A 44,551-nucleotide genomic window follows, 5' to 3' on the forward strand; every position below is an offset into this window, starting at 1 on the left:
TAAACAGCAGCTTGAATTCCTTCAGGCAGATACGTCTGGTAATTTGACTGTGTTGGAGCGGTCGCTGGTGGCGCAGTTGTTGGCAGCTATGCACGTACAAGTAAAACAAGGCTCCGCCCCGGATTGGATACTGACCCACAGCGGGAAACGTTTTTCGTTCCAAGATATCAACCCTGATGCGATTAATATTGAGGATATCGCGACGGCTCTGTCCAATATCTGTCGTTTTACCGGTCACCTGGATCAGCATTACAGCGTGGCTCAGCATTGCGTGCTGGTCAGCCATTTGGTTGAACCGCATCTTGCGTTCGAAGCCTTGATGCATGATGCCAGTGAAGCATACTGCGGTGATGTGAGCAGCCCTCTTAAAGCGCGCTTGCCGGACTACCGTGAAATCGAAGGTCGTGTCGATCGCGCTATTCGAGCAAAGTATGGTTTGCCGCTGGTGGAGTCGCCGGAGGTGAAAGTGGCTGATTTGCGTATGCTCGCAACTGAAATGAGTATGTTCGGCCGACATGGTGCCCAGGCGTTTCCGGATCCCGCTAAATATCCACCAGCGGATTTGATGGGGTTACGACTTCTCCCGGCGGAGGAAGCCCGCGTTGCTTTCCTTCAACGTTTCGAGTTGCTTTACCCTGGCGGATAACCCAAAAAAACAGAACCGAGGTATATCAGAAATGATATGCTTCGGCAGATTATAATCCCAACAGGTTAATATCCAATGAAAAGATTGCTTATTTTATTGTCGCTGACCCTTGCGTTACCTACATTGGCTCAAGCTACTACGGCTGAGGGTGAGTTGCCAAAACTGCATCTGAACGAAGAGAACGAGCACATCGCTCGCAAGGTTGCATTTGATTATTTAGCAAATGCAAAGATTTTCATTTCCCAGGGTACGGTTTCTAAAGACACGTTAACCTATGAAGCCATCATTGCAGACCAGAGATGTACCATTGAAATGGAGTTAGAGACCCTCCCGGTTCAGCGCTGGCTCGTCAAAAAGCTCGACTGCAAAAACTGAGATCTGCTGCGCCATTCATATCGGCAGACCTAAGCATGATGTGGTTTGCCAATCTCTTTGCAATTAATCCCCGTTTTAACACCTTCCAAATTTGTCGTCCTTTTAACTTCGTCAGCGGTAAAGGTCATGGTTAACTATTAACACAAAAATAATTAACACATGGAGTTACAATGTTAAATCTGATTGCTCACCTGGCAGAAAGTGGTCATCAAGTTTGGTTCGGTGAAAACGATACTGTGACGGTGACACAGGTTCGTGGTGATTCGCGAGTGGTTCTTGAAAGCATCCTCGCTAAGGAACCAGCGGCCATCCTGAATCTGTTATCCCGTTATGGGGCTAGCGTTAAGGCTGTAGATGATAAACTGCTTATCTGGCGTGACGTAGATGGTGATGACTGGGCCTGCGATCGTGGTCACCTCTATCGTGGCATCAGAGGTGAATATGGTGTTCGCTGGGAAGTGAAGCTGATACATGGCATCAATATCCACTCCCCATTCGATGCCGTGTTCTGGTTTGCTATACCTTGGGCGTCCCGCGTTGATGTGAACGTCCATTTCTCTATCGGTAATTCGCTCCTGGTTGCCGCTCCGGCTTACATCACCCTGAGCGGCCAGTTGGACAAAGAACAAGTTATGGCCTGGGTGAAACTTTCCGGAATGCAAAATGCCACCAGCATTACCGAACGGTAATACGCCATCTAAACTATGGGGGGATCTCCCCCATTCTGTTTTGCCCTCCCCTCTCAAAAAAATATCTTTTTTTCCTTCGATTTGCTTCGTCAGCGGTTACCCGTGGGTGATACTGTTTTTAGAGGCAGTAAACAAAACGAATAACAGTTATCGAGGTCATTACTATGAACGCTATCAACCAAAAACCAAAACGCCCGAGCCAGACTCCGGCTCAGTTCATGCGCATAGCAAACGAGTCCGACCTGTTCAAGAAAGGTCGCACGTTGTGGTACCACTACAGCAGCAGCTTTGGTTATGAGCGTGAGCTGGTTCGTTCTAACACTCAGCGCCTGGCGCATGGCAGTGGTCTGCCGGTCTCGTTCGTTGAGCGTGCCATCAACCATTATCTGACCCACTGATCCACCAGCGTAAGGACAAAAGCGATGAGCGCAATCAACGGTACATACTGGGTCAAGAACGGCCACACATTTGGTTATACCTTTCCTGAGCAACCGAACATCTTAGGCGTTCTGGCAAGCAAGCCGCAGTTAGGTGCGTGCCTGTCTATGGAGCCGCAGCTGATCACCCCATCGGATGACATGCGTAAGGCCACCGTGCAGGACTTCGATTTTTTCCGCGTTGTCGTCCCTTCGGACTTCAAGCCTGAATAAAACCCTCGGTGCTCTTCGGGGCACCCTGCATTGAGAGTTACCTCCATGATTGACGAACTGAAGGGCCTGATCGTAATGCTCCTGGAAGATGCAACGCGTATTCAGCAGTTGGAACCAAACGCCGGAACATCGGCACGCATTCAAGCCGCTAAAAAAGCCTTGGCCTCTGGAGTATTCGACACACTGTTAATGCTGGTGGCTTCCAATTATCGCTTAGCAATTGCAGAAGCTGGGTATGAGTATGTCATTGGCGCTGATGGTTCGCTGATTGTCAGGGATCCTGTCCAATGCAGTAACGGTGCTTTCAAGTGGGTGGAGCACAAAGACGTTGTTCTGCGTAGCAACGATGATGCTATGCAATTCCTCATTGAGCGAAGTTAGGGGGTAGGTATGTTTCCTCAGGGTATAGAGGTGCGCGCACACCGTTACACTCAGGCGGGTGGCAAGCGCATGGTGCAATACAGCACCCCAGGCACCAATGGTTGGCTGATCACTAACGGCAGCGTAAGTGACTTGGCAGATGTACAGTCACGGCACAATGCTTTGCTAATACATGCCCGCGATAACGGCCTATTGGTGAAATCCCTACACTGATTAGCCATTTCAAAACTCGATACCCTGCCCGAACGCGCGTCGAGCGGGGTATGTCTGCTTGCCAATTTTGCGGCCAAGAGTTTGGCTCTGGTTTTCCTGGGGAATGGGATGAAAGGGCGCGTATTTTTTATCGTGATTCACTTCGTCAGCAGTTCGGGTCGTGTGAGAATTTAATGAGTAAACAAAACAAATAACACGAGGAAAACCGATGCATACTTTAGCTGAGTTGTTACGTTACGCAGGTATCACTTCCCATAAACGTACCCTGCTATCCATCCGTCAGCACACGACCAATTGGGGTCGCTCCGGTCGCGGTGTGCGTCAGAAGCCTCGTTACACGGTCTGGTACGACACCGAAGACAATAACGACCGTATTGTCTTTACCTTCGATGCTGTGCTTAACCTCAAACGTACCGCGCCGGAAAAGCTGGCGGATATCGATATTCAAATCAGTCATTACAGTGGCTGGGATCCCGTGAAGCGCAGATTGACCGTCACCCACCCAGAACGCTACCTGAAGGTCGATGGCATGGTTGAAGGTGGCGGTGAGAAGACCAAAGCCCTCTGGCAAGAAATCATCGCGCTGACTGAAGGCATGGAACGTGACGATAAACTGAGTTCGTATGAGATCACGTTCCTCGCAGCTTAATTGACTGACGACTGACCGCTCCGGCGGTCACTCCCCCTTCCCTATACCAATAACGAGGCAATAATGGGATATGAGATAATCATCACCTCTGACGAGGTACAAGCTGTTTTCGATTCACTCTTGGCAAGCGCGCTTACGGGTGTGGCATCTACCCTTTGGGACAATAACCGTCCATCGGGGCCGAGGGATAGCGAAGCGGCTAACGTGGCATTCAATCTTGCTGAAGAAGCCTTTAAACTCAGACAGGCATATTGCCGTCGAGCGTAATTGTATCGCCTCCGGTTACGGGGGCTAATTTCCCAATCTGAGGAATTTGTATGAATTTCGGCACTCGTGAGTACCTGATCAATTATCTGATGAGCAATTTCAAAGAAGGCCAGATGATTGCCATCGATACACTGACGCTCGAAAACGTCGCGGATGTTGCTTCTGACCTTTCCCTGGAACGCGCCCTTACTCCAGCCGAACAGGTACAGGTGCTGAATGCGGTAGTCAGTGATTATGATGTGAATACTGGGGCTGGCTTTGACCATATTCGCAAAGAGATCGCAGCTCTGGGTATTGCCCAACAGGACGGTGACAAATGAAAAAGGGGCTGCGCAAATTTTACTGCACACTGCCAAATGGCAAAGTGCAAGAAGCGGAACTGACGTGGAAAGCTACCCATGCTGTTGCCTGCCGAACTGGAGAGCGTGACTGGTATGCGCACTCGTGGTGCTCTGCAAAATCTGCGGCGTTGCGCTGTGTCGAGTTAACGCAAAAGGAACAGGGCGCTGAAGTTGAGATCTTGGTCGTTAAAGAAGTTCCACCCGCTGCGTAGCGAGTGAATCAAGTCGCGTGAGGTAGAACAATGCTGATACTTACAACCGATCTCATTCCTGATATTTATGCCATACAAAAAATTCATGGGATGGTTCAAGTCATCGCTAATTTTGAAGCCAATAGGCGGGGAGTGATACCGTCAAGGCAAGCTCGCGTCGCATTGGAGGAATTAAGTGCGGCTGCATCCGAGGCGTCAAATGGCGAGGCGAATGCCGTGTACGGTGTTAAAGCAACACCACTCCTGAACGGCGGCATGCTGTATATCGGAACTGCGGTAACCCTCAAGTGATGCAGCGGTAATAAATATGTTTTTTTCATCCTTTTGCCTTCGTCACCGGTTGGTGCTGGTGGATACTGGAAGTCCAACAACTGATAACACAAACGAGGATACACCATGTCTCTGAACCCAACTCTGGTCGCGATGTTCATCTTCAGCAGCTTCAACGAAACCCGCGTCCCACTCATCGTGAATGATGACACCGCGCAGGAACGTATCGACTTCAACGTTGCTGGTGGTGGTGAAATCGAATGTGCCGATTGGATCCGTGAACTGGCTATCGACATCGTTGAAGAGTGCGATGAGACCTTCACCGGGAAAGAAGGGCCGGGCATCTGGTATTACGAAGTGGCTGAAGTTATCGGCGCTAAGATCGCGAACGATGCTAACGAGGGGCACGTTTACCAATGTGACATCGTTAAGTTCGCGCTGGAGCAAACCACCAGCTGGGTTAACTCCTAACGTCCATCCACCAGCCGCCTGCGGGCGGCTTCATTTTATCTGCCGGGAACTCTGCTATGGTCATTAGCAAACTGAAGGTGGGCGATACCGTATGGTCTATCACTCGCCACAAACTGGGGAGCACGAATATTCCCACCGTGTCTGTACACCCTGTCCTGATCGTCGAGGTCAATGAGACCAGTGTTATCGCAAGCTGGAATCACAACAAGCCGAAGCCGTTTGGCTTGAACTCCATCAAGGGATGGAAAAAAGAGAAACCTGTTCTGATCAAGGGGTTGTTTGGTAGTCAGCGCCTTGCCACAAGAGCGGAAGTCGCTGCGTTACAGACTCAATAATTCGTCAAACGTACATTCCCTCTCAAACACAGTAATGCCAGTGCATTGGAGGGGGTGACCTATCTTTTAAATGTGAAAACAACCCCCTTGTTCGCCAACCCCCACCCTGACATTCACGATGCGAATATTTAATAATTATGCATTACAATGCACTTTTACCTTGTCTTGCGCTCAATTTGCATTAATAATAATGAAAAACAATTAGAGGGCTATTTATGTCAATTCTTGATCAAATCCTGGTCATCGGCCAGCGAATGAAAGCCGAGCAAATTTCTCTGAAAGAATCCATCACCGAAGCCAATACCATCAAGGTCACTGATGAGCAGGTAGATGGCTTAGATAGACTCATTTATAACCATTGCCTGAACAAAACGATGCTCGCTGATTTCTTCGGCAAGTCACGTAATACGTTCACTAAAATTCTGACCGAGTTACAAGATCAGAAAATTATTGGTGAGCCTATCTTCCAAAACAAAAACCACCTTTACACACGATTTGACGTGCAGGCCATCATGAATGAGTTGGGCGCGCCCCGTTACTCCGACATGTATGAGTCTCGGGTTATCGTCGTTGAAAACCACAAAGGTGGTACAGGCAAAAGTACCACGACCGCGACGATCGCCTTGGCGTCAGCTTTGGATTTAAATCTGAACGCGCGTTGCTGCATCATTGACCTTGACCCCCAAGGGTCTATCGGTAACAACCTGATCCGCTCCACCAGCGAAGATGATATCTATCTGACTATCACTGATGTGCTGTTAGCCGAATACGAGCCTGAGGGTGATTTCTCACAGTACATCAACGCCGGTTACTCAGAAGCGGACATCATTGCCAACATTCCGTTTAGCACTCACCTGCCAAATATGGACGTCATCACGGCCTTCCCTACTGATGACCGTTTTACTGATACCTATTGGCGGTTGAACAAGGAAGAGCGCAATACGCTTTTAACGCGCTTTAGAGATGTTGTTATCCCTGTGCTGAAACAGCATTACGACCTAATCTTCATCGACACCCCACCGCAGGACTCACCAATTATCTGGTCTACGAACGAAGCCGCCGACGCCCTTCTCGTTCCTATCACTCCGCGTGAATATGACTTTGCATCCACGACGAACTACATGTTGACGATCGGCGCTCGTCTGCAACAACTTCCATCCAGGGGTGAAAACATCAAATGGATGAAGGTGCTGGCTGTTAATGTCGATGATAAAAGCCAGCACGAAGTTCGCACTCTGAATAAGCTGGTGCGAACTGTGCAGGACAAGTTTATGACTACGAACATCAAACACTCTGAAGCGTTTGTTGCTGCGGCCGAACGAGGCCGCACCGTCTTGGATATCAAGAAGTCAGAAGACCTGTGCCCTGCAAAACAATTTGACATGGCAGAAATGTCAGTCACTTCTGTGTATCAGCAATTTATTAATGAAATCAAAAGTTTTTCGGCGAAAAGTGAGAAATAAAAATGACCGACGTAGAAAGAGGCACAAGCAAGGATATGTATCTGGGTGCAGGCAAGCGAACCGGCTTTGAGCAAAAAAGCGGATTACCACCACTGCGGGGTGCAGGCGCACCTAAGAGAACATTCACCTTAAAAGATGGCCGTAAAGTCGATGCCGAGCATGTTGTCGTTCCTGGCAGTAAAGTATCTGAGCAAACAGTGGTTCACGCCCTCAACCCACGCAACCAGGAAGCGCTCGACGAGAACTCCATGCGTGACATCCTTGAGCAGATCAGGGAAAGAGGGGTGGATACCGAAGGTATCGCTGTCCGCGTAGATGGAATCTATCAACTCATTGAAGGTAGCCGACGCCGCTACTGCTGTGAAAAGCTATCAGCTGATTTACCGCTGTGGGTATTACCAAACGATATCTCAAACGAAGATATCTTCTCTATCATCAGCGCCGCACAAAGCTCTCGCAAATTCTCGTATCGCGAAGTTGGTATGCAGTATTTGAAACTGATGGAAGAGAATGGTTTCACGACCAATGAGGAACTTGCGCAGCATATCGGCATTAGTACCGAGTCTGTCCGTAAGCGGATTCAAGCTGCCCAAATCGACCCTCGCCTGATCGCTCTGTTCCCAGATTGCGAAGGTATCCCGAATACTTTCTATAGCCGTTTAGCGAAGGTGCAGGGTTCGGCGAAGAAGGAAATGATCGACATTGGTGAGCTGTGCCAGGAAGTCCAAGACAACCGTAAGGACAAGCCTGTTGAGAATATTCAGGAGACGCAGAAAGATATCCTGGAAGAAGTAGCCACTATGTTGGAAATCATGGCTGATAAAGCGAAGCCCGCCGCTGCATGGAAAACATCTGATATTGTCGCATTCGAGAACAAGGATCAGTATGCACGAATCAGTTACAGTGGTAACGGCCGGAAAGTCCGCTTTGAGTTTAACAGGCTCAATCAAAAAGTCGTCGAAGACATAGAGCGTCTGATACGTCTGAAGCTAACAAAAAGTCTTCAGGAAGACAGTGAGTAAGTTCTTTTCTAAGCCACCTACCCCGGTGGCTTTTTCTTTACAGCCCTCCCCTCCCCTCATTTCCTGTAGCAAAAACCATTTTTTTCGCCAAAAAAACCAAAGTTTAAAATCGCTTAATAAACAGCGTGTTACGATAGAATATCAACTAAAGCAGAAGAAAAACCAATAAAAACCACCCCCTTGTTCGCCAAAACAAAAAACACCTCCATCCCCCTTCGTCAACTGTAGAACTGCTGGATAATAGAACTCAATACCGCCCTTACTCGTGGATTAAAAATGCAGATCTCAAAGACAACCCATAGCTTTGCCGAGCGTCGCGGTTTGGAACTGACGACCGAAAACAACGACGGTACCGAGTTGCTGTGTATTTGGGAAACCAATAACGATTGGGAGTGGATTTGCAGCTTCCAACCAACTCAAGATCAGCTGGTATTCTTCGGTAATATCTACCTGCCCCAGGAATGCCTGAACGCCATCCCGGCTATCATCGCCGATGAAACTCAGCTGCGTGCGGTGCTCACCAAAATTGCCGAATCACTGAAAACCAAATCCTGACGCTGGAAAGGAAAATCATGAAGACGTGGACGCCGAACGAGAACATCACACAGGTCATTCTGGCATTTGGGCCTCCGGACATTGAAAAGTTTCTGCCAAAATGGGATCTCATCCCTGACGAATTCAAACAGGGAAAGAACCCCTGGATTGCATTCATTGAGCGTTGGTTTTACCACGGGCTTGAATGCCCACCAGCAGCCAAGGAAGGTGTCGAACTGAAATGGGCGCTGGCGCATATCGTGGTTATCCTGAAAAGCTTCGACCCGAAGCACGAACAAAAGATTGCCGGGTGCGCCTATCTTGCCTCGCTCTGGTTTGTGGAGTAAGTGAACTAAACCGCCTTTGTGGCGGTTTAATTTTGGATGTCACTTTGTCAGCGCTGGTGGTGCGATAAAATTAAATCAGTAAATAATAAATCTATGGGATAGAACGATGAGCAGCAAAACCAAATTGACCGCCGAAGAACAAACGGCAAAAGCATACAGCAACTTCCTGGAATCCAAGGGACTGAAGCCGCGTGCTGGTCAACAAGACATGATCCGCTTTTGCTCATCCATCATTACCAACATTCCCGAAGATAACGACAAGCCTATTGTCGGTGTAGTTGAAGCCGGTACCGGCACCGGTAAAACGCTGGGGTACTGCCTGCCGCTGATCCCGTTGGCGATGGAAAAGGGAAAGACTCTCGTTCTGTCTACAGCAACCGTGGCGCTTCAGGAGCAAGTTGTCGTTAAAGACCTGCCGGAAATCCAAAGCCAGGGCGGTCTTAAATTTTCATACGCTATGGCGAAAGGTCGTGGCCGTTACTTCTGCCGACTGCGCTACGATGCGCACGTCGATGCCGAGCATAATGCGTATGGTTACGTTCGCGACGACATGACGAGTCTGGGTAACGAATTCGCAAGTGGTGACTGGAATGGTGAGCGTGATACATATCCGCTGGAGCTTGCCGACAAATCCTGGAACAAAGTTAATGCGGTCGCCAGCCAGTGCCCTAAGATTAAATGCCCGCATTACAAAAACTGCCCCTTCTTTGCCGCGCGTAGCCGACTGGAAGAAGTCGATGTGGTGATAGCTAACCACGATATCGTTTTGAGCGATCTGTCTTTGGGTGGTGGTGTCATCCTGCCACCGCCGAAAGAAACCATCTACGTTTTCGACGAAGGCCATCACCTTACAAGTAAGGCCATTGAGCACTTTGCCGCAAATGCCTCGTTGGATAACACGGCGCGCTGGTTGGGTGACGTCAGTGACATGGTGATGGACATGCAGACCCCTTACGGTGAGAAGATGAATGACCACGTTTACAAGCTGGTGGCGCTGGCATCGGACACGGCTGCCGAGATGATGACAGTTCGCGGAACTCTTTTATCTTCACTCAACTTCCGGAACGACCACGGTAACATTGACGTCTATCGGTTCCCTGAAGGTGACGTACCCAATGATGTGCGCGCACTGTTTAAAAACGGGCTGTACCTGGCAAACCAAATGCAGAGTTTGGTTGAGAAAATGATAATCATCATTGATGAGGCAGGCGATAAAATTGTCGCTGAGGATAATGCCCGCCACAAAATGGCTATCGGTGATTTAAAGAACCGTGTAGAAAACTTGCTTGAAGCGATGAGTCGTTTTGCTGCCCCGGCGAAGAAAGGTGAGTTTGCAGTACCGGTAGCGCGCTGGGTAAACATCAAGCGTGACAATAAATCCGAGGTCATTATTCATAGCAGCCCAGTGCATGCTGGTGAGCAATTGGATAGAGAGCTGTGGAACGAAGCCTATGGGGTGATCATTACTTCAGCGACTTTGCGGACAATGGGCAACTTCAATGCCTACCTGAATGAAGCGGGTTTGAAAATGGACACGCCAACGTTGCTGGCGAGAAGCCCGTTCGACTACGAGAACAACGGTGTTCTGTTCGTACCCAGGATGCGCAGTACCCCAAAGAATGCCGAGGCGCATACCGATGAGCTGATCGAGTTGATGCCTAAGCTGATGTTACGGCGTAAAGGATGTCTGGTGCTGTTTTCATCCCGCAAGCAAATGACAGAGGTGTGTGAGGGTATGCCGGAGGACATCAAAGAGCACATCCTCATGCAGACCACGATGCCGAAAACGGAAATCGTTTCCCGTCATAAGCTGCGTATTGATCGTGGCGAGCCAAGCATTATCTTCGGCATGGCCTCTTTCAGTGAAGGCGTGGACCTGCCTGGGGATTACTGCGATAACGTGATTATTGCCAAGCTGCCATTTAGCGTACCGAGCGATCCGGTTAGTCAGACGATGACTGAGTGGATGGAGAAGGCGGGGCGTAACACCTTTGAAGAAATAACCGTTCCTCAGGCGTGTATCAAACTTATCCAGGCTGTGGGGCGACTCATCCGAACCGAGACCGATACAGGTGCAGTGACGATACTGGACTCTCGCATCAAGAACACACGGTACGGCCAGAACATTCTCGACTCGCTTCCGCCGTTTCGCCGTGTGATCAGATAGTGGTATCATTCGGTAAACAAAACGAATGAATAGGTGTGTAATGGAAAAGTATGAAAGTGTCATCACTGTGGTATTTCAGTTTGTAGGCAAAGTGCCCGCACCTTTTTCCACAAGCAGCCTGTTTGCCGAAAACCTACTGAAGGGCGAGAAACTGTGGAATGACCCTGGGACAGCAGGCAACCTGATGCTGCAAAAAATTCTGGCAGAGCAGGGCGCAGCCGATCACGACGATGGTAAAATTCATACTCGCACTACGGAGCTGAAAACACACGATGAACGTATGGCTTTCCAAAAGCTGGTGGGTTTACCGCCTTACAGCGATTTGACCAATGCCGTAGGTATCCTGATCGGTGGACTGGAGAAAGCAGGGCGGTTGATTAGTGTGAAAACCACTTCAGCCACCCCGCTACCAAACGGGGAAACTATTATCTCTACCCGTGATGCACAACGTCGTTTGTTCTTCATGAACCAGCACGGGATATGCTTTACGGTAGATAGCCAGTTACTGATCGCTGTCGATAAACTGGAAGGAGCAAAGTTCTTCGCCACAGAAGAAGAGCTGGACGCTGCTGGTGTTAAGCTTTGGGGTGAGAATGGTACAGGTCGCTGGCGCGTGCTGGTGGCTCCGATCGGGGAAGAGATTTGCGGCCTCTTTGAATTCGGCGAGATGACGACCTTGGGTAAACGGCCGGAGGGCAGGATTAACGAACTGTCGTTGTAAGGCAAATCCCACTATGCATAGAAAGCACCTTTTTTGGTGCTTTTTTTGTTTTAGCTATTCGTCAGCGGGTGGAGTGGGATGATACTGATTGCAGGTAAACAAAACAAACAACATAAGGGAATCATCATGAAAACTCTTCTTGCTGCTCTGCGTGTTACTGATCAGGTTCAGCCTGATATTGCTATCCCGGCTTCAGGTAAAACTACTGGCTTTACCTACGACGCTGCCAAGATCGGTTCGTTCAAAGGTGAAACCATTGCTATTTATCCGGCCTGGTCAAAACCTAACTCACACGGCGCGGCCGGTAACCCAACTGAATTCTACGGTGGCTTGCCGCTGTATTCGACCAAGCTACTTGCCTATCAGGCACTGCGTAACGAAATCGAAAAGCGTTTCGCTGCACAGCTTCAGGCGATTGATAAACAGATCCTGGCACTGGAAGACCGTCCATAACCAATAGGGCAGGGGGGTTCCCCCTGTTTATGACAACCACCAGCTGAGGAACGAAAAATGAAAGAACAAGAACTGGTCACCAAAGCGGAACAGCTTATTCAGCGCAATGATGGTTCGCAGGCAAAAATTGTTGCTACGGCAATGTTTGGCGCTGGCCTGCACATGTCGGTCGATGTCTTCGTGCTTCGCCGCGATAGCGCTGACCAGAATTGGCAGCTTTGTAACGACAGGCCACATCCGGATTACAAAACCATGTCCCGTGAGGATTACGTTAAGTTCGGGCGCTCCGAAATGCTGCGCACAGTCACCGCTGGAGAACTGTTGAAGGTCACTGGGATGATCGGTCAACCACTTTCCAATTATCAGTAAAAGCACGGTTGCAGCGCCCCCCATTTTTCCACCAAACATCATGCGGGCCTGGCGTTTTAAAATACCAAAATAAAAGCATCTTTCGAGGTGCTTTTTTTATGTCAAATGCTTCGTCAGCCGTTGGGGGGAGGGGATACTGGTTGCAGGTAAACAAACTAACCGATAACAGGGGTCACCATGAAAGTCATTATCTTCAGCCTCCCAAATTGCCAGCCTTGCCGTATGACCAAAGAGCGCCTGGCCGCAAACGGTGTTGAGTTCGTAGAAGGCAGCATCGAAATTCATCGCGAGCTGTTCCGCAATATGGGCTTCAAGTCTGCGCCGGTTGTGCTGGTGGAGCCTGATGCAGGCGAAGCGGTGTCCTGGTCGGGTTATCGCCCCGATTGTATCAAGGCGCTGATTGACGGAAAGCCAGAAGGCGATGCTATCTCTGGTTATACCCGGATGTGTGTCATGATCGAGATGCGCGAGCCTGAACTGTTTTCGGCTCCTGGCGAAGCCAAGTAAGAAGGTGAATGCCGTGAGCTATCAAACCGTCGCAATCCCTCCAGCCTTAGGGCTTCAACCACCAAGCGGGGCTGACGTTGTCTTGCTCGCCGAGCTGACACAAGCGCTGGTGGATGCAAAAGTCGAAATGAAAGTGATGCTGGAGCCTATCAACTGGACGCCGCCTTCCGGCCGTCCGGTGATGTACCGACAGGACGCTATCGACGTACTGTTTAAAGCCGGGGTTCCTGTTGATCCGGGCGAAGTAGTGTCGGCCACCAGCAATGCCGTGCAGCCGATCGACGATGCCGAGCTGGAAGCGCTGCTGGATATGCGTGACGAAATGGCTGGCACAGATTCGTTTTACAAAGCGCTGGATGGCGCGCTGGATGGCATTCTGGCTCGCCTGTATGCCGCTGAACGTCAAACCAATCACTAAGAGTATCGATAATGACTGTACACGACTTTGTATCAGGAGCGAGTGGCATTTCACCCTTTGCCATTGTTATGTTGGCCTTTTTCATCCTCTTTTTCGTCGTAGCGTGCTGTATCCCTCGCCCATCATTGGGTCTGATGGTGGCGGGCGGAATTGCTGGGCTGGGTGCAATTGCCACAATTCTTTGGATTAACTTTGCTTAGACCTTAAGGCGATTTGTCATTAATGGGCCATTTAAACCAGATTTTATCGGCTATCGGTAAAACACCAGAAGGGCACGCTACCCTGGGTTATTTTCTTCTTGGGCTGATGAGTGTGATATTCGGTTGGGCCCTTTTTCAATTCAACAGCGAGAATGACATTCCTAAACGTTACCGCGTGATGTTGTCACTTTCTCTCTGTGCAATATGGCTGAGCATAGCCATAGAAATCATCGACCATCTCTGAGGAAAGTCGAATGTCACCAGTTCTGATGAACAGTTATTTTTGCGGTGCCGGGCTGATGGATATCGGCCTGAAGAATGCCGGTATTCAGATCGCCCAGTCTTTCGAACTGGACGAAGATGCCGTTAAGACCTATCGCCACAACCTGGGCGACCATATCAAACACTGCGATATCACACAGGAAATGGTGCTGGAGCAGGATAGCTGCCACGGCATGTCGTTTACCTATCCCTGTACGAAGTATTCGACGATCGGCGACATCCACGGCACGCGAACGGGTGATGAGCTATTCCTTCACGCACTGCGCCACCTGGCTGTCGCCCGGCCTGAGTTCTATGTCATTGAAAACGTGCCGGGCATGCAGGCTTTCCCGGTCGTTATGGAAGCCATGACCAAGCTGGCGGGCTATTTCATTCAGGTATTCTGCCCCGTGAAATCTGAGCTGTGGGTACCGCAGCGTCGGCACCGCCTGATCATCATTGGCACACGACGCCCGTTCGATATCCGCCCGCCGGAAAATACGCGCCCAATCCCCCTCAGCGCGATTTTAGAGGATAACCCGGATGTTCGTATCCCTAAGTCGGTAGAAACACGCCTACAGGGCGGATATCGCGATTTACCCATCATTAGCGACCCGGCCAAAGACGATATCGCGCCGACGTGTGTAGCTCACTATGCAAAGGATAAATCGACACGATTAGTCGTTGATAAACGTTTCCCTCTGGGAGCGCGTCCGTATTCAGTGCGTGAATATGCACGTTTGCAAGGGGTTCCAGACTGGTTTGAATTCCCGGTATGCGATACCTCCGCGTATAAGCAGATCGGTAACGGTGTCAGCACCTACGTCGGCGAGTGGGTAGGGATTGAGATGATCCGCTACATGGCGCAGGTTAGCGATAAGTTTTCCCTCATTCATTAACCCTGGAGAAAAAGATGAAATTAACGGAAGAGCAAAAAGCCGACCGTCGGGAACTTGCCATGCTGGTTCAGTATGCCGCTTTGGCATACGCACTGTTTGGTGCAGGCGTCGCGGGAATTCTGGGAGCGTTGGATATCAACTCACTGTGGATGGGAGTCGCGATTGCGCTGGTTTCTCATGTTCTCATTTTTTCCAGGCCTTCTGTCCGAGAGAACTTCCCTGAAACCATCTATTGGTTATCGCTGTGGGCGTGTGCCCTTGGCGGGCCGATCGTGATCGGTTTCGGTCCCTTTGAACCACCGTTTAAAAACCCACTCATTATGGCCGCGCTGATTGTGTTCATCGTTACAGCGCTATACCGTCGGCAGGAAAAAAAGGATATGCAGTAATGAGCCACTCACCAGCTAAAACCACCAGCGAACAGATACTGGAAGCGGGGCTGCGGATAATTCACACCTGCACGCACAGCGATCACCAGGGGTATTATGTGATAGGCAAAAACAGGGCTGTCTTATCCGATTGTGCAACGGTTAAGGCCTATGACGGCGGGGCTGTATCGGTTGAGTATTTCCGTCCTGGCAATATCCCCCTGGTGGTCGTTAACAATGATGATTGGCTCAAAATCATCACTCACCTGTTAAATGAGCCACCTGCACCATCATCGCTAGGCCGGATCCCTTTAGAACTGGTGAATTTTCTGGAGAAGATTGCGGGGCAAACACTGTCGCCTGAAGCCCGCATCCGCGCGCGCGATCTGGCTGAAGGTGAGTGCTTTAAAAATGAAGTGCTCACGTTAACGACGCTGTTCAACGTCTGGATGAGGGATCCGCTGCTGACTGAGTTCGTCTCGCCGCTGAAGCAATATACATTGCCAGGAGAGCACGCCAAACATTTCTGGTCATGTTGCAAATGACAGGGGCGAAAGCCCCTTTTTTTGTACCTGCAATAGCTTCGTTGGCTGAGAGGGCGGGGCGATACTGGTTGTGGAATATAAGCGCCCTTTGGATGGAAAAACGAAACAATGACTACTGAACAGAAACCCTCGCTCGCGACCGGTGCGCCATTAAACGCGGAAACCTGGGCTGATTTTGTCTCCCGCCTGAAATATCACTGCGTCGGCAAAGGCGTTGATGAGCACTGTACCGCAGACCCGTTGTTCGTCGTTCAAAAGAAACGCCTGATCACGGGGCTGGATATGGACTACATCGAAGACCGGCTGGTGGCCGTAGATGATGCTCGCTGGTTTAGCCCCCAAGAATACTGGGATGACCTGGATACGGACGAGCGAAACGAGCTCAACCAAAAATGCCAGGCCGAATACCAAGCTGATTTTCTGGCTATTCGCGTCGATCAGCAATGGGATGTGCTCGGCGAGTTACCAGAGCATACCGTAACCGGCTACGTCTGGGAGTGGGAATACGTCAACGCACACTTCACGCGCGAAGCCGCGCAGGCCTTCATTCAACGCAAAAAGCACGACTACAACAAGTTGGAAATTTTCGTCGATTCGCAGTATTGGGCGAAGGAGTTCAACACCATCCGCGACGCCATTTTGACTGGCAAACTGGTATATCAGGAGAAGAAAGATGACACCAATTGAGATCCAAGGTCTGCTGGACGGCAAATGCATTCCTCGCGACATGAAGGTCAACGAGCCGCTGGTGAATTATCTGGCGCGCAAATTGACTGAAGGCGAGCAGATGCGCGCTGAGAACATCCATCTGGTGGAAGAGCTCAAGCGCGTGACCGACGGTTTGGAGTTTTTCTCCTACAGTACCGACGGCGGTTACGATGAGCACGACAGCGCCGACAAAGCCCGAAAAGCCGCTGAAGAGCATATCGACTACTACCGGGGAGAGGCCTGTGACGGCTGGCCTGAAGAAACAGACCAGGTTGTTTGGGGTATCGTCGTGCAACGCGCCAGTCAGACCGACCTGCGCGAAGTGGGGCCGGAAGACAGCGTGGGCCGTCACATCACTCAGGTTTGTGGCTATGCACTGATGCCTGCACTGGAAAACAGCCCGACGAAAGGTTACATCCCGACGTCTGAAGTGGAACAGCTGATGGCTGAAGGTAAAATGCTGAAAGATGCTCATGCGGCCATTCTTGAGCACATCGACGTGACGGACAAAGGCGCGGCCGGTACTGCGGCTATGATCGCAAACGACGCTCTCCACAACACGGACTACCCGGCGATTGAACGCGGCCTGCGGAAAATCAAGAAGGATGCCACCATCGCAGCGGCAAACCATGCCGGTAACATTGCGCAGGAAATGACGCGTGAAACTAGCCAGGAAGTTGTCAAGGCCGTCGGTCGTCGCCTCCTTGTGCTGGCGGAACATGTAGGGAACGGCCAATGAACAACCTGAAGGCAACGATGCGCCGGATGTTGGATGGCGATGATATGGACTGCGTGAGCGATCGCACAGGTAAAAGCGGCGACTACTGCGAAGGCTTTGTGGACGGTATGCACGAAGCGCTTAACCAGCTGACTGAAGGCGTTGCACCTTTGCTGGCTGGGGCTGAAATCGCTGGGTTGGAGCGCTTTGTTGCTCGCATGTACCAGCGCGCTAATCAGCTAGTGGACGACAGCATGAGCACGGCGCTGATTAACCAGGCGCGCTCTGCGGCGGTATTGGCTGAGCAGATGATCAGCGAACTGAAAGGTGAAAGTAGGCAGTTATAGTCCCAACTTAGCAGTTCTTACTGACCAAGTTGGGATTGTACAAATTTTAATGTCTGCTCATGCCGTAATTTACAAACGACATTTTGGTTCGCGAAGACGCCTGAAAACGTTTTCGCCTGCTCTTTCGGAAGTTGTTTGATCCAGCGAACACCAACAACCCATTCTGAAAGCTCTTCATTGTCAGCGTTTTCGTCTGGGTATTGCGCTTTTAATCCGGCAGAGAGAAGAGGAACATTTGAATCAGTAATGAAATCGCGAATCATAACTGCTGATTTGGTTACTTCTCCAAAACCGACATAACCACATCCCTTCATGTAAGCATAAATTTTGTCACCAACTGCAAGTCGCTTAAGCGCAGATGAATACACTTTCCCTTGACCTGCGCCAATGAATCCAAATTTTCTATTATCATCCCAAGTTCTATATTCGCATTCACCTACATTCACGAACCAACTACCAGTCCAATCATCTTGACTTGAAGCAATGACTCTTTGCTTAACTTCTTTTCGTTCAATATAATCTTTAGCCTCCGGTAACGGAATAATCGTTTCAGGCTTAATAAATAGCTCCCCATTGGAATCAACATATGGAGCCAAGCGAGTGCATTGAATGTCTACACCATATTCTCGCAACCATAATACTGCTGAGATGACTTCCGAATTGAACTCCTTTGAGGCCAAGATAATATGCTGTTTAGTGTTAAGTGACGTGATATCAGCATCGATAAATTGCTCAATTTCTTTTGTTGCATCAAATTCTGATTTACCTAAATACGACGCGTATTGCTTAAAAATCTCACTGGGTAAAAGGCTTGAGCAATACGATGCATATTTTATTGCCTGCCATTCAACGGACGAGCCTGAATCATCCCTTTTTAGTTCTACAATAACAAGTGCTGCCGATTTATTCACGCAAAGCAAATCAAGACGCTTGTTGGAAGTAAGGGTGACCTCTTTTCCAATAACAAGGAGTTCCTGGCCTAAAATAGTTGGACTTTTTTCGATCCACTCCTGAATATCAAAGCGTTCCTTTAGCCCAAGCTCCGAAAAGCTTGTTGGTTTTAGTTTGATTAATGACTTATTTTCTACATCAACACGAAACATTGGTTATATCTCCTTTCAGAGGTTTCCCCCTCTTGAATATGCCATACTTGGCACGATAAGGCTGCCAAAGATAGTACGATAGCTCTGCTTTCCTCATAACAGAACATCGGGGGTTGATTGGAGTTCCAGTAAATAAGGAATAAAAAAGATATTAATTTTCATTTAATTCTTCATTACAATATTGACGATGTTCTTCCAAGTGAATTTCTAATGGCCAATGTCGTTTATCACTTGGTAATCTTAGTTTTTGCCCATCAAGTTCTGCATATTCTGTTCCAGCTAACAAATCAGATAACCTAATTAACATTTTGGAATCAATCCAAAGCAAGCCTCGGTCAAAAAGAGTATGAATGTCTGTTTTAAGTAACAATCCATGCTGGACTTGGGTGTGCCAGAGGCCTTCATAGGGAATTATATGAGCAGCCTCTAATAACACTTGGATAGAACACCCTGTCACAGCGCACTTACCCTCATAAGCTTCAATCAGCTTTCTTCTGAACGCTGGCTGGCCTTGTCGAATAACAACTTCACGTAAAGCTTTTAATCGGGAATCAACTTCTTCTTCAGATAAATCAGCAAATAATTCATCCCTAGCTTCCACAACTAAGCGATCACATTGCCTAGGGGAAATAATGCGCTTTGGCGTTTTGCCATCATCACTAATATCCCAAACTCCATGAAGCTCCTGAACATATAGCTCATATCTTGTATTTCTCAATTTTCCTGTACGGAATAATAAGTCATATGGGCTGCCCTGATCAGAACGTGCATTTTTGCGGCTACCAAGATATCTATATCTGGCCTTGCTGTTAACTGTTAATGCATCTAATTGAATACGAACTTCAGATTCCTTTAACGGAGCATTGCTATTAAGAATCCATTTGACAATATCCACTGCTGAAGCAGAACTAAGCTGAGTGACAGCATACCAAACACGAAGATATTGAGGATGAAGCATTTCTTCAGGAATAATCCCCGGAATGTCTGCTACATAAGTTGAAAAGTTATGAAAACGAATCCATTCTCCCCATTGCCGAGAATGAGTGCTAATACCAGTTCGATGGGGCTCACGTTTTCGTATTTCATTGTTAAATTCCTGACGGCTAGGAGCGCGGCCAAGTTTTTCATAAAGATCATCACAACAGTCCCAAACCGCCCGCACTAGCAAGCCAGTTGGATAGCCATTTTTATTTAATTCCATAAGCCCCTCTAGCAAAAATGAATTGAGCTGAGTAATAACAGATTCCGTTACGACGTTCACTATAATTCATTAACGCAACTGTAGCGAATGACAACTATCAAATTAAAGTGTATGGAAGGTTGTGAGTGCCAAACCTTCCAACACAAAATATCCATTCTATACATCACTCATGCCTCATGCCAAAAATCAGATCGGTAAGCAATAAAATAGGCGCCTTCAATAACTTCGTCAGCTGAACGGGTGGGGTAATACTGGTTTCACGGCAAGCAACACCGCCACACAATCCATAAATAATTTATGCGCCATCAGCGCGATAAGGATCTGACATGAAAAACGAACTGCTGGAAGTTGTCATTGCAATGCGCGATTACATCGACGCGCTGCCGTCTGATGTTGTGTCACGTTTGCCTGCAATGCCAGGGTTCGACCGCGATTGGGCTAATGAAGTGATTGATGCGGCGCAGCGCGCTGAAATAAGCCAAACGATCAGCGCTCCGGGTGCTGTGGCGTTCCGTGAACAGATCGTGAAATATGTCGGCGGTCTGGGTAGCTCCGTTATCGCACAATCCGTGGTGGAAGCCATTTTGAGTGCAGCTAAGCGCTCCGAAGCGAAGGATGCCAAAGCATGAAAGCATTATCTATCCGACAGCCGTGGGCATGGCTTATCACTCACGGCCACAAGGACATCGAAAACCGCAGCTGGAACACCCACCAGCGCGGACCGGTGCTCATTCACGCCAGTGCGCAACTGGCATCCAAAGCCGACATGGAAAAGGCGCGGGAGATCCTGCGCGCCAAATATGGCGATTCCCTGATGCTGCCTGAAAGAAAGTATTTATCTTACGGCGCGATTGTCGGCGTAGCCACAATCACAGGCTGTGTCGAAGAGAGCGAATCTCCGTGGTTCTTCGGGCCGAAAGGCTTCACGCTGGCGGATGCCAAGACGCTGAAGCCAGTGTCTATTCGCGGCCGACTGAGCTTTTTCGAGACTGGCCTTCGTCCACATGCGGTATTCAGCTTGCTCGTACCTAATGAGCATACGGATGATACCGAAACCAAAGCAGCATGTTTGCAGGGGGAAAGGGCATGAAACTGTTTCCTATCAATTTCACCGACGAACAGGTACGGGCAATCCACAGCGGCCAGAAGGTGCAAACCCGCCAACTGATCAAAGAAATCTGCCTCGATACCTTCCCGGAATCCCTGACCAAACGCCAGCGCGCGCTGGTGGATAAGGTTTTGCCCCCCAAGTTTGGGCCGACGTTTTTCTGTCGTTTCGGGCATGTAGGCGATCGGTTGTGGGTCCGTGAAACCTATGGCGATTGCGGTGTGCGACTGGTCTATCGTGCAGACCTTGAAGATGGCTCAGCCAATAAAGTTAAACGCTGGTTTCCGGCGCAGCAAATGACGCAGTTTGAGTCGCGAATTACGCTGGAGATTACGGCGGTTCGTATTGAGCCCCTTCGCGACATCAGTGATGCCGATGCGCTGAGGGAAGGCTGTTCTATCAGGGATACCCGCAGCGGTGACTGCCTGGCCGATGTGTTCGCCCGTAAGTGGTCGGTTATCCACGGCGTTGACTGCTGGGAGGCCAATCCGATGGTTTGGGTGATCGACTTCAAAGTCGTGGAAGATGCCCGATGAGCCGCCTGGTTGTTGTGACTTTGCTGGAAGACGGCGGGGAAGAGCATGTTCACTTGCCCGTGGGGGATTTGGGCACGGGTGGCGGCTATACGACTCTGTGCGGCCTTGATGGTGGCCTGAGCGACACGGCGATGGAAACCAAACCCGCACCTCGTGGCGCAAAAGTTAACTGTCCCAATTGCTGGGCAATCTTCAATACCTGCCGTTCGTTCCGGGCAACTGACTTCGATTCGGCTGTAAAGCAGGAGTAATACCCCATGCAGGAAAAAGACATCGTTCACGAGAATGGAAAATTTTGGGTGTTGCGCGATAAAGATGCTTACTGCGTGATGAAGTCCGGTGTAACCCACTCCGAGGGGGATAGTGCTTATGCACTCACTGAAGATGGTCTGAGCATTGCGATCGCACGCTGCGACTATCTGGCTGGCCGGGCTGAAACGACAGAGCGAGTGGGCTTCGCCAAGACCCTGCATTTCTACATGACTGAAGCTTCTGCCTGGTTGTTGGAAGAGCGACGGGAATACATTCAGCGTGTGATCGTTAAAAAGCTGGTTGTCGGTCTGGCCGACATGGCGAAATGGTCGCCGGAGTGCGCTGCTGAGCCGGGTTCTGCTGAACTGAAGCAGATGTACTCCGAAGGGCTGGCTTTCTTCACTGAAAAGGGATTCCCTGCTAATGGGCAAAATTGACAAATACCAGATTCAAGACCTGAGCCGCCTCCGGAATGAAACCGGTGAGCTCGCGCGCTGGGTTATTCAGCTTCAGACAGACCTGGACACTGCGCGCCGTGAAAAGGCCTCTGTGGAGGCGGAACTATACAGGGCAACAGCGCCTATGCCGGTGGCGGAGTATCAATACCGGTATAGTTCTTCCGATCGCAGTATGTGGAGCGCCGGCACTCCATCCCTAACGAATCGCTGTACCAACGTATGCGGGCTATTCATACCGATGGTTCATACCAGTTCCGTGAGCTGTTTGAAAAGCCACATACCCTCTAATTGACGTAGCAAAACAGGAAATCGTAATGGCAATGACAGTAGAGCAGTTAAAAACGCGCGCTGCGGCATTTCGTCTGGAGGCGTTGCGCTGGGAAGACATGGGCTATTCCGAGCAAACGAAACGGCTGCGGGATAATGCTGATGCTTTGGAAGAGCTGGCCGAACTGAAGGAAGCGCCTCCATTGGGTTATGCCGAAAACGGCAAAGGCTTCATTTATCCGGTTGACCGTGCCGATCGCATTACAAACCCGGTGCCGGTGTTTGCCGCTCCACCAGCGCTGCATATTCCTGTCGGGTTTATGCTGGTACCGAAAAAACCGACCGACGAACAGCTGCGGGCGATGCTCGCAGTGCAGTGGCCTGCGATCTACCGTGAACACCTTCGCCACCCAGACAACGGGCCGAAGTCAGCGAAAAAGACTGAAGACGACATTGATGTCGCTACCCGTCAGTATGCTGCGGCGATGTGTGCTTCACCTGAGGCGGATCTGCCTACTGAAATCAAGCAGAGTTAAAAGCAATGTCAGTAATTCCCGGAAGGTGAACCCGGTGTTAGACTCAAAAATTCAAGCGTTAAAGTACCGTGTTCTATCTTTCTGAAAATTATTGGGGTTGTTAATCATGCCAATTGCAAAAGAGAAGCCAGCGGAAAATCCAATTCTCCAGGATCTGGATTTTTTCATTGAAGACCGTTCGGGTATTTGGGTCAAACAATGGAAGTCTGGCGGTGGGTGCTGTCCGGCCACTGATGAAGAAGTTGTGATGTGGAATTTGCTGGTAAAACTAACCGATCAGTAGATGTTGGCTTAAGCCACCCGCGCGCTGATGAAAGTCAACTTATACAAAAGGTAATGACGATGAAAGTAACTGAAACCAAGGTGATGAGCCTTGAGATCAGCGAGCTTCGGGACTTTGACCCGATCCGCGTGGTGACTGAAAACTACGGGCCTGGGCGTGGCCGAATCACGATAACGTGTGAGGGCAAGGCGTGGACAGGCTCCTGGTTCGCAATGAGCGACCGCTCCGTTGAGCAGTTTTTCTGTGACTGCGGCAATGATTACCTGGTCAATTGCATGGCCGGTAACGTGAGCAGCGAAATCGACAATGACAATGAGGCGAATATGCGTTTCATGTTCAGTGAAGTGCTGCGCCTGCGCCGGGAAGGGGAGTTATCCAAAGACCAAGCCCGTGTGTGCTGGGAGGAAATCGACGGATCTGACGATATCAAAAGCACAGTCTGTGCCTATTCTTCAGTGATCAGTGAGGTGCCATACTTCAGCACTGAACCGTGGTACCTGCCGTGGCCGACGGTGCCGAACCCAGTCTTTATCCGCCTGAATAGCATGTTTGACATCGTTCGGGCTGCACTGCAACAGCACCTGGCTTTGGCCGGGCAGTCAGAGGAAACGATAGCATGACCGAACGTGAGCAGTTTGCCAAAGATAACGCCATGTCGATGGACTTTGTGAATTGGTTCTTCGACAACAAAAAAGACAGCTGTGGCAACGTCTGGTTTATGATGGCTGCGGCCATGTGGGAAGGGTGGAAAGGGCGGGCGAGCCGAGAGGCTCAGGCAGTTCAAGTAACAGAACGGATGGCGCTCGACTTTCATCACGCCCTGACTGATGGCAGTATCGGCAACGACGAACTAGAAGAAATCAAGGTCGGTCTACGTGCTGCTCTATGCAATGTCGCCGTTCCACCAGCGCCAGCAGTGCCAGATGCTGTCGATTATTCAGATCTCGACACTACCAGCCAAGATAGAGAGGTTATCGAAGCTATTGCTGAGTGCAAAGGCTGGAACGCCTACCGCACCGCATTGCTTGCTCAGCCTGTAAGTAGCTGTTACACGTTAGCAGACGATGCCCGGCGCATGAATTGGCTGGTGGCGCATCATGTTGCGGTTAGAAAACCGCTTCGCTATGGAAGTGAGGCTATGTTCACAGCCCAAACCATAACCGATGAAGAGGATGATCATCACGCCACTAAGCTGCGAGAACAAATTGATGCAGCCATGAAGGCTGAAGCGGTCAAAGTACAAAAATAACACCTCTCCTTCTTTTTCCTACTTCCCCCAGAAAGTCCTGCTTATGAAGTGACCCCATTATGTCGGGCTTTTTTTAATCATTAACAGCTGATGACCTGTACGTGAGGATATCAAAATTCCCCTTATGTATACTGAAAAAATACGTTATTTTATTGTCTTTAATTAAAGGTATTAAAAATACTATTTCTTAGACTTTTCAGCTTGATCAGCCAATCTTAGGTTGATACGTATAATTATCAAAAATCACCAAGTATTTATAAGCAATTAAAGGGTTTACATATGAAACGGATTTTTTTTATATCGCTAACATTGATATTAAGCCTCAGTGCTACTGCTAATAATTTGCCTGTCAAAAGTGAGCAATCCTTGATATCTAAACTAACAACCCTGGCAAACAATGGCGATGCTCTTTCTCAACAAGCTTTAGGCAATGTATACCTAGAGGGGCGGCTAGTCGAAAGAAACCCCGAAGAGGCGATTAAATGGTATATGAAATCAGCAGAACAAAATAACCCTGAAGCTCAAGCTCAGGCTGGATTTTTTTACTATATGGGCTATGACGGGAAACGAGACTACTCAAAAGCTTTGTATTGGCTAAAGAGAGCGTCTGAGAACGGTTCTGGCCAAGCTGACGTAGTTTTGGGCTCTATGTACATGGTCGGTGAGGGGGTGAAGCAAAATGAAGTCTTAGGTATTAAATACCTTCAGTCAGCCTCGAGCAGAGGAGTTAAAGAGGCTGCTGATGTACTGGCAAGGTTAAATAATCAAACTGAAAATGGTAAAAGTACAGTTGGAATAATGGATGATAAACCATTAAAAATACTTAAAAGGGAGGCTGAACAAGGAAATGACCAAGCTCAATATGGCCTTGGCTCACACTATTATAACAGCCATAATTATGAGGAAGCTTTTAAATGGTTTGAATTATCGGCCAAGCAAGGGAATGCCTATGCTCAATTGCAATTGGGATTTATGTATGGTGACTCAAATGGGTATGTCAAAGAAGATTATAAAAAATCAAAATACTGGTTTGAGAAATCAGCAGCGCAAGGAAATGCAGATGCAAATTACTTTCTCGGCTTGCTGTATTTAACAGGTAACGGAGTTGAAAAGGATAAATCAAAAGCTAACAAACTATTTAAGAAGTCATGTTCGCTTGGAAGTAACAAGGCCTGCGATAGATTAGAGGAATAACAATATAGTTACCCCATTAAAAAAGAGTATTTAAGCGCATGATTTAACAGGTTTAATTAGGTTTATAACATCTCACTAGTAATAGGGAATTTAAAATGGGATTCTTCAATAAGATATTTTCCAGACCAAACCGTAAACCTCTGGTAGATAAGAAAATTTTGAGTAACGGAGCGCGATTAAACGATGCCGAAGTGGATATCCTCTTTATAATTAAGAATGGCGATGTTTTGTATGTAAACCATGAAATAGAAAACCTCTTTGAGGTCGATCGTGGTGGTGACCGCCTTTTCAAAGGTCGCGTAGTGAACTACAAATACTTAGGTGAAACAACAAAGGATGAAGTGCAAGTCTTTATTGGCTTTGATGAAAATGACGCCTATATAATGTTCACTCTACAAGCTAACTTACAAGATAGATTTGAATTTGTTGGGCAATCTTTGATGCGATTCTTTTCCAGCAATCGTATTAATGGTGTGTTTTCGTGGGAAGGATATTCAGTTCAGTATGAGTACACATATAAATTATATAATAAAAACAGTACAAATTTTCTGATTAACGCCAACCAAACCTTTGGTTATTTAATTAGTGAAGATACTTTCGAGCAAGGGGAAGGGGATTTGCTGAAGGAAAAATTTTGGCATACCAAACAAACTACACATAGTGAACCTGAAGCACAGGTGTACTGTTACCCTAAAACCAATACTGAATACTCTGTGTCTTCAAGTTGCATTAAAAGCGATAACGAATCAGCAAATAAAATATATGAACAAGGTGTTGAATATCTAAAAATAGCTGATTTTAAAATGGCCTTTAATAATTTTAAGATTGCATCTAAATATGGACATACTTCAGCTACATTCAATTTGGCACTAATGTATAAAAATGGAAATGGATGTGATTATAGCTATGAAGATTCCATGCAATTGTTCATAAAATCACAAGATGAAGGACATCAAGGGGCTCTGAGGCACATAAAAGAACTGGTAAAAGCTAAGGAACTGTCTGCCGACCTATCCAACTACCCTCTGGTATTAAATGAAGCAAGTCACTTACATGACGGAACTGTTTTATACTTCTTTTATTTCTTCTTAATTAATAGCTTAAGCGAAGGTGATATTGTTAGCTGGATAAGATATGAGCTCGATTGTGCATCTATAGGTAATGAATTAGCGCAGCAATATGTCCATGAAATATCACCCAACAGTGAGTTCTATCGAAATGGAGGGGAGGAGCTGACCCCTAACGCATCGCTTTTTAGTGACATTTTTGATCATGTCACCATACCTCTTAGAAAAACGGAGGACTTTAGCGATATAATCAAGTTAAGGTGCAATCTAGTTAAAAATCTATTCAATCATATCTTTAACAAACACTTAGATTAACTCTTCCATCTCTCTTAGATACCTAGCGCTGTAAATTGTTAGTTTTTGCTAGGTTTCTTGTGCAGTAGCCTATTTATAATTGTAATGACAACGACATTACACTCTTATATACTTAGCAGAATAAGCAATTAATTGGGAGGCATATATGGCAACTCAAAATGATGTAGCGGTAACACGCTCATCTCTGAACCTGAGAATTAAACCGGAAGACAAAATCCTGATCGACCGCGCCGCAAATGCGGTAGGCAAAAATCGAACTGAGTTCGTTCTGGAAGCCGCTCGACGAGCTGCTGAAGAGACACTGGCGGACCTGCGGGTTATTAACGTCAGCCCCGAGGTATACCAGGAGTTTATTAATCAGCTTGATGCCGCACCAAGGAACAATGAGGCATTACGAAAAACATTGATGTCTAAATCCCCTTGGGAGAAATGACATTGAAGCTGACAGCACCCGAACCCCTCAAAACAGGCCATTTGCTGGAAGGCTTTTCATCTGGTGAAGAGGCTTTAGATCTCTGGCTAAAAAATCGGGCCATGAGTAATCAAAACTCAGGAGCTTCACGAACATTTGTAACCACTTCTGATAACCAAGTGATGGGGTATTATGCCTTGTCTTCCGGGATTGTGAGCACCAATCAAGCTGTTGGCCGATTCCGCCGCAATATGCCTTCTGACATACCAGTCATCCTTCTCGGTAGACTGGCAGTGGATACAAGAGCTAAAGGGCTTGGAGTTGGAAGGGGATTGGTCAAAGATGCCTGTCATCGTGTTATTCAGGCCTCTGGGCTGGTGGGCATACGAGGAATAGTGGTCCACGCTCTAACTGATGATGCTAAACGCTTCTATGAACACATTGGTTTCGTCCCTTCACCACTTGACCCTATGATGCTAATGATAACACTCGCCGATCTGCAACTCGCAATGGGTATTCATCCAAACTGATCAAGCCCGGAATGCAGGGCTTTTTTTTCGTCACCCGCCTTACTGCTCGCATAATGAAAGCACCTTTTTCACGATCGAGACACCGCAATGACAACTCTTAACTGGAAACCGAGCGAAAGCCGTTGGAACCAAGGCGAGCAACTTTATTTGGGTCAATTTAAGATCGGTTCAGCTTACTACGATGCGACGCATACGCGTGGGCAGGAGGCTTATGCTACCCGTTGCAGCCTGCCAGGCCTCAAAGGCGATCTGGGACATTTCCCTGATATGGCCGCAGCCAAAGATGCCGTTGAAAAGGCGGTGGCCTTCTGGCTGAGAAGAGCTGGGCTGCAATTCTCCGAAGCAGTCAACACAAAGGCTAAGCCATAAACCAATAGCAGAGTGTTGCTGTCAAAATCGAGAGGCCGTAATGACTTTTAAACAAAGCCGCGAATTGCCCAGAGGGGCGGGCATTACCTTTATGTTCTTGCTGTTCTCTTCTGGAGTGGCATTGCTCTTCGGGACGGGATGGCTGATCACCACCGTTATGAACGGGCTTGATGCTTTCCCTTATGCGCTCCGAGGGTTTTCTTGGCAATGGCAACCTGAGCCCGGTTGTCTGACCATCATTGATGCCCCAACAACGTTTTGGGGATACCTCGTTGCTGGTGGGGCGGGATGCATCACATTGCTGTTCATCTGTGTGTTCATTGGCATGAGTCTGTTGTCAATCCATACGCTGTCACAAGTCATCAATAAGCAACTTGACGGCCTGGATAAATTCGGGATTAAGTTAATCTCACGTTTGTTCAAGAAGTAAGATCAGCGAGTGCGAACTGAGCCCGGCAATGTCCGGGCTTTTCTTTGCCAGCAGTCAAAAGCCGGGATAATGGTCCTATAACTAGGAAAACAAAATGCTAAAGTAGCGCTTATTCAGTAAAATGAATCCAATATAAGTAAATTAGTTGGCTGATCATATTGATGGGAAACTCCATGTTAACAGGGAAGTACTCAATCAACTAGATGAAATTTAGGGAAATTTTGAACAGGTGGTATTGCAATCCCATTTTTGTAGTTCTTACTTTTTACTCATCTGACATTAAAATGAGCTAAAAAATACTGAACACGCTGAACTATGGGACAAACCAGTGCCCAGTCAATGTTTAGATAAAATGAAAGCAATGTGCGTTGGAACAACTTTAAAGATAAAAACCTGATGAAATGATGGAAATCGGTCACAACCGAGCATTAAAACAGCAATATAGTTATTTGATATTATTTGTAAAGAGAATGCAATGGCTGTAGAAAGTCAGAACGCGTAGGTCGAAAATAGAAATAACATATTTACAAAGAAATTAAAATCATAAATCAGGATTTATGTACGTCAATAACCAATATGTTTTAGGTTAGTTAGGAATAAAAATAATGAAAATAAAATGCTTGGACCCTTTAGGAATTAACAGTTATGAACGAGAAGCTAATGAAAAACTTGAAGCTAGTCTACCTCAAAACTGGAAAGGTTATTCATCCTTGGAAATGCGAGGTAGACAAAGTGGAGAATTTGAAGGTGACTTAATTATTATCACTCACGATAGAATAATAAATGTTGAGTTTAAAAAGTGGTCAGGAAGAGTTTTTTCGAAGGACGGTCAATGGGTAGTTCAGTTTCCTAATGGTAATGAAGAACATCGAAAACATGGAGTTAATCAGTCTCGTAGATCTGCAAAGATACTCTCAACCAAATTAAAAGAAAGGTTGGGCAATAAGTTTATACCTTGGGTTGATTTTTGTGTGGTTCTATGTGGAACCGCAACCAAAGATGATCTTCCTCCTGACGAACAAGAGTACGTTTTCTCGTTAGAAGAATTTTCAAAAATTGGTGATGATAAGATTTATAAACAATACTTCAAAGATAAGTCGTGGATGATTAAGCGTAAGGAAGATGCGCCTAATAAGAACCTGAAACAGTGGGATAGGATTTTCTCTAATAATAGTGCTGATTTTAAAGCCAAAGACTTTTCTATCAATAATTATGTTCTTCAAGGTAAACCTCAATTCCGGCATCGTGATGGACTTTATGCAGAGTACCTGAGTCAACGTTCTGATAATCATAATTATAAAGCACTAATGCGGCGCTGGGACTTTACTTCTCCTTGTATCATTGAGCATGCCAGAACACCTGAACAGAGGTCGCTAATTGCCCACAGAGAAAGTGATGTACTCGGTTATATAGCAAGTCAGGATGAAGATCTTAGGGATACATATTTGCGATTAGAATATTTACCTAGTGAGTTATCTTCTGACTTTGTTGAATTGTATGAGTGGCCAAACAAAAAAGAGCGTCTTGATATGTTCTGCGCAACTAAATCAGGACACTTTTCTTAAGGAATTTTGTTCATACTCAATTGGGGACAGATCACCGTTGGCAGTATGAAGCCTTTCTAGGTTGTAATAGCGCATATACGCGATAACATCTTCTTTCATCTGTTTCCGAGTCGGCTGAGGGATTTTCAGTACCCAATCGTGTTTTAAACTGCCAAAAAATCGTTCTACAACAGCGTTATCCCAACAGGCTCCAACATCACCCATGCTTGCCCTAATACCATAGCTTGTTAGCAAGCGGCGATATCGCTTACTCGTATATTGAGAGCCTCTATCACTATGAAAGACTAAGCCTTTTTCGGGCTGGCGTAAGTTATACGCTTTCATCAAGGCTTTACTGACTAAATCTGCCGTCATTCGTTTATCGATGTGCCAACCCACAATACGGCGTGAGTATAAGTCCATCACGATGGCTAAATACATCCAGCCTTCCCCTGTTTTTAAATAGGTCACATCACCCGCCCACACTTCGTTAGGTGCGTGAGGATTAAAATTTTGATTGAGCAAATTATCGGCTACGGCATCACTGTGTTTGCGTTTTGTGGTGACTTTGTAAGCAACGCGCTGAGTGACGACTAGGCCAAGCTGAGCCATTAGCTTTTGAACGCCATAAGCACTCACGCTAAAGCCCTCTTTGCATAACCGTTTACGTAACGTTCTATAACCTAAGCTATTTCGACTCTGTTCAAAGATAGCTTTGGCTCTGCGGTACAGGCTAAGTTGTTCTGCGGTGATCAATTTTGCTGGGCGTTTAAGCCAAGCATAGTAGGCAGAACGACTTATTTTCATTAACTTGCAGAGCTTCAGCACGGGAAACTGTGAAGATAATTGCTTAATCGTTTTAAACGCTACTTGGTTTCCTTTAGCAGGAGGGCGCTGGCTTTTTTTAGGATCTCTTTCTCCATCCTAAGTTCTTTATTTTCTTTTCGAAGCCTTAATAGCTCAGCTCTCTCATCGGCATTCAAGCTGCTACCGGATTGTTCAGCGTCGCATTTTGCTTTCCAGTTATAAAGTAATTTATCGGTGATCCCTAATGAAGCTGCCGCTTTTGGGACGCTATAACCTTGTTCGGTGACTAATGCGACCGCTTCTTGCTTAAACTCAGTAGTATAAAACCTGTTTGTTCGTTTTTTCATTTAACACCTCAATAATTGGATTATATTCCATTATTAAAGTGTCCTGTTTAATTAAAGCAGATCAGTAGAATTTTTGAACGTTTATGAGCGATTTGTAGATCTCTAGTTCTCAAGTCAAATCGAATTAGCTTTCCTACATATGACTTTTGCCAAATATAATAACCACGAGAATTACATGAAATATACATGAAATGTACATGTGCCATTGGTGCCCCTTGAATTACCATCAGCACGCGAATATTCACATAACACATTGAAAATAAAGGTTAGGTACTATATTAGCACCTAACCTTTCAGTACTGGTTACTCATCTTCGAGACGGATTTGGTCGAAATATACGGCCTGCGCATGTTTGCATGCTACTTTCACGAGTACGCGCATGTTTGCAAGGATAAGGAAATTGGCTCATTTTATTCCATTAACCGACTAGACCATCTTCGGGCGCTGGTAGCGCATGAGCTCGCGCATTTTTTCCAATTCAATACTGCATCGAAAAACTATAATCAACACGATGCAAAGCAGCATCTACCGCGCCTGGATTACCGTACACCACACGGGGAAGGGTGGCAGTTCATTTACCGTTACCTGAAAATGCCCCTCAATTTGCGACTGAATTAATTACTATTTTAATTATTAACATTGTACCATTGCTTCAAAGTATGTATTCCTGAGTTTTGGAGAGTAAATGTATTTAATAATGACGGTCCTATTTATGATCGCAGCGATATTTTCCTTCGCAAAAACAATGAAAGTTGTGCTAGAAGAAGCGAGCCTTGACAAGGAAAAACGTATAGCAGCTATCGGACAAGTAAAATTGACTTGGCTATTCTATGTTCCGGCTTTCTTCTTGCTCCTTGCTCCATTCATCAAATCATTGATGGATGCAGGCTCTGAACAGGTGGACCAATCAGGCTCCAATTTACCTGTATGGCTTTTCCTGGCTGGTGGCCTGTACTTGCTGTTTGGTGCCGCGCTTTTATTACGCAAAGCCATGAAAGAAAAAACTCTCGGACAGATAGGCACTATCCTTAATATCCAGATCCTTCTGTGGGTCGGCCTTTACAGCACATTTGCGGCCTATGACCACTTGAAGTTTGCAGATGAACATTTTGGGATAATGAGCACCCGCCTGATTGAGATCGGTGGTGTGAAAGATGTCACTTGCGAGCAAGAACTGATGTTGGTTAACTTCACTGAAGGTCAAACGACTCCAATGCAATGGCGGTGCCCTACAGGTTTCTCTTTGCTGAACAAAACAAATCGTCCTTTCGTTCCTTGGCCGGATTACACCGAAGGTGAAAGCGAGCAGCTTGCCGCTGCAATGAACAAAATCATGACGGAAGCGAAAGCCAACTCACAGTAACGGAACTCTCCAACCAAAGGCCAGCAATACTGGCTTTTTTTACGCCCATTTCCCATCGATAAAAAAACAATCGAAAAAAGACTATTTTTTTCCGCATTTGCTATTCGTCACCGGTACACGCCGTGTTTAACTGGATTCAGAAGTAAGCACAAACACGTAAACAACCAATAACAATTTGCGGAGTAACTATCATGACTATCAACGTACAACAAATCTTCCAAGCTTCCCGTGACAACGAGCTGATGGGCAATCTGGGCGCTATCATGCGTCAGATGGACAAGGCCCCATCCACGCTGCGTGGTCTGAGCGACTTCGTATCCAAAGAGCGCAAAACAGCTGCAAACAGCGCGCTGTTTGAAGAGCTGAACGTTGGTCGAAACAACGTGTACGCGGTCAGCGTCTCATGGTTGTACGTTGAAGAAGGCCTGAACCTGCGTGAGGTTGATGTAGAGCGCGCAGAGATGTTCAAGAACGCCTACCTGAACCACCCGAGCAGCGTCCCGGCTATCCGCGTTAAAGTGGTTGTTGTGAACGGTGTGACTCGCCTGAAAATCATCGACGGTCACCACCGCTTCACCGGCCTGATGGCCGCTATCGCTGAAGGTGCAGTATTTGAAAAGCTGATCATTGAAGAGTTCGAAGGCGGTAAGGACGAAGAAGTCTTCAACATGATCGAAAGCGCCAACACCAAGCACCTGAAGATGATTGAGCGCGCTGAAGGTTTCCGCCGTCTGGTTGATTGGGGCCACGAAATCGACTCTATCGCTCGTCGTCTGGGTCTGTCCGGCGTAACCGTTCGTCGCAGCCTGATCCTGGCTAAAGCCGAAGAGCGCATTAAAAAATTGGTACGAGACGATAAAGTGTCCGGTGATGTTGCGATTGACGTGATCACTGATTGCCAAGGCACCGACCGTGACGCTTTCGACATCCTGATGGCTTCTCTGGCTAAAGCCGAGCAAGCAGGTAAAAACCGCGTCACCGCGCGCTATGTGTCTTCGCCGAAGAAAGCCAAGGTGAAACCAAAAGTCGTGCGCAAAACCTTCGAAAGCCTGTTGCCGACGTTGGATCAGCTGCGCTCGCAGATCCCTCCCGCACCAACGGCTGAGCACGAAAACCAGATTGAAATCGCTGAGACCGTGCCGGAAGAAGTGGTGCTGCGTCTGTCCCCTGAAGTTGCCCGCCAGCTGATGGCAGCGCTGAGCGATGTAGAAGCGGCCAAGCTGGAAGAGGAAGCCGAACAGGCGGCGAAAGAAGCTGCTGAGGCTGAAAACGAAGGCAATGAAGAAGCCACTGAGGCTCATGACGGTGAAGGCGAGGGCGACGCTGAGGCATAAACCAACGCGCTGTCTTCGCAAGATTAGGCCGGTTCTCCGGCCTTTTTTATCTCACTTCACTACACCGCCCGTGCCGTTCAATAAAAAAATAACGTCACGGCAGCTCGGAGGTTTTATGGATCACGCACTGCCTATCCTGCCTAAAATCACCATCCGCGTCATTGATGACGCTTCCTTGGAAACGTTAGCTATCTCCCACTATGAAAGCCGAGGCTGTAAGCCGCGCGCGCTGGGGAAAGGCCATTCCATTCGCCGAAAAGGCAAAAACACCGACGCGTTTCTGGCTCGCATAAAAGTGAATTACGTTCGACAGCTGCTCAGCAACTACGATCACGATAAAGAAAATGCGTATCGTAGCTCTGGGCAGGAACGTGAAGCCTCTTGCATGAGCCAGCAACTGTATTCTGCAATTGCACAGCATTACCCGTCCTTGGCGGCTGAATGTGAACGCCAAATCGCGCAACGAAACACGCTGTGAGGCCGGTGATGAAAGAGAAAAATCAACGTTCGTCCACGATCGCCACTGAACAAGATATGCGTCTGGCTGGTCTTCGAATGCCTCCCCATTCACTTGAAGCGGAGCAATCCGTTCTTGGCGGTCTGATGCTGGACAATGAACGCTGGGATTTGGTGAGCGAACGTGTTGTGGAAGGGGATTTCTTTACCCGTGCCCACAAAAGTATTTTTACCATGATGCAACGGCTGGTGGAATCAAGCCGACCGATTGACCTGATCACACTTGCTGAAGCACTGGAGCAACACAACCAGCTTGACTTGGTCGGTGGCTTTGCCTATCTGGCCGAACTGTCGAAAAATACCCCAAGCGCCGCTAACATCACAGCCTACGCCGACATCGTGCGTGAGCGTGCCGTAGTGAGGGAAATGATCACTGCGGCCAATGATATTGCGGATGCGGGTTACGATCCCCAGGGTCGGAATAGTGCTGAATTACTGGACCTGGCCGAAAGCCGTGTGTTCCAGATTGCAGAGGCTCGAACTAATAAAGACAGCGGGCCGATGGGCATTGATGCCATTCTGGAGAAAACTGTAACGCGCATCGAGCAGCTGTACCAAACACCGCATGACGGGGTGACAGGCGTCGATACGGGTTACACCGATCTGAACAAAAAGACAGCCGGACTCCAAAAGTCCGACCTGATCATCGTCGCAGCGCGCCCTTCAATGGGTAAAACCACCTTTGCGATGAACATCTGTGAGAACGCAGCGATGACACAGGACAAGCCTGTGATGATTTTCAGCCTGGAGATGCCAGGTGAACAAATCATGATGCGTATGCTGGCTTCCATGTCCCGCGTTGACCAGACCAAAATCAGGACGGGCCAACTGGATGACGAAGATTGGGCTCGTATTTCAAGCACGATGGGCATTTTGCTGGAAAAACGAAACGTCTATATCGACGACAGCAGCGGCCTAACTCCGACTGAATTGCGATCGCGGGCACGGCGAGTGTTTCGTGAAAACGGTGGTTTGAGCCTGATCATGGTGGACTACCTTCAGTTGATGCGGGTTCCGGCGTTGAAAGACAACCGAACACAGGAAATAGCAGAAATATCCCGCTCTTTGAAGGCGCTTGCGAAGGAACTACAGGTACCCGTGGTGGCCTTATCGCAGCTTAACCGCTCACTGGAGCAACGAGCAGATAAACGACCCGTAAACTCGGATCTGCGCGAGTCGGGTTCGATAGAGCAAGATGCGGACCTCATCATGTTCATCTACCGTGACGAGGTCTACAACGAGAATAGCGAGCACAAAGGGGTAGCCGAAATTATCCTGGGTAAGCAGCGTAACGGGCCTATCGGCTCGGTTCGTTTGGCCTTCAACGGCCAGTGGTCGCGATTTGACAACTACACCGGACCACAGTTTGAAGAATATTGAATGTTACCAAAGCCAGGGTATTCTGGCTTTTTTTAAACTTATCTATTTGTTCTTATTTACTTCTTCAAAATACTCTCGCAATAATTCTTTATTCATAAAATATAGCTCAAGAATTATGAGTAGCAAGTAATTACCTTTATGCTTATAGAAAAAAGGAATTTTCGAGTTGTCAATTTTAAATGTTTTTATTTTATCTACACTGCCTTTTTGTTCAGGTTTTTCCTCTTTTAATGTATATTCAGATGAATCATATAAAATATACTCATGATCTAGATGCTCAATGAAGTATTCTCCACATTCTTGACTATAAAATATTTAATGTGAATAACTTGAGTAACAACGCAGCCGTCATCCAATAGATTGTAATCATCCCTTAATTCTTCAAATGTTATTTCTTGCTTTTCTTTGTTGTGTGAAACTATTAATTTATCATTATATATCACACCATAAAAACAAGATAATGAAGGTAGCATTTTTATTGATGCACCAAGAGGGGCGCCTCGTTCTATAGATTCCAATCCGAAACCTACGTCAATGATACCCATTGGCTTTAATGCTAGATTTTTTAAATAGTTACAGGAGATCAACTCTTTAAATATATTTAATAACTTTGGAGAAGTATTAATTTGCAATTTCTTATTTATTCGACTGTCAAACACAGCACCAAACGGACCGTCGTTTTCTATGTTAGTAAACTCATTAATAGATAACAAGCTATACCGGGCAAACTGTGCGTCAACCAGTTTTAGCTTCACTCCATTGGCATTGTATTCCTGAGAAATTGATTCGATATCGACATTTCTTTCTGTTAGATCGTTCGGTTTATCCCTATTGAATTGTTTTATAATACTATCTAAAATATGGTAATACTTATAATTGTCTTTATGTTGTGTTATTTTATTATCATTAACACTTGATGTTTCATTCGGATAGTAATATCGTTTTTCTATAAAATCAAATAACTCAAGTTTGTTTTTAATTAACTTTATTTGTTGCAAGTTATATGTTGCTACATCAATTCTTTCGTGCGCACCACTCAACCAAGATGCATAAGAGCCGCCATGATGGCATTTCCATTTTGTTTTTTCTTTATGCTCATTGATAAAGCTAAGGCTAATAATATTTCGGTGGCTGCGTAGGCAGTTACAATTATTATAAATGTCAGCCCCTTTAATTACGAATGAAATGTCTTTACTTTCATCATTAGAAATATACTGATTAATTATTTCTTGATTTTCATAGGATGTTAGGATGTAGGTGAAGAATTTGCTATTCGAAAAAAATCTTTCTATAAAACCAATTGCATATTTGAAGGTTTCTGTATTTGCTTCAAAAGCACAATAAGCTGCCCCTGAACAGCATAATGTTTCCTCCTTCGCAATTTCGTAATCTGAATCCAATTTCTTAATTATACTTTCCAGTTCAATTTGCCACATGAGATAACCTTTTAGGTTTTAGTCTAATTTATCACAGAATATTATAAATTTAATTATCTAGCTAAAGAATTGTTTTTAGCGCTCATTACTTCGTCAGCTGTCTGCCTCATGAGAAAATATCCTGTAAACAAAACAAATAACAGGTGATTTATGCAGCATTCCTTCAACTTTAAAAATCCGGAACTACCTTCCATATCAGTCTTAAAAGCGGATAAGTGGCAGGCCGTATGGCAAACACTGAAGGAAGATGCCGACCTGAACTATCGTGATGCCAGTCGTGGAGTCAGCATGGCTGATCTCATCCATAATGGCACAGCTTCTATCTACCAAGCCCTTGCTGATAATTGGACGATCTCCCTCGCCTGGAGTAGCGGTAAAGACTCCGAAATTGTCCTGCACTTATTCCTCATGGCGTTGGTGCGCGCTGTTCGCGCGGGAATTCCTATTAGCCAACACCATTACCTTTTGCATACCGATACTGGCATTGAAACCCCTGAGATACGCTGGCTCGCCGATCAGAAACTGGCTGCGCTTGAAAAGTTCATCGATCAAGAAAACCTGCCGCTGTCTATTGTTCTCGCAAAACCGGGGCTCACCTCCAGCTGGACGGGGCGGATACTGACGGGGCGTGGCTTGCCCACGTTCACCAACAGCTCAGTGCGTCAGTGCTCCAACGACTTGAAGATTTTTGCGGCCAAACGCGCCAAAACGGCATACGTGAAAAGCCTGCCAAAATCCGTGGGTAAACGCGTCTGTTTGCTGCTGGGAAGCCGCGATGCAGAGGGCGTTATCCGAGCCAAAAACATCGCCTTAAAAGGCGGGAATGCGAGTCAGGTTAAGATCACAAAAGAAGGCGGCGAATTGTACCCCATCAGGCATTGGTTACAGGGCGACGTGTGGGAGTTTCTGCTAAGCGCCGGAAGCGCTTCTAAGTATCTGCTGCCGAGCTACCTGGACAGCAACAACGACACCGCTGAGCTCTACAAGGCCGCAACAGGGGAATGTGTTTGGTCGGGTTCTGAGAAAAAATCCAGTGAAGCCTGTGGGAGCCGGTTTGGATGTTGGGCTTGCCAGGCGGTCGGTCTCGATAAATCAATGGAAAACCTTCTGCGTTCTGATGACGATCGCCACGGTTACATGGCTGGGCTCAACCGTATTCAGAGATTTTTGTCCAAGCGTCGCAATGCGTGGGAAGATAGGCATCCTGTGGGTCGCACCTTGTATGCTGGAGGCTTCATCAAGGTTCAGCCTGATGTCTATTCACCGCGCTTCCTGGAGCGCCTGCTGCATGTTTGTTGCAGTATGGACTACGTTGAGCAGCTGCGTGCTGAGGATGTAGCCGATAAACTTCGATCGGGCGAACTGGAAAACACCGCCCACAACCGCCGCATGGCGTCACCTCAATTTCGCATTGTCAGTGAGGTTGCGTTAATCCATATAGACTTCATGTGGTCATTCCACCATTTTAACGAAAAACCGTTTCATGCTCTGGAAATCTATCGCCGCGTCTGGGCAAAAGGTGAGCTCGACTTACTGGAAGATGAGCCTGAAATGCCTGTCACCCCAAAGACCCCTATGCCCAAAGCATTGTGGGTCAAGGTCGGGCAGTTTGGTAATGATTCCGGTATGGATGGCCTGGCTGATCCCATCGCTGAAATGGCCTATTTTAACGGTGCCGACGATGAGCGTGCCAGCCGCATTATCAATACGCCGAACGGAAAACGTCGCGTGGTTAGCTTCAGCGAGGACAGTGAAGTGACCATCGACGCGGATGCTGCTGAGTTCATCATTTGGGAGGAATATCCTCGACTGCGTGAAGCGGTATTGGCTGGGCAATACACCTCCGGCAGTGCTGCTCAATTTTATCTGCGCTTCGGTGCAGTTTCCCTGTGCAAAGGAAAGTCAGCACTGTACAACCGCATGATGCAGCGCGGCCAAACTTATCGCAGCCTGGGCTTAAACGGCCATCAGACAATGGATGGGATTGCGTCTCGTAAAGACCTGCGTGTACTAACGACGGAACGCTATCAGTTTCTGATCGCCAACAAAGTGAACGCCAGTATCATCCGTCTACGCTGGTGGGCTAATCTGGCATTCACCATGCAGTGGCACTTGGCGAATCAGACCTCAACCGGTCAATGGATCCGTGCATCTTTGACGCGCGAGGATGAACTATCCATGCAGCAAGAGAAAAATAGGGCCAAAAACACACTTTCGGTTTTCGTGATCGGACATACCAGTGCTTGGTGCTCGTTGAAGCTGAGTAAGTCCGGCACGTCCACTGAGCGCGCTTTTCGTCGTTACCATCAACATACTCGTCGTAATGCAATTACAAGCTGCCAGGGGCTCTCTCAGCATCTGAGAGAAGTGATCGTCAATCAACTGAAACTGGAGTATCTGCGGATGCTGTGGCGACTGGATGATGGCTTGATGCTGAAGCATGACTCCGATCCCATCACCAAAATGGCTGGGCGGGACCCTGTTGCGCTAAGCAAACACTTCCGTCTCGTGGTGAGAACAATGGAGCGCTTCGTTCAGGAGGCAGCGTGAAACGCTTAATTTCGTCGGCAGTACAAGTTGAGTCAGTATTGAAGTTTACTATTCATACAGGATATGAATGATGAAAACGAATATGACCGATGTGTTGTTAGATGGTGCGTTGATTATGGTGTTAGGGGGCGCTCTGATCGCTGGGTTCGAATTGATGCCCAGCCAGGAGAAAACCGATTCTGTCATCGCTGAATACCGAGTCGATATTGAAAAACGTGACGGGTTAAGCCTGTACAGTAACAAAAGTACCGTCCGTATTGATGTAGTGGGTGAGATCCCGGCAGAAAAAGATCTGCCTCTGCCCGGCGAGCGTGTCGCGTTGATGCTCTACGACAAAAGTCAGGCGCAAATGTGTCAGGACAATCGTTGCATGGATGTGGACGTTATTATCACAAAACCTGCTTTTTTACGGAGGCATCATGAGCCTGGCAAACAATCGGCCTCAAATTAACTATCTTAAATTAATTAAGGCGGAAAAATTCCCTCCGGGGATCTGCGTTAAGTCACTCTCGGTTTTCGAACGCGACACATTGCGCGTGGCTTTAACCATGATGGCGCACTGGAACAATTATCCGGAGTCGCCAGTCCACATGCGGCCAGAGTGGTCAGCACAGGTGTCTCGGCTCTTGATTGAAACGATGAAGGAGCGGGACGAACTGAGAGCACACTTGAAGAGTCTCGGTGCTGAAGTGCCTGAGAAAGTAGTGAAAATGTCCGACATGACATTTCAGCAACTCATGTTGAAGTGCAACTGTAGTTGAGAAATTCACCCATTCCGAAAATGAGGTTTTCATGAATCCGACACCTGAAAAAACGAATGCTGGGCCTGATGTTGATGGTACCCGCAACGCCAATATTCTGACCAACCATGCCCGACTCGTGGACATGAAAAATCGCCTTTCATTCTGGGGGGCAGGCGTGAGCTTAACACCGGATGAACAGCTGGCGCTGATCCAGTTCCGGCTTCAGCACTTCTCAGACGATGTGCTTCCGCAATGCATTAAAGAGATTGCCGATGAACTGGGGTGTAAGCCAGATAATGAAGCGATGCTGCAATCGATTGACGATCTGCGTGTAGCGGCAGGTGAACGTGAAGCTATGGCACGTCGTGCTGGTGTCACTGTTTGCGAAATGAATCTCGTATTAGCACGTCCGGAAAGTGTGGTGAAGGCAGTTCCTGAAATGGTCATTGACCAAGTGTGTCATATTGCGGCCGAAATTCACAATAGGGGGGCGGGAGTGGGGGATGATAAAGCCCAAACCACCATTGATCGCATTCGTGAAGTGTTAACCAACGTCGGCCAGTAATTTCAGTGGGTGGGATTACCCACCCATTTCCACAAACTAAATTTGTTTTTCGATTTCCGTTGTGTTTACCCCTTTGTCAGCTGCATGGGAGGCTTGATACTGAAAGTCTGATACGCAAAGGAATAAACACTGATGAATTACTCACACATTCCCATGCCTTCCCGTGAAGAGCATTATGCTTTTTTAAAGTCTCACTATCACCATGCCCGTTTTGAAGGCCGTAATAATGCATCCTGGGGTGAGGACTACTCTCAGCGTATTGCTAATAGCGACTATCTAGAATTGGAAAAAAATGGTTATGCGCTGATCTCCAATCACGAGTCTGCTACCCGTGAAGCGGTGTTCTATCATCGTTCACTGGTCGGTTATGGCACGATGAGTTTGATGTGTGATAGCGCTTGTAACGCCCCTGAGGCGATTTGCCTGCAAGTTTCAGTTCCTGCTCACTTAGCTCCAAAGATCCCTGGAAAATCACTTAGCGAGCTTTTGGCGAAGCTTAAGCGGGACATTATGGGTACGTTTCCATTGTGTCGGGTAGAACTCGCTTCTGGCTCTAAAGAAATTTGCATCGAAGTATTCCAAGCCGAAGAAGTGATCTCAAAAGAGATCGTTGGTTTCACAAGCACGATCATTTCAAATTGGTCACAAGGGTAAAATATGACGTATTTAGAAGAAGTTTTTGCAGGTGTAGAGCGAAATAAAGGGAAAGAATTGGCTGACCTGTTTCGCTCTGCTGAGGCTCAAATTGCCCGTGCTGAACAGGGTTCCACTGAATCGGATGACAATGCATATGACCTTCGTCAACAAGAAGGTCTGAAGGTTACAGAAGCATTGATCAGAGCTGGTGGTTTGTCTGGAAAGACTATTGAGATCATTCGTTATAGTAAGACATCAACTCAGGTAGAAATTCGTGATGCGGATGGTTGCCTGGTGTGGCGTGATTTTACATTCACTAATGATTTTGTTTTTGGTCTGGCAAAAAATATTGCTTTTTAAATAAATTCGATCCCGTGTGGCTACTTAAACTTTAAGCGGATTGCATTCCAGATGTCCGCTTTTCAAATAGTTATACCCATTATTCACAGGGATGATCTAATAATTGGATCTTTTGATCTAATAACTGATCTAAAAAGACCTAAGGGATCTAAGGGCGAGATTGATTAATACTATCAAAGTATTATAGAACATTTTTCCCCCGCAAACATGCTGTTTCCTCCTGCAAATATGTAAGTTCTCCTTGCAAGTATGTAAGATCATCCTGCAAACATGCATATTTTCCCTTGCAAACATGCAAATCATTCCCCTGCAAACATGTATATGTTACTTCCGGCTGTGGACAAATAAAGGAAACCAAATCCTTATAGTTAATCTTTAAAATCAATCAATTAAAGGTGGTTTTTGATTTATGCAAGAATGAAGGAAAGGAGTTATTACTGAATAATCCACTGATTTCTAGGGACGGAAAGGCATCGGTTTTTAATAGAGATGCGGAGTGAAAAAGTAGGATTTGAAATTATTTTTCCCAATGGAAATACATTTAGAGTTTTTAAAGTAAATTGAAGGGTGGTAAGGAAGTTATCCCCGTTATTAACAGGAGTGATCTAATAATTGGATCTATTGTGATCTTAAATAACTAAAAACAACTAAGTGATCTAAGGTTGATATTTTATTTTATTTTCAACCAGTTGCAGAGTTAAATTCCCTTGCAAACATGTTATTTCCCCTTGCAAACATGCAAGATCAGCTTACAAACATGCATTTTTCCCTTGCAAATATGCTGATTTCCTCCTGCAAACATGTTATACATCCCCCTGCAAATATGCAAAGGCTCAAAATGCCTGTTAACAAATAATAATATTTTAGGAATAACTATGGCTAAGGATATTAATGATTTAGGCCTGTCTGTGGAAGTAAAAAACAAGACGACGGGCGAAATTGATTACATATCATCAACAGATACGCGATCGATTCAACCTATCTCACTGCTTAGGCTTAGTGTTTTTAGTCCCGTTAGTAGCAGGGAAAAGAAAAATGTTGGTAGCAGGGTGATGGATGCTTCGGAAGAGCTGAGAAACCTTGAGATTGTTAATAGCGAAGGTTATGACAGAGTCACCATATCTGGGCCTAAATTAGATATGGATACAGACTTTCGTATCTGGCTTTCAATAATTCAGTCACTCAGTGAATATCCAATGGTAGACAATAAAGTTGTGCTTCCCTTCAGTGATTTTGCAAAGATGTGTGATTACAACACAAGGCAAATTAACAAAATCCTGAAAGAAAGGGTCGCTAAATCACTTCGAAAAATTACATCCACTTCAATATCTGTGTACAAAGATACTGGCGATGATTTGATTAGTGCTACAACTCACTTGTTGAATTTCTCCAGGGTGGATACAGCTGCAAACGAAGTTATTTTGGAATTCAATCCAAAATTAAGTGACTTGTACAAAATGGACTACAAGCGCGTTCTGAAGCTGAAGGTATTCCCTGCGATCAAAAGAAATGAAGTGGCAAAGGCTATCTATGCTTTTCTTGAAGGGTTGCCAAACAGTGAGAATAGGGTGCAGATAGTCTCATTTGAAAGGTTGATGAAGCGTTTAAATATGCGCTCAGACCCTTATAAGCAACTTGAAATGGTTAGAAGGGCAATGAAGTTATTAGAAGACGTCAAATACCTCAAGTACACTGAAGGCTATAGGGTGTCGAAAGGAAAGCGACAAGTTTTTTTCTCAATCAATTCGCGTGACCCAGATTTGTTGAAAAATACCGACCTGGATTAAGTATATTCCAGGGCGTATGCGTCCCCCTGCAAACATGTTATTGAGGAACCGTGATTTCCTCCTGCAAACATGCTGTTCCCTTGCAAACATGTCGTGGAAGGGCAGTTATATCCCCTTGCAAAGATGCTATTCCCTTGCAAACATGCAGCGAAGGGGCAGTTATATCCCCTTGCAAATATGCTGTTCCCCTGCAAACATGCAGCGGAGGGGCAGTTATATCCCCTTGCAAATATGCTGTTCCCCTGCAAACATGCAGCGGAACGGCAGTTATATCCCCCCTGCAAATATGCTTTTCCCTGCAAACATGCAGTAGTAGGCTGAGTTTAT

General features: G+C 47.0%; 63 protein-coding genes. 59 read left to right on the top strand and 4 right to left on the bottom strand.

Features of this window, described 5'->3' with window-relative positions; genetic code table 11:
- Positions 1–88 precede the first annotated feature (88 nt).
- The 32 genes from PSF42_RS18190 (at position 89) to PSF42_RS18345 (ending at position 17,546) form a co-directional block, all read left to right on the top strand.
- Positions 89–646 carry a hypothetical protein gene (locus PSF42_RS18190; RefSeq protein ID WP_052219409.1) on the top strand — a complete coding sequence of 186 codons (558 nt, stop codon included), beginning with the start codon at positions 89–91 and terminating at the stop codon, positions 644–646.
- Between the two features lie 75 nt (positions 647–721).
- The gene (locus PSF42_RS18195; RefSeq protein WP_042847189.1) at positions 722–1,021 is read left to right on the top strand and encodes a hypothetical protein; all 300 of its coding nucleotides are present in this window, start codon (positions 722–724) and stop codon (positions 1,019–1,021) included.
- Between the two features lie 170 nt (positions 1,022–1,191).
- Complete coding sequence (locus tag PSF42_RS18200; protein WP_042847185.1) at positions 1,192–1,710, top strand: hypothetical protein; 519 nt, start codon at positions 1,192–1,194, stop codon at positions 1,708–1,710.
- A gap of 164 nt (positions 1,711–1,874) precedes the next feature.
- Positions 1,875–2,108: a hypothetical protein gene (locus PSF42_RS18205; RefSeq protein ID WP_162762200.1), complete on the top strand. Its 234-nt coding sequence runs from the start codon at positions 1,875–1,877 to the stop codon at positions 2,106–2,108.
- Between the two features lie 24 nt (positions 2,109–2,132).
- Entirely contained in the window at positions 2,133–2,360 is a 228-nt protein-coding gene (locus tag PSF42_RS18210; protein ID WP_042847181.1) for a hypothetical protein, read from the top strand.
- Positions 2,361–2,435: 75 nt separating this feature from the next.
- Complete coding sequence (locus tag PSF42_RS18215) at positions 2,436–2,741, top strand: hypothetical protein (protein WP_162762190.1); 306 nt, start codon at positions 2,436–2,438, stop codon at positions 2,739–2,741.
- 9 nt (positions 2,742–2,750) lie between these two features.
- The gene (locus PSF42_RS18220) at positions 2,751–2,954 is read left to right on the top strand and encodes a hypothetical protein (protein ID WP_042847177.1); all 204 of its coding nucleotides are present in this window, start codon (positions 2,751–2,753) and stop codon (positions 2,952–2,954) included.
- Positions 2,955–3,162: 208 nt separating this feature from the next.
- A complete protein-coding gene (locus PSF42_RS18225; RefSeq protein ID WP_042847174.1) occupies positions 3,163–3,603 on the top strand; it encodes a hypothetical protein in 441 nt (146 codons plus the stop codon).
- Between the two features lie 63 nt (positions 3,604–3,666).
- Positions 3,667–3,870, top strand: a complete 204-nt coding sequence (locus PSF42_RS18230) for a hypothetical protein (protein ID WP_166268099.1) — start codon at positions 3,667–3,669, stop codon at positions 3,868–3,870.
- A 50-nt stretch (positions 3,871–3,920) separates the two neighbouring features.
- Positions 3,921–4,190 carry a hypothetical protein gene (locus PSF42_RS18235; protein ID WP_042847169.1) on the top strand — a complete coding sequence of 90 codons (270 nt, stop codon included), beginning with the start codon at positions 3,921–3,923 and terminating at the stop codon, positions 4,188–4,190.
- Positions 4,187–4,423, top strand: a complete 237-nt coding sequence (locus PSF42_RS18240; protein ID WP_042847168.1) for a hypothetical protein — start codon at positions 4,187–4,189, stop codon at positions 4,421–4,423. The genes PSF42_RS18235 and PSF42_RS18240 overlap by 4 nt, the downstream gene beginning before the upstream one ends.
- Before the next feature lie 132 nt (positions 4,424–4,555).
- Positions 4,556–4,714, top strand: coding sequence for a hypothetical protein (locus PSF42_RS18245; protein WP_210848815.1), 159 nt, complete (start codon positions 4,556–4,558; stop codon positions 4,712–4,714).
- Between the two features lie 105 nt (positions 4,715–4,819).
- Entirely contained in the window at positions 4,820–5,164 is a 345-nt protein-coding gene (locus PSF42_RS18250) for a hypothetical protein (RefSeq protein ID WP_042847164.1), read from the top strand.
- A gap of 56 nt (positions 5,165–5,220) precedes the next feature.
- A complete protein-coding gene (locus PSF42_RS18255) occupies positions 5,221–5,499 on the top strand; it encodes a hypothetical protein (RefSeq protein ID WP_042847162.1) in 279 nt (92 codons plus the stop codon).
- Between the two features lie 215 nt (positions 5,500–5,714).
- Entirely contained in the window at positions 5,715–6,962 is a 1,248-nt protein-coding gene (locus PSF42_RS18260) for a ParA family protein (RefSeq protein WP_042847160.1), read from the top strand.
- Between the two features lie 2 nt (positions 6,963–6,964).
- Entirely contained in the window at positions 6,965–7,984 is a 1,020-nt protein-coding gene (locus tag PSF42_RS18265) for a ParB family protein (RefSeq protein ID WP_042847158.1), read from the top strand.
- 276 nt (positions 7,985–8,260) lie between these two features.
- Positions 8,261–8,539, top strand: coding sequence for a hypothetical protein (locus tag PSF42_RS18270; protein WP_166268101.1), 279 nt, complete (start codon positions 8,261–8,263; stop codon positions 8,537–8,539).
- A gap of 17 nt (positions 8,540–8,556) precedes the next feature.
- Positions 8,557–8,865: a hypothetical protein gene (locus PSF42_RS18275; RefSeq protein ID WP_042847153.1), complete on the top strand. Its 309-nt coding sequence runs from the start codon at positions 8,557–8,559 to the stop codon at positions 8,863–8,865.
- A 106-nt stretch (positions 8,866–8,971) separates the two neighbouring features.
- Positions 8,972–11,032: an ATP-dependent DNA helicase DinG gene (dinG, locus tag PSF42_RS18280; protein ID WP_072035186.1), complete on the top strand. Its 2,061-nt coding sequence runs from the start codon at positions 8,972–8,974 to the stop codon at positions 11,030–11,032.
- A gap of 40 nt (positions 11,033–11,072) precedes the next feature.
- On the top strand, positions 11,073–11,753 hold the full coding sequence (locus tag PSF42_RS18285; RefSeq protein ID WP_052219373.1) for a hypothetical protein: 681 nt from the start codon (positions 11,073–11,075) through the stop codon (positions 11,751–11,753).
- Positions 11,754–11,831: 78 nt separating this feature from the next.
- Entirely contained in the window at positions 11,832–12,206 is a 375-nt protein-coding gene (locus PSF42_RS18290; protein WP_042847151.1) for a hypothetical protein, read from the top strand.
- A 57-nt stretch (positions 12,207–12,263) separates the two neighbouring features.
- Positions 12,264–12,575 carry a hypothetical protein gene (locus PSF42_RS18295; protein ID WP_042847150.1) on the top strand — a complete coding sequence of 104 codons (312 nt, stop codon included), beginning with the start codon at positions 12,264–12,266 and terminating at the stop codon, positions 12,573–12,575.
- A gap of 177 nt (positions 12,576–12,752) precedes the next feature.
- Positions 12,753–13,082 carry a glutaredoxin domain-containing protein gene (locus PSF42_RS18300; protein WP_052219372.1) on the top strand — a complete coding sequence of 110 codons (330 nt, stop codon included), beginning with the start codon at positions 12,753–12,755 and terminating at the stop codon, positions 13,080–13,082.
- A 13-nt stretch (positions 13,083–13,095) separates the two neighbouring features.
- Positions 13,096–13,500: a hypothetical protein gene (locus tag PSF42_RS18305; protein ID WP_166268103.1), complete on the top strand. Its 405-nt coding sequence runs from the start codon at positions 13,096–13,098 to the stop codon at positions 13,498–13,500.
- 11 nt (positions 13,501–13,511) lie between these two features.
- Complete coding sequence (locus PSF42_RS18310; RefSeq protein WP_042847147.1) at positions 13,512–13,700, top strand: hypothetical protein; 189 nt, start codon at positions 13,512–13,514, stop codon at positions 13,698–13,700.
- A 22-nt stretch (positions 13,701–13,722) separates the two neighbouring features.
- Complete coding sequence (locus PSF42_RS18315; RefSeq protein ID WP_042847145.1) at positions 13,723–13,944, top strand: hypothetical protein; 222 nt, start codon at positions 13,723–13,725, stop codon at positions 13,942–13,944.
- Positions 13,945–13,954: 10 nt separating this feature from the next.
- Positions 13,955–14,860 (top strand): DNA cytosine methyltransferase, encoded by a 906-nt coding sequence (locus PSF42_RS18320; RefSeq protein ID WP_080750912.1) that lies wholly within the window; start codon positions 13,955–13,957, stop codon positions 14,858–14,860.
- Positions 14,861–14,874: 14 nt separating this feature from the next.
- Positions 14,875–15,249, top strand: a complete 375-nt coding sequence (locus PSF42_RS18325) for a hypothetical protein (protein ID WP_042847144.1) — start codon at positions 14,875–14,877, stop codon at positions 15,247–15,249.
- Positions 15,249–15,773 carry a hypothetical protein gene (locus PSF42_RS18330; RefSeq protein ID WP_042847142.1) on the top strand — a complete coding sequence of 175 codons (525 nt, stop codon included), beginning with the start codon at positions 15,249–15,251 and terminating at the stop codon, positions 15,771–15,773. The genes PSF42_RS18325 and PSF42_RS18330 overlap by 1 nt, the downstream gene beginning before the upstream one ends.
- Positions 15,774–15,881: 108 nt before the next feature.
- A complete protein-coding gene (locus tag PSF42_RS18335; protein ID WP_042847139.1) occupies positions 15,882–16,460 on the top strand; it encodes a hypothetical protein in 579 nt (192 codons plus the stop codon).
- Positions 16,447–17,220, top strand: coding sequence for a hypothetical protein (locus PSF42_RS18340; RefSeq protein WP_166268107.1), 774 nt, complete (start codon positions 16,447–16,449; stop codon positions 17,218–17,220). The genes PSF42_RS18335 and PSF42_RS18340 overlap by 14 nt, the downstream gene beginning before the upstream one ends.
- 98 nt (positions 17,221–17,318) lie before the next feature.
- Positions 17,319–17,546: a hypothetical protein gene (locus tag PSF42_RS18345; protein ID WP_263057243.1), complete on the top strand. Its 228-nt coding sequence runs from the start codon at positions 17,319–17,321 to the stop codon at positions 17,544–17,546.
- A gap of 17 nt (positions 17,547–17,563) precedes the next feature.
- Here the strand turns inward: PSF42_RS18345 and PSF42_RS18350 are convergent, their stop codons facing one another.
- Positions 17,564–18,649 carry a hypothetical protein gene (locus tag PSF42_RS18350; protein ID WP_042847135.1) on the bottom strand — a complete coding sequence of 362 codons (1,086 nt, stop codon included), beginning with the start codon at positions 18,647–18,649 and terminating at the stop codon, positions 17,564–17,566.
- Between the two features lie 151 nt (positions 18,650–18,800).
- Positions 18,801–19,850, bottom strand: coding sequence for an HNH endonuclease (locus PSF42_RS18355; protein ID WP_052219370.1), 1,050 nt, complete (start codon positions 19,848–19,850; stop codon positions 18,801–18,803).
- A gap of 326 nt (positions 19,851–20,176) precedes the next feature.
- Here PSF42_RS18355 and PSF42_RS18360 point away from each other — a divergent pair, with 326 nt between their 5' ends.
- The 16 genes from PSF42_RS18360 (at position 20,177) to PSF42_RS18435 (ending at position 30,421) form a co-directional block, all read left to right on the top strand.
- Complete coding sequence (locus tag PSF42_RS18360; RefSeq protein WP_042847133.1) at positions 20,177–20,479, top strand: hypothetical protein; 303 nt, start codon at positions 20,177–20,179, stop codon at positions 20,477–20,479.
- Positions 20,476–20,940, top strand: coding sequence for an ASCH domain-containing protein (locus PSF42_RS18365; RefSeq protein ID WP_052219369.1), 465 nt, complete (start codon positions 20,476–20,478; stop codon positions 20,938–20,940). The genes PSF42_RS18360 and PSF42_RS18365 overlap by 4 nt, the downstream gene beginning before the upstream one ends.
- Entirely contained in the window at positions 20,937–21,494 is a 558-nt protein-coding gene (locus PSF42_RS18370) for a hypothetical protein (protein ID WP_042847132.1), read from the top strand. The genes PSF42_RS18365 and PSF42_RS18370 overlap by 4 nt, the downstream gene beginning before the upstream one ends.
- A complete protein-coding gene (locus tag PSF42_RS18375) occupies positions 21,491–21,745 on the top strand; it encodes a hypothetical protein (RefSeq protein WP_042847130.1) in 255 nt (84 codons plus the stop codon). Before PSF42_RS18370 ends, PSF42_RS18375 begins: the two co-directional genes overlap by 4 nt.
- Before the next feature lie 6 nt (positions 21,746–21,751).
- Positions 21,752–22,183 carry a hypothetical protein gene (locus PSF42_RS18380; protein WP_042847127.1) on the top strand — a complete coding sequence of 144 codons (432 nt, stop codon included), beginning with the start codon at positions 21,752–21,754 and terminating at the stop codon, positions 22,181–22,183.
- A gap of 335 nt (positions 22,184–22,518) precedes the next feature.
- Positions 22,519–23,007, top strand: a complete 489-nt coding sequence (locus PSF42_RS18385) for a hypothetical protein (RefSeq protein ID WP_166268109.1) — start codon at positions 22,519–22,521, stop codon at positions 23,005–23,007.
- A gap of 106 nt (positions 23,008–23,113) precedes the next feature.
- Positions 23,114–23,290 (top strand): hypothetical protein, encoded by a 177-nt coding sequence (locus tag PSF42_RS18390; protein WP_162762197.1) that lies wholly within the window; start codon positions 23,114–23,116, stop codon positions 23,288–23,290.
- Between the two features lie 59 nt (positions 23,291–23,349).
- Entirely contained in the window at positions 23,350–23,910 is a 561-nt protein-coding gene (locus PSF42_RS18395) for a hypothetical protein (RefSeq protein ID WP_052219368.1), read from the top strand.
- Positions 23,907–24,539 (top strand): hypothetical protein, encoded by a 633-nt coding sequence (locus PSF42_RS18400; protein WP_052219367.1) that lies wholly within the window; start codon positions 23,907–23,909, stop codon positions 24,537–24,539. The genes PSF42_RS18395 and PSF42_RS18400 overlap by 4 nt, the downstream gene beginning before the upstream one ends.
- A gap of 279 nt (positions 24,540–24,818) precedes the next feature.
- A complete protein-coding gene (locus PSF42_RS18405; RefSeq protein ID WP_042847118.1) occupies positions 24,819–25,733 on the top strand; it encodes a tetratricopeptide repeat protein in 915 nt (304 codons plus the stop codon).
- A 95-nt stretch (positions 25,734–25,828) separates the two neighbouring features.
- A complete protein-coding gene (locus PSF42_RS18410) occupies positions 25,829–27,115 on the top strand; it encodes a sel1 repeat family protein (RefSeq protein WP_042847114.1) in 1,287 nt (428 codons plus the stop codon).
- A gap of 145 nt (positions 27,116–27,260) precedes the next feature.
- Positions 27,261–27,548 (top strand): type II toxin-antitoxin system TacA family antitoxin, encoded by a 288-nt coding sequence (locus tag PSF42_RS18415; RefSeq protein WP_042847112.1) that lies wholly within the window; start codon positions 27,261–27,263, stop codon positions 27,546–27,548.
- A 2-nt stretch (positions 27,549–27,550) separates the two neighbouring features.
- Positions 27,551–28,057: a GNAT family N-acetyltransferase gene (locus PSF42_RS18420; protein ID WP_373370580.1), complete on the top strand. Its 507-nt coding sequence runs from the start codon at positions 27,551–27,553 to the stop codon at positions 28,055–28,057.
- Positions 28,058–28,144: 87 nt separating this feature from the next.
- A complete protein-coding gene (locus PSF42_RS18425; protein ID WP_042847108.1) occupies positions 28,145–28,426 on the top strand; it encodes a hypothetical protein in 282 nt (93 codons plus the stop codon).
- A gap of 40 nt (positions 28,427–28,466) precedes the next feature.
- Positions 28,467–28,856, top strand: coding sequence for a hypothetical protein (locus tag PSF42_RS18430; RefSeq protein WP_042847106.1), 390 nt, complete (start codon positions 28,467–28,469; stop codon positions 28,854–28,856).
- 605 nt (positions 28,857–29,461) lie between these two features.
- A complete protein-coding gene (locus PSF42_RS18435) occupies positions 29,462–30,421 on the top strand; it encodes a nuclease-related domain-containing protein (protein ID WP_272680489.1) in 960 nt (319 codons plus the stop codon).
- Here the strand turns inward: PSF42_RS18435 and PSF42_RS18440 are convergent.
- A protein-coding gene (locus tag PSF42_RS18440; protein ID WP_252447438.1) for an IS3 family transposase occupies positions 30,404–31,554 on the bottom strand; the annotation gives its coding sequence in 2 pieces (ribosomal slippage) (positions 30,404–31,278 and positions 31,278–31,554; 1,152 coding nt in all). The genes PSF42_RS18435 and PSF42_RS18440 overlap by 18 nt on opposite strands.
- 814 nt (positions 31,555–32,368) lie before the next feature.
- Between PSF42_RS18440 and PSF42_RS18445 the strand changes: the two genes are divergently transcribed.
- From PSF42_RS18445 to dnaB, 4 genes are all read left to right on the top strand, one after another.
- Positions 32,369–32,917, top strand: coding sequence for a hypothetical protein (locus PSF42_RS18445; protein WP_166268267.1), 549 nt, complete (start codon positions 32,369–32,371; stop codon positions 32,915–32,917).
- A 191-nt stretch (positions 32,918–33,108) separates the two neighbouring features.
- Entirely contained in the window at positions 33,109–34,251 is a 1,143-nt protein-coding gene (locus tag PSF42_RS18450) for a ParB/RepB/Spo0J family partition protein (RefSeq protein WP_042847065.1), read from the top strand.
- Positions 34,252–34,366: 115 nt separating this feature from the next.
- Positions 34,367–34,729: a hypothetical protein gene (locus PSF42_RS18455; RefSeq protein WP_042847064.1), complete on the top strand. Its 363-nt coding sequence runs from the start codon at positions 34,367–34,369 to the stop codon at positions 34,727–34,729.
- 8 nt (positions 34,730–34,737) lie between these two features.
- Positions 34,738–36,147: a replicative DNA helicase gene (gene dnaB, locus PSF42_RS18460; RefSeq protein ID WP_042847063.1), complete on the top strand. Its 1,410-nt coding sequence runs from the start codon at positions 34,738–34,740 to the stop codon at positions 36,145–36,147.
- A gap of 269 nt (positions 36,148–36,416) precedes the next feature.
- Here the strand turns inward: dnaB and PSF42_RS18465 are convergent, their stop codons facing one another.
- On the bottom strand, positions 36,417–37,583 hold the full coding sequence (locus tag PSF42_RS18465) for a hypothetical protein (RefSeq protein ID WP_166268269.1): 1,167 nt from the start codon (positions 37,581–37,583) through the stop codon (positions 36,417–36,419).
- Positions 37,584–37,733: 150 nt separating this feature from the next.
- On the opposite strand from PSF42_RS18465, the gene PSF42_RS18470 reads away from it, so the two are divergent.
- From PSF42_RS18470 to PSF42_RS18500, 7 genes are all read left to right on the top strand, one after another.
- Positions 37,734–40,133 carry a phosphoadenosine phosphosulfate reductase domain-containing protein gene (locus PSF42_RS18470; RefSeq protein WP_166268271.1) on the top strand — a complete coding sequence of 800 codons (2,400 nt, stop codon included), beginning with the start codon at positions 37,734–37,736 and terminating at the stop codon, positions 40,131–40,133.
- Positions 40,134–40,200: 67 nt separating this feature from the next.
- Entirely contained in the window at positions 40,201–40,584 is a 384-nt protein-coding gene (locus PSF42_RS18475; protein WP_166268273.1) for a hypothetical protein, read from the top strand.
- Complete coding sequence (locus tag PSF42_RS18480) at positions 40,553–40,894, top strand: hypothetical protein (protein ID WP_042847060.1); 342 nt, start codon at positions 40,553–40,555, stop codon at positions 40,892–40,894. The genes PSF42_RS18475 and PSF42_RS18480 overlap by 32 nt, the downstream gene beginning before the upstream one ends.
- A gap of 31 nt (positions 40,895–40,925) precedes the next feature.
- Positions 40,926–41,441 (top strand): hypothetical protein, encoded by a 516-nt coding sequence (locus PSF42_RS18485; RefSeq protein WP_042847059.1) that lies wholly within the window; start codon positions 40,926–40,928, stop codon positions 41,439–41,441.
- Between the two features lie 132 nt (positions 41,442–41,573).
- Complete coding sequence (locus tag PSF42_RS18490; protein WP_191901267.1) at positions 41,574–42,095, top strand: hypothetical protein; 522 nt, start codon at positions 41,574–41,576, stop codon at positions 42,093–42,095.
- A gap of 3 nt (positions 42,096–42,098) precedes the next feature.
- Complete coding sequence (locus tag PSF42_RS18495) at positions 42,099–42,437, top strand: hypothetical protein (RefSeq protein ID WP_191901268.1); 339 nt, start codon at positions 42,099–42,101, stop codon at positions 42,435–42,437.
- Between the two features lie 875 nt (positions 42,438–43,312).
- Positions 43,313–44,224: a RepB family plasmid replication initiator protein gene (locus tag PSF42_RS18500; protein WP_042847057.1), complete on the top strand. Its 912-nt coding sequence runs from the start codon at positions 43,313–43,315 to the stop codon at positions 44,222–44,224.
- The last annotated feature ends 327 nt before the right edge of the window (positions 44,225–44,551 follow it).

It is taken from the genome of Providencia sp. PROV032, assembly GCF_028484875.1.
In the GTDB taxonomy this organism is placed as follows: Bacteria; Pseudomonadota; Gammaproteobacteria; order Enterobacterales; family Enterobacteriaceae; genus Providencia; species Providencia rettgeri_E.

Bases quoted from the DNA above. Each gene is read 5' to 3' on its own strand.
- PSF42_RS18190 (WP_052219409.1), top strand. From the start codon at position 89: ATGCACGTACAAGTAAAACAAGGCTCCGCCCCGGATTGGATACTGACC.
- PSF42_RS18195 (WP_042847189.1), top strand. From the start codon at position 722: ATGAAAAGATTGCTTATTTTATTGTCGCTGACCCTTGCGTTACCTACA.
- PSF42_RS18200 (WP_042847185.1), top strand. From the start codon at position 1,192: ATGTTAAATCTGATTGCTCACCTGGCAGAAAGTGGTCATCAAGTTTGG.
- PSF42_RS18205 (WP_162762200.1), top strand. From the start codon at position 1,875: ATGAACGCTATCAACCAAAAACCAAAACGCCCGAGCCAGACTCCGGCT.
- PSF42_RS18210 (WP_042847181.1), top strand. From the start codon at position 2,133: ATGAGCGCAATCAACGGTACATACTGGGTCAAGAACGGCCACACATTT.
- PSF42_RS18215 (WP_162762190.1), top strand. From the start codon at position 2,436: ATGCTCCTGGAAGATGCAACGCGTATTCAGCAGTTGGAACCAAACGCC.
- PSF42_RS18220 (WP_042847177.1), top strand. From the start codon at position 2,751: ATGTTTCCTCAGGGTATAGAGGTGCGCGCACACCGTTACACTCAGGCG.
- PSF42_RS18225 (WP_042847174.1), top strand. From the start codon at position 3,163: ATGCATACTTTAGCTGAGTTGTTACGTTACGCAGGTATCACTTCCCAT.
- PSF42_RS18230 (WP_166268099.1), top strand. From the start codon at position 3,667: ATGGGATATGAGATAATCATCACCTCTGACGAGGTACAAGCTGTTTTC.
- PSF42_RS18235 (WP_042847169.1), top strand. From the start codon at position 3,921: ATGAATTTCGGCACTCGTGAGTACCTGATCAATTATCTGATGAGCAAT.
- PSF42_RS18240 (WP_042847168.1), top strand. From the start codon at position 4,187: ATGAAAAAGGGGCTGCGCAAATTTTACTGCACACTGCCAAATGGCAAA.
- PSF42_RS18250 (WP_042847164.1), top strand. From the start codon at position 4,820: ATGTCTCTGAACCCAACTCTGGTCGCGATGTTCATCTTCAGCAGCTTC.
- PSF42_RS18255 (WP_042847162.1), top strand. From the start codon at position 5,221: ATGGTCATTAGCAAACTGAAGGTGGGCGATACCGTATGGTCTATCACT.
- PSF42_RS18260 (WP_042847160.1), top strand. From the start codon at position 5,715: ATGTCAATTCTTGATCAAATCCTGGTCATCGGCCAGCGAATGAAAGCC.
- PSF42_RS18265 (WP_042847158.1), top strand. From the start codon at position 6,965: ATGACCGACGTAGAAAGAGGCACAAGCAAGGATATGTATCTGGGTGCA.
- PSF42_RS18270 (WP_166268101.1), top strand. From the start codon at position 8,261: ATGCAGATCTCAAAGACAACCCATAGCTTTGCCGAGCGTCGCGGTTTG.
- PSF42_RS18275 (WP_042847153.1), top strand. From the start codon at position 8,557: ATGAAGACGTGGACGCCGAACGAGAACATCACACAGGTCATTCTGGCA.
- dinG (WP_072035186.1), top strand. From the start codon at position 8,972: ATGAGCAGCAAAACCAAATTGACCGCCGAAGAACAAACGGCAAAAGCA.
- PSF42_RS18285 (WP_052219373.1), top strand. From the start codon at position 11,073: ATGGAAAAGTATGAAAGTGTCATCACTGTGGTATTTCAGTTTGTAGGC.
- PSF42_RS18290 (WP_042847151.1), top strand. From the start codon at position 11,832: ATGATACTGATTGCAGGTAAACAAAACAAACAACATAAGGGAATCATC.
- PSF42_RS18295 (WP_042847150.1), top strand. From the start codon at position 12,264: ATGAAAGAACAAGAACTGGTCACCAAAGCGGAACAGCTTATTCAGCGC.
- PSF42_RS18300 (WP_052219372.1), top strand. From the start codon at position 12,753: ATGAAAGTCATTATCTTCAGCCTCCCAAATTGCCAGCCTTGCCGTATG.
- PSF42_RS18310 (WP_042847147.1), top strand. From the start codon at position 13,512: ATGACTGTACACGACTTTGTATCAGGAGCGAGTGGCATTTCACCCTTT.
- PSF42_RS18315 (WP_042847145.1), top strand. From the start codon at position 13,723: ATGGGCCATTTAAACCAGATTTTATCGGCTATCGGTAAAACACCAGAA.
- PSF42_RS18320 (WP_080750912.1), top strand. From the start codon at position 13,955: ATGTCACCAGTTCTGATGAACAGTTATTTTTGCGGTGCCGGGCTGATG.
- PSF42_RS18325 (WP_042847144.1), top strand. From the start codon at position 14,875: ATGAAATTAACGGAAGAGCAAAAAGCCGACCGTCGGGAACTTGCCATG.
- PSF42_RS18330 (WP_042847142.1), top strand. From the start codon at position 15,249: ATGAGCCACTCACCAGCTAAAACCACCAGCGAACAGATACTGGAAGCG.
- PSF42_RS18335 (WP_042847139.1), top strand. From the start codon at position 15,882: ATGACTACTGAACAGAAACCCTCGCTCGCGACCGGTGCGCCATTAAAC.
- PSF42_RS18340 (WP_166268107.1), top strand. From the start codon at position 16,447: ATGACACCAATTGAGATCCAAGGTCTGCTGGACGGCAAATGCATTCCT.
- PSF42_RS18350 (WP_042847135.1), bottom strand. From the start codon at position 18,649: ATGTTTCGTGTTGATGTAGAAAATAAGTCATTAATCAAACTAAAACCA.
- PSF42_RS18355 (WP_052219370.1), bottom strand. From the start codon at position 19,850: ATGGAATTAAATAAAAATGGCTATCCAACTGGCTTGCTAGTGCGGGCG.
- PSF42_RS18360 (WP_042847133.1), top strand. From the start codon at position 20,177: ATGAAAAACGAACTGCTGGAAGTTGTCATTGCAATGCGCGATTACATC.
- PSF42_RS18365 (WP_052219369.1), top strand. From the start codon at position 20,476: ATGAAAGCATTATCTATCCGACAGCCGTGGGCATGGCTTATCACTCAC.
- PSF42_RS18370 (WP_042847132.1), top strand. From the start codon at position 20,937: ATGAAACTGTTTCCTATCAATTTCACCGACGAACAGGTACGGGCAATC.
- PSF42_RS18375 (WP_042847130.1), top strand. From the start codon at position 21,491: ATGAGCCGCCTGGTTGTTGTGACTTTGCTGGAAGACGGCGGGGAAGAG.
- PSF42_RS18380 (WP_042847127.1), top strand. From the start codon at position 21,752: ATGCAGGAAAAAGACATCGTTCACGAGAATGGAAAATTTTGGGTGTTG.
- PSF42_RS18385 (WP_166268109.1), top strand. From the start codon at position 22,519: ATGGCAATGACAGTAGAGCAGTTAAAAACGCGCGCTGCGGCATTTCGT.
- PSF42_RS18390 (WP_162762197.1), top strand. From the start codon at position 23,114: ATGCCAATTGCAAAAGAGAAGCCAGCGGAAAATCCAATTCTCCAGGAT.
- PSF42_RS18395 (WP_052219368.1), top strand. From the start codon at position 23,350: ATGAAAGTAACTGAAACCAAGGTGATGAGCCTTGAGATCAGCGAGCTT.
- PSF42_RS18400 (WP_052219367.1), top strand. From the start codon at position 23,907: ATGACCGAACGTGAGCAGTTTGCCAAAGATAACGCCATGTCGATGGAC.
- PSF42_RS18405 (WP_042847118.1), top strand. From the start codon at position 24,819: ATGAAACGGATTTTTTTTATATCGCTAACATTGATATTAAGCCTCAGT.
- PSF42_RS18410 (WP_042847114.1), top strand. From the start codon at position 25,829: ATGGGATTCTTCAATAAGATATTTTCCAGACCAAACCGTAAACCTCTG.
- PSF42_RS18415 (WP_042847112.1), top strand. From the start codon at position 27,261: ATGGCAACTCAAAATGATGTAGCGGTAACACGCTCATCTCTGAACCTG.
- PSF42_RS18425 (WP_042847108.1), top strand. From the start codon at position 28,145: ATGACAACTCTTAACTGGAAACCGAGCGAAAGCCGTTGGAACCAAGGC.
- PSF42_RS18430 (WP_042847106.1), top strand. From the start codon at position 28,467: ATGACTTTTAAACAAAGCCGCGAATTGCCCAGAGGGGCGGGCATTACC.
- PSF42_RS18435 (WP_272680489.1), top strand. From the start codon at position 29,462: ATGAAAATAAAATGCTTGGACCCTTTAGGAATTAACAGTTATGAACGA.
- PSF42_RS18450 (WP_042847065.1), top strand. From the start codon at position 33,109: ATGACTATCAACGTACAACAAATCTTCCAAGCTTCCCGTGACAACGAG.
- PSF42_RS18455 (WP_042847064.1), top strand. From the start codon at position 34,367: ATGGATCACGCACTGCCTATCCTGCCTAAAATCACCATCCGCGTCATT.
- dnaB (WP_042847063.1), top strand. From the start codon at position 34,738: ATGAAAGAGAAAAATCAACGTTCGTCCACGATCGCCACTGAACAAGAT.
- PSF42_RS18465 (WP_166268269.1), bottom strand. From the start codon at position 37,583: ATGTGGCAAATTGAACTGGAAAGTATAATTAAGAAATTGGATTCAGAT.
- PSF42_RS18470 (WP_166268271.1), top strand. From the start codon at position 37,734: ATGCAGCATTCCTTCAACTTTAAAAATCCGGAACTACCTTCCATATCA.
- PSF42_RS18475 (WP_166268273.1), top strand. From the start codon at position 40,201: ATGATGAAAACGAATATGACCGATGTGTTGTTAGATGGTGCGTTGATT.
- PSF42_RS18480 (WP_042847060.1), top strand. From the start codon at position 40,553: ATGAGCCTGGCAAACAATCGGCCTCAAATTAACTATCTTAAATTAATT.
- PSF42_RS18485 (WP_042847059.1), top strand. From the start codon at position 40,926: ATGAATCCGACACCTGAAAAAACGAATGCTGGGCCTGATGTTGATGGT.
- PSF42_RS18490 (WP_191901267.1), top strand. From the start codon at position 41,574: ATGAATTACTCACACATTCCCATGCCTTCCCGTGAAGAGCATTATGCT.
- PSF42_RS18495 (WP_191901268.1), top strand. From the start codon at position 42,099: ATGACGTATTTAGAAGAAGTTTTTGCAGGTGTAGAGCGAAATAAAGGG.
- PSF42_RS18500 (WP_042847057.1), top strand. From the start codon at position 43,313: ATGGCTAAGGATATTAATGATTTAGGCCTGTCTGTGGAAGTAAAAAAC.